Source organism: Heyndrickxia vini (genome assembly GCF_016772275.1).
GTDB classification, from domain to species: domain Bacteria; phylum Bacillota; class Bacilli; order Bacillales; family Bacillaceae_C; genus Heyndrickxia; species Heyndrickxia vini.
On sequence record NZ_CP065425.1, the window covers coordinates 3865514 to 3923184 of the forward strand.

A 57671-nucleotide genomic window follows, 5' to 3' on the forward strand; every position below is an offset into this window, starting at 1 on the left:
AATAAATAGTAAAGCCCGAGCACTAAAAGTCCAATACCTACCCACTTTTGGTGGTTAATTAAGTATGAAATGACAGGTTGGTCATTCATTTCCTCTTTCCCGAACTTTGATGCCTTTTGCAACCCATCAAAAAAACTATAGAACCAAATGATAGGAACTAGAAACAAGAAAACTCCAAGTCGCATGACATCTAAGATATAGATGGAGAATAAAAATGCGGCCATTAATTGAATTCCTCTTATTTGCAATCCTAAATAAAGATGGCCAACACCGGGAAAAATAGAAAGAAATGTAGCAATAGAACGACTCTTTTTCCCTTCCTCTCTTTTCATTTCAAGTTCTTCCAAAATGGATTGATCAATTAGTTCTTCCCCACATTGTTTTTTCGTTAACTGTTGCATAACATCAAAAAAACCGTATATCCAGATCACAAGAAGAAAGATTAGAAAAACAAGAAATTCTCCTCTTCCTGAAAGAAATGTTATAAAAATAACCATGACCCCAAACCCAAGGAATGATACTAAAATTGTTAGACCGCGATTCATCAACCCCAATTGAAAGTGACCAAGCCCCGGGACAAATGACAAAATAATAGAGTAAAACCGTTCTGTATCTGGATTAACGGATGTTGATACCGTTTGTTCATTAGTGCCATGTTGATATAATTTCGATGCTGTGATTCCTGTGTCAATAAAATTCACAATGTAAATCGCTAAAGCAAGAAAAATTGCTGCGAGAATAAACATTCCAACAAACATAATTTCTATTAAATACATCGCCATAAGTGCAAGTCCAAATGTAACAATTGTATAAAAGATTCCTCGACCTTTCCTTAGGTACATTAATCCACCACCAGGAAAAAAGGCTAATAAAAATGCGATAATTGGATTTTTTTTATTCATTTTTTATCCTCCTGCCAAGATTTCTTTTGTATTTGCACTTTATCAATAAACGAAACGGTGTTTTTCATTAGCTCCTCAACTACAGAAGGCGCTTGTTTATTATTCGTTTCAAAGACATTCACAACATTCATTAGGTGTGTAAACACTCCCGTCGTCATAAAAACGAATGTCATTGCAGTGGCTAAAACATAATGGAATACTGGTTTTTGATAAATTTTAGAAACCGTATCTTTCTTTACAGATGCTTGTTGCTGTTCAATTGTCATCATAACTGAATCGGCAAATGTTCCTCCATTTTTCATCGGGGGCAGGTTCCCTTCTTGTGCCTCGATCACTTCCAAATAGACAGACAAGCACTGGTCACAGACGAATAAATGTGTATCGTATTGTTCTCTTATTTCTTCGTCTAGCAAATCATTCACATACAAAATCCATTCTTCATCGCTCACATGATTCATAAAAACTCTTCCTCCTTCCAATGCCTTTTCATCCAAAGCCGGGCACGATACAGCTTCGTTTCAATCGTCTTCACCTGTACCTTTTGCTCCTGAGACATTTGCTGATACGTTTTTTCTTTTATGTAAAATCCTTCTACTACCTCACGATAATTTTCGGGAAGCTCATCGAGGCGTTTGCTAATAAAATCTTGTTTTTCCTTTAATAACACAATTTCCTCAATATTTGTTGAGGCTAGCAGCACCTCAGGCCGAAATTCAACCTTTTTGTCCTCCTGTCCCCGCACCTGTTTTCTTTTTATATCAATTGAATGATTCACAGCAATTCTAGTAATCCATGTTTTAAACCCTTGATTCTTATATTTGGGGAGAGAATGATAGACTTTCAAAAACACTTCTTGTGCTGCATCCTCAGCATCGTGTTGATTCCGTAGAATCGCTAGTGTCGTGTGAAAAATATGTAGTCGATACTTTTCAACCAATACTCGAAAAGCATGATCATTGCCACATTTCACTTTTTCAATAAGCAAGTCATCCAAAACATCTCTCCCCCCTTTCTACCTACCATCATAAACGACAAACCATCCCCTGACCCCTACAGCTGAATAAAAAAAATTCAGAATTCCATAAAAAGAAGGTTTTATAGTAAAAAAACTAGCCCCCGAAACAGAGGCTAGTATTATTAGAATACACGACTAATTGATTTACTTTTTCTTAAAATGAAAGAATAATATCCAATGTAATAAACCGCTAGAATAAAAAAGACAGCTAATGTAAGTGGATCTTTCCCAAATGTTTGTGGATCCATTTGTGGTTGTATTTTTGACAAATTATACACTTCAATCATTCGATATAAAAACCTACTTAAAAACAGAAATAGAATAAGTGATTCAATCCATATATGTGTACGGTAAAATAGAATCTCATTCTTCTGTTCAAACGTGCTATGTTTTACGGCAAACAATAATAGGATGACCCCTAATCCAATGCCTACTAAATCATATAAATATGAGATAGGATGTATAGCGCTCGTAAAAAGTAACAAAATCAATAAAATAGAAAATAGCGTAATCCGGACAATAAGTCTTCGCTTTCTTAATGGCTGAAATCCAATTGATCGCTTAATCCTTCGATAAAGTATAAATCCAATAAGCAGAATAGAATATAAAAACTGTGGTTGAATGTGCAATGCTACACCTTCTTTTCCTTGTATTAACTTTTCTTAAATAAAACTACCCCTCGTTCTTTAAGAAATTGGACAGATTCATAAATTGAATGTTCATCGATCTGATATACCTCTTGGACCGTTGTTTTCCATTTATCAAAATCCCTCATTTGAATTTCACGGATATTCCGGTAGGTCATCACCTTAATCGTGTGATCTCTTAAAAAATAGCATTCATGTCCATTAAATCGGACAGCTGAAATTCTTCTCATCGTTGTATTTACATCATGATCAAAATAGGATTGTTGAATATCTTCAATAATGTCTTTTTCAGATAATGGTGTCCACTCGATTTCCTTTTTTACAAAGGATTTTCCATTCGAACGGCGATCTATTTCAAATTTATCCATCGTTTTTTGGGTAAAAGCAATTTCTTCACCAAATCCATGTAAAACATGTTTTCTTTTTGCTTCTAGCTCGACTGGCTTCATAATTGGTGAGCCATAACCAACATCCACATAATATTGCCTTTGACCAATCGTCACCATGATGGCTAAGTGGCCCGGATTTACTCTTACTAATGAACAAGTAAACCCTAATCGGGATAATAAGCGAGAAAAATTCATATTTAATGTATAACATGTCCCTCCCCACCCTTTTTCGTTTAGATTTTCTACAAAAACCTCGATTGGGGGAACATAGTTTGAACGCTCCTGAAAATAATGAAACTTACTAAATGTTTCATAAGGGATTCGTGATAAATGTTGTTGTATCAACCGCTGCAAATAATTTAAGGATGGAGTTTCTTTCTCTAATTTTAAATATTTTAAATAGTCCTCGATTGTTTGTTCCACATTTACCACTCTTTCATTATTCCATTAAGAAAATATATCTTTTATTCATTCTCGCAAAAAGTAAAAAATCCTGCAATATGATTGAATAATATGTTAGAAAGACTTAATGTTAATCTATTTTATTAAGGGAAATTTAATTATTTCTCTATATATTTATAGACATAGGAAACAAGAAACTTGTTTCAAACTTTTTCCTTCAACAATTATGTTGATTGAATACCCCTTTTTTATAACCCTTTTATGTCCGGCTTATGGCCGGAATTTTTTGTTTTAAAAAATTTAAATTGACTTTTCTCAACCATTTGTGTAATTTAAATAAATAAGATGTAACGTTAATTTCATATTGTATCTCTTATAAAGAGTAGCGGAGGGACTGGCCCTATGAAGCTCGGCAACCTTTCATGATGATCATGAATCGGTGCTAAATCCTGCAAAACATTCGTTTTGAAAGATAAGAGAGGACGATTTCTTGTTAGATGAGGCCTCTCTATATTGAGTGGCCTCTTTTATTTTGGCTCTTTTCTAAAGGATTGTTGCTTTCAACAAATTTAAACGGGAGAGTGGATTGGAGCGGAAGGTACGAGACTCCTGCGGGATCAGCTGGACAGATGAGACCCCGCAAGAGCGAAGCGATGAGGAGGCTCATCGCCAGCCCCGCGGAAAGCGAGTGCCTGTAGCGGAAAGGAACGGATCATTCCCAAAACAATAATCTTTACGAAAACAGCCTTTATTTTTAAGGAATGAAGAAAATCATAGAATATTTCATCACCATATCCGATTATTCTTATAAGAATAATAAACAAGGAGTGTAGGTTTCTTTATGTATTGTTTAGATTTAACTGGAAAAGTTGCCATTGTTACAGGTGGCACACAAGGGATTGGCAAAGCAATTGTCGATGCACTATTAGATTGCGGAGCAAAAGTAGCGGCGGTTGATATCAATATTAATCATCATCAAACGACGGACCAATTACTTTATGTGCAAGCAGATGTAACAAACAGTGATCAAGTCAACAATATGGTTGAAACGGTGATCGAATCCTTTGGAAGACTAGATATTTTAGTAAATAATGCAGGGATTTCCTCCATGGATTATGCCGTTGATATTAAAGAGGTTGATTGGGACCGAGTGATGGATGTGAACGCTAAAGGCGTGTATTTATGTAGTCAAGCAGCTGCAAAAGTACTAAAAAAACAAGGTGATGGTGGAAAGATTATTAATATTTCATCTCAGGCTGGAAAAAACGGATACCGCTTAATGGGAAGCTATGTAGCATCAAAGCATGCCGTTTTAGGATTTACGAAGGTAATGGCGATTGAATTAGCCAAAGACCAAATCAATGTAAATGCAGTTTGCCCAGGTATTGTAGAAACCGATATGAAAAAAAAAAAATGAAAGAGTCATAGGGGGTGAGTTAAGAGGACTTAATGCTGAAGCAATTAAAGAAGAGGATATATCGCAGGTCCCATTAGGCAGAACCGCGAAACCCCAAGATATTGCAAATGTCGTTGTCTTCTTATCATCAACACTTTCCGACTATATGACAGGGCAAGGAATTAATGTGACTGGCGGAATGACAATGAACTAAGAAATAGGAGGAATTAATGTGACAAAACAACAAGAAAGAAAAGGAAGTCTTCTCGCACTATTACCATTATTAATTTTTGTACTTCTTTTTATCGGAACGGGAATTCTTGCAAATGATTTTTCCAAAATGCCTTTAAGTGTGGCGGTCATTATTGCAGGTACAGTCGCATTATTGATGAATAGGAAGGAATCATTATCTAAAAAGATTGATATCTTTTGTAAAGGAGCTGGACATTCAAATATTATTTTAATGTGTATCATCTTTGTTTTAGCCGGAGCTTTTGCCGGTGTTGCTAAGGAAATGGGAGCGGTTGAATCAACGGTCAATCTTGGATTATCGTTGCTTCCTGCAAATTTATTAATGGTAGGACTTTTCATTATCGGTTGCTTTATCTCTACCTCAATGGGGACTTCTATGGGTACGGTTGTTGCATTGGCGCCAATTGGGTTAGGGATCGCCACACAAACAGATATCCCTACAGCATTAGCCATGGCTACTGTTATTGGTGGAGCAATGTTTGGCGATAATCTTTCAATGATTTCGGACACAACGATTGCTGCTGTACGGACACAACAAACACAAATGAAAGACAAATTTAAAGTGAACTTCTTTATCGTTTTGCCAGGTGCCATTGTTACAGCCATCCTACTTGGAATCATCACCCTTGGAAACCATGCAAGTGTTACCGGTGATCATCCGTATGAATTGGTCAAAGTATTACCATATGTAGCTGTCTTAGTCGCCGCTCTACTCGGAGTCAATGTTTTAATCGTATTGCTGGGAGGAACCATTTTTGCCGGCATCATCGGAATTGCTTATGGATCATATGACTTTCTGGGATTTCTGCAAACCGTTGCCAAAGGTGTCATGAGTATGGAAGACATTGCAATTGTAGCAATATTGATTGGTGGTTTAGTTGAAATTATTAAATATAATGGTGGAATTGATTATCTATTACACTTTGTCACTAGCAAAATTAGATCAAAAAAAGGTGCCGAGTTTGGGATTGCTAGTTTAGTGAGCGTTGCGGATATCGCAACAGCAAATAATACGATTTCCATTATTATTACTGGACCATTAGCGAAAAATATCGCAGATGAATATGAAATTGATGGAAGAAAATCAGCAAGTATTCTCGATCTATTTTCTAGTTGCTGGCAAGGAATTGTTCCATACGGCGGCCAACTACTTGCAGCAGCCAGCATCGCCTCAATTTCACCTGTGAGCATTATCCCTTATTCTTTCTACCCAATCTTGATGGGAATTTGCGGAGTGATAGCGATACTAGTTGGATATCCAAGGCTCCAAAGAAAAGAAAAGGCAATAAATACTAATCAACCTTTAAAAGAAAAATCTTTATAGTATGCTATACTATATTGATAATTCAAACAATAAAATTATTTATTTAGGAGTGAATATGTAATGGTACAAAAAATGAATGTAGAAAGCTTCAATCTTGATCATACAAAAGTAAAGGCACCATATGTACGTTTAGCCGGAGTTACTCATGGACAAAATGGAGATGTCATCCATAAATACGATATCCGTTTAAAACAACCAAATAAAGAACATATGGAGATGCCAGCTCTTCATTCACTAGAGCATTTACTAGCTGAAAATGTACGTAATCATCTTGATCATGTAGTCGATTTAAGTCCGATGGGCTGTCAAACAGGCTTTTATCTTGCCGTCCTTAATCATGATAATTATGATGGGATTCTTGATGCCTTAGAAAAAACGTTACAAGATGTATTAGAGGCAAAAGAGGTTCCAGCTTGCAATGAAATTCAATGTGGTTGGGCTGCAAGTCATAGCCTTGAGGGCGCACAAGAACTTGCTCGCGAATTACTTGCGAAAAAAGATGAATGGAAAGAGATATTTGCAGATTAATAATCGTAAAGACAGAGGCTGGGACATAACTAGCTTCAAATAGTGAAAAAGGTGAATTTGAGTGTACTCAAATTCACCTTTTTCTTTTTTTGCGTGTAATTCTTCTATTATCTTAGTTGCTGGGCAGTGTATTTTCTTAAATTCACTGCCATTAATGCAAAGCCCATTTCATTTTCTACCTTTGATTTTCCTCGTACGGAAAATCGTGTGAAACGCAAATTAGCCTTCAAGAATCCAAAAACTGGTTCCACATCGATTTTGCGTTTTCGATAGATGGCACTCGTTTTCTCTTCTGAAAGCTTCGCTCTTACATATTCTTTTTGTTGTTCCCATTTTTCATTCACCATTCGTTTTCGATTGTTGCCTTCTTTTGCTTTGGTACAGGAGGGGCGGAACGGGCAGCCCGAACAGTCTTCGCACTCATAGATTTTAAACTTCCGTTGGAATCCTGTACGATCAGTACGGACAGAATAATCGTGAAATGTAAGATGTTTCTGATTAGGACATGTATAGGTATCTGTTTCTTCATCGTACGGCCAGTTGTCCGGATTGAATAGGTTTTGTTTGTAAGTTTTCTTTTTTTCTTTCATATACATGGTATAAGGAATAAGCGCTTTGCGTTTTCTGTTCAAAAGGATATCATTATAATTTTCTTCACTACCATAACTTGCATCTGTGACGATGTGTTCCGGTAACTCGAAATAATCCTGCTCAATCTCATCTAGAAAGGGAACTAACGTACGTGTGTCTGTTGGGTTTGAGAATAATCCATAGGCAAGCGCATATTGACCTTCCGTTGCGATTTGTGTATTATAACCAGCCTTCAATTGTCCATTTTTCATATAATCATCTTTCATTCGCATAAATGTCGCATCTGGATCTGTTTTAGAATAGCTATTACGTGTACCAAAGATTTCAAGGTCTCGTTGGTATTTCTGTTTTCGTACGATAAAATCAATCAACTGTTTACGCACTTTTTTCGGATATTTGCGTTCATTTCTTAAAGCTTTTCGTTCTGGAACACTCGACGATGCTTCAATTTGTTTATCATACTCGTTTACGACATCATCCACTTTTTGAACCAATTGAGCGAGCTCTTCCAATGATAACTGTTCATCGCTTTCACGTTCGATTTCAGGTATGATTTCATTCTCAAGAAGCTCATCGTATAGCTGGTTTGACTTTTCAATTAAACTTTGATGATACTTCTCAATCGACTTCTTCCAGACAAACGTAAATTTATTTGCATTTGCTTCAATCTTTGTACCATCGATAAAAATTGCTTCTTGATCGATCAGTTTTTCTTCAATTAATTGGCAACGGAATTGGACGAAACATTGGCGAATTAAATCTTTCACTTCTGGTTGAACACGGAATCGGTTGATTGTTCGGTAGCTTGGTTCATACCCTTGAGCTAGCCACATCATACGGATGCTGTCTTTTAATAGGGCTTCAATTTTTCGCCCTGAAAAGACAGATTGCGTGTAGGCACATAAGATAATTTTAAGCATCATGCGTGGATGGTAGGCAGGACAGCCATCATTTCGCAGAAATGGTTCGAACGCTTCATGAGGGATACTTTCAACTAAATGATGAACATGGAAGGCAATATCATTTTTTTGTAACTTTACTTCTAAATCTAAAGGCAAAACTAATTGATTCATGGTATAATTTTTAAACATAAGGATCCTTCTTTCTGATTATATTTTGTGTGGTAACTTAATTTTATCAGAAGTGGTCCTTATTTTATTGTAAAAAAACCAAAAGCCGGTGAAAATTTACTTGTCGTAAATTTCCACCGGCTTTTTCATCTCAGAGGTGGGTTATGTCCCAGCCTCTTTGTTTTGTTGGAAATTGATTTATATTTTCAAATTTTCATATATAATAGAGAAAATAAAAGTGGGGTGTTTTTATGGATACAGAGACAATCTTTGGCGATCTTCCAACTTTGGAAACTGACCGCCTCATACTAAGAAAAATAACCGGTGAAGATGCAGTGGATATGTTTTCTTATGGGTCTAATGATGAAGTGTCGAAATACGTGTCTTGGTTTACGCACCGTACGTTAGAAGATACAAAGGAATTCATTGATTTTGTTCTTGGACAATACAAAAACAAAAAGGCCGCACCATGGGGAATAGAATATAAAGAAAACGGCAAATTAATTGGAACGATTGAATATATCGGGTGGCAGCCCAGACACAATAGTGCGGAAATCGGCTATGTTCTTCACCAAGAATACTGGGGAAAAGGAATTACAACGGAAGCAGCCAAGGAGTTACTGGCATTTGGATTTAATAAAATGGAACTAGTTCGTGTTCAAGCAAGATGCTTCACTGAAAATATCGGTTCGCAGCGAGTAATGGAAAAGATCGGAATGGCGTACGAAGGAACAACTAGAAAAGGGATGTTTATAAAAGGGAAACACCGCGATTTAAAGGTATACTCGATATTAGCAGAAGAATTTTTAAAAAGTTAGAAGCAGCCCAAAGTAAGCTGCTTCTATTACTGTTATGAGAAATTTTCACGATACCACTTCACAGCGTTCATCACTTCTGCTTCTGTTAGTTGATGGCCATAGTGTTCCCAAAACAAGGTGACATTTGCTTCGTTATCTTCAAGTATTGTTTTTAATTCTTCAGTTTCGGATGTAGGAATTAACGGATCATTTGTGCCTGCCCCAATAAAAATTGGCGTATTTTTTAAAGAAGGAATGTTTAAATCTCTTCTTGGCACCATTGGATGGAATAGAATCGCCCCTTTTAATGCCTTTTCAAAATAAAACAGTAAGCTTGCAGCGATATTTGCTCCATTTGAATAGCCGACTGCGACAATATTTTGCCGATCAAAGTTATATTCCTTTGCAGCCTCATCGAGGTAGTTGGAAAGTTCTTCTGTTCTAAATTCTAAATCCTCTAAATCAAATACGCCTTCACTTAATCGCTTAAAAAAGCGGGGCATCCCATGTTCAAGTACATTTCCTCTTACACTTAACACAGGTGCTTCTGGATCAATCATTTCAGCAAGCTGCAATAATGAATGTTCATTTCCACCTGTTCCATGTAGTAACAATAATACAGGTTTTGAACTGTTGGTTCCCTTTTGAAAATAGTGTTTCATGTTTCATTCACTCCTTTTACTTGGTGTAATCGGTGGTAATACCGTTTCTAGCCGTTCTCTATACATTTCATATCTTGGAGGAAGCATTAATTTTTCACCTAGATTATCCACTTGCTCGTCAATCATAAAACCTGGTGGATCAGTTGCAATCTCGAATAAGATTCCACCTGTTTCGCGAAAATAAACGGAATTAAAGTAATTACGATCTTGAACAGGTGTTACTTGATATCCTAGTTCATTGAAATACGTTTGCCATTGAATTTGTTCCTCATCATCTTTCGTTCGCCATGCAATATGGTGTACCGTTCCGACCCCCATTTTCCCTCTGCTACCATAAGGAGTGCGTTTTACATCAATGATATTGCCAATATCTGCTTCGGATTTAAATCGGATATATTCTTCATCCTCCCCCACCTTTTGCAAGCCTAGGTCTTCTTCTATTAATCTCATTGTTTGATTAGGTGAGCTTGAAAATAGTGTTGCGCCGGCAAAACCTTTGATTGCTACTTCGGAATGGATTTGACCAACACTCCATTCACTTGTGTTGCCTTCTTCTCTTTCCACGATTTCCAATAGTAATCCATGTGGATCTTTAAAAAGAATGGATTCTTCATCGAAACGTATAATGTTTGTAAACTCGATATCGTGTTCGTTTAATCTACTTTTCCAAAATGGTAATGCACCTGTTGGAACCGCGTAGGATGTGACTCCAACCTGCCCATCTCCAATTTTACCCGGATAGGCATTTTCCCAAGGAAAAAAGGTAATGATTGTACCTGGGCTGCCGTTTTTGTCCCCAAAGTACAAATGATACGTTCCGGGATCATCGAAGTTTACCGTTTTTTTTACTAATCGAAGTCCTAATATATCGGAATAATAACGGACGTTTTCTTGCGGATCACCAACAATCGCAGTAATATGATGGATTCCTACACTTTTCATATGTCTATCTCCTTTCAATGAGTATATCTATATAAACGTCAAGTTTATCTCGAATTCGAGATAATTATATATAAAATTTATCACTACGTCAATTGAAGAATGAGTTAGATGTTGTTTATGATCCACAAATCATTCTGTATGATGCACTAATCATGTTTTATGCGGCACAAATTACATTCCATGATCCACAAACTCAATTTCCGACGTTCGAAAGGGAGACTATAATCCACAAATGATTTTGTATGATGCACTAATTCTGTTTTATGCGGCACAAACTACGTTCTATGATCCACAAGCCTAATATCCAACGTTCGAAAGGAGACTATAATCCACAAATGATTTTGTATGATACACTAATCAAATTTTATGCGGCACAAAACTACGTTCTATGATCCACTAACTAAATATCCCACGTTCGAATGAGAAGGAGAATATTTCGGGTAGAACCTTTACATATCAATAACAAAAAAAGTATGAAACCTTCACGATTTCATACTCGTTTTTGAATGCTAATTCTATTGTTTCTCCAAATTATCTAAATTACGCTTTTGCTAATGTTTCTTTCAAGCTACTGTATACTTCATTCCACAGCTTTTCATCTTCGGTAAAGGCTTGAGTGATTTTCTTGAACACTTCTTTTTGTTCTGCTTCAAAACGCTCATCCTCTTTTGGTGGCAATACAGAACGTAATTCCATTACGAATTCTTGTACTTTTGGTGCGCGAGGTCCCCAAACGGCTTTTTCTTCTCCATTTTTATCGATAAAAATAAAAATCGGAATAGAGCGTGCTGTGCCGTTCGTTAAATATTGATCCATTAGCTCAAGGTTTGAATCACGTAACACCATACGGATTTCAATATTCGCTGCTTCTGCCATTTTCATAAGAATTGGCTCATTCATCATTGCATCTCCACACCAATCTTCCGTAATGACAATGGCACGAAGATCTTTTGCTTTTAATTCCTCAAAAAATGCTTGATCAGCTTCTGAAACTTGGAAACGATTATAGATTGATTGCAGGCTTTCTTTATGTACGTTCATCGACTCAACAAAATCTTGTACCGGAATTCCTTTTTCAAACCATTCATTTAATGTTGGCATATTTATCACTCCTATCCATTATTGATTTAAAAATATCATAAACCAATAAATATTTCATTTTTGAACTCCCAACTTATCCAATTTTCTCACCATTTGTTTGGCTTCGCGTAATGTTTAAGCTTTTAACTTTTATATAATGATCTTTGCAATAATAACCAATTAATTTATCAGTTTCCCAGTCATACAAGGGATATACAGTATCAATATCTATTCCTGCTTTCTTCAAACAATATGAACATGTTGTTTGAAAATCAAAGTGGGTTTCACACATTGTTTGGATCCATCCTTTACAATTTACTTTCCACGGAATGTATACCCACCTTTTTCGAAAATAAAACAAAGGACAGAAACTATGTTCTGTCCATATTTTTTAGCGTTTATTTAATTCCTGAACCAATAACTTATTCACTAAAGGAGGATTCGCTTGGCCTTTGGTCGCTTTCATAATTTGCCCGACTAAAAATCCAACCGCTTTCGCTTTTCCGTTTTTGAAATCATCAATAGATTGTTGATTGGATGCTAATACTTCGTCGATAATTTTCAACAATGCCCCTTCATCGGAAATTTGCACAAACCCTTTTTCTTTAACAATCTTTTCAGGCTCGCCACCATTTTCAACGAGCTCCTTAAAGACGGTTTTGGCAATTTTGGAAGAAATCGTTCCATTTTCAATAAGCTTGATCATGCTAGCAAGGCTTCCTGGAGTTAAAGGGATGTCATTCAATTCTTTTTGCTCTGCATTCAAGTAGGCAGAAAGTTCACCCATGATCCAGTTAGAAGCTTGTTTCGCTTCTCCTCCCGCTGCAACTGTTGCTTCGAAGAAATCAGCCATTTCCTTCGTTACAGTTAATACGTTAGCATCATATGCCGGCAATCCTAGCTCTTCAATGTAACGTTTTTTCCGCGCATCCGGCAATTCTGGAATTTCAGTACGGATTCTTTCTTTCCACTCTTCATCGATAAAAATGGAAACAAGGTCTGGTTCAGGGAAATAACGATAATCATCTGATCCTTCTTTTACTCGCATCAATAATGTTTTGCCTGTTGCCTCATCAAAACGGCGTGTTTCTTGATCGATTACACCACCCGCAGATACAACTTCGATTTGGCGTTTTTCTTCATACTCTAACCCTTTACGTACAAAGTTAAAAGAGTTTAAGTTTTTCAATTCCGTCTTTGTCCCAAATTCTTTTTGGCCTACTGGACGAATTGAAATATTCGCATCACAACGCAAGGAGCCTTCTTCCATTTTACAATCAGATACTCCTGTGTATTGGATAATCGATTTTAATTTTTCCAAATAAGCATATGCTTCATCTGCTGTACGAATATCTGGTTCTGAAACAATTTCAATTAATGGTGTACCTTGACGATTTAAATCGACAAGTGAGTATCCGTCACCTGTATGCATTAATTTTCCGGCATCCTCTTCTAAATGAAGACGAGTGATTCCGATTTTTTTCTTTTCACCGTTTACCTCAATTTCAATCCATCCGTGTTCACCAATCGGTTTATCAAACTGAGAAATTTGATAGGCCTTCGGATTGTCTGGATAAAAATAATTTTTTCGATCGAATTTCGTTTCAGGTGCAATTTGACAGTTCAATGCCATCGCCGCTTTCATACCGAACTCAACCGCACGTTTATTCAAAACAGGCAACACACCCGGGTATCCTAAATCAACAACCGTTGTATTTGTATTTGGCTCTGCACCAAAATGAGCCGGTGCTGATGAAAAGATTTTAGAATCTGTTTTTAACTCGACATGGACTTCTAGTCCGATAACCGTTTCATAGTTCATTTTTTTCACCCCTTACAACTGTGGTTTTTCTTTATGGAAATTCGTTGCTTGTTCAAAGGCATGTGCTACTCGATAAACTGTTGCCTCATCAAAATGTTTTCCAATGATTTGCAGGCCAAGTGGCAAGCCATTTGTAAATCCGCATGGAACGGAAATACCAGGAACACCCGCAAGGTTTACTGGAATCGTTAATAAATCATTTGCGTACATTGTTAATGGATCAGACGTTTTTTCACCGATTTTAAATGCTGGAGTTGGTGTTGTTGGTCCAATAATCACGTCATATTTTTCAAATACATCTTCAAAATCATTTTTGATCAATGTTCGAACTTGCTGTGCTTTTTTATAATATGCATCATAGTAACCTGAGCTTAACGCAAAGGTTCCAAGCATAATGCGGCGTTTTACTTCCTCACCAAAGCCTTCAGAGCGTGATTTTTTATATAAATCAATCAAGTTTTCCGCATTCGGTGTGCGATAGCCGTAACGGACCCCATCGAAGCGAGCAAGATTTGAAGATGCCTCTGAAGAAGATAAAAGATAATAGGCAGCCGTTCCATATTTTGAATGTGGCAGACTGACTTCTTCCCATGTAGCCCCTAAACCTTCTAGCACTTTTAATGCATCTAAAACGGACTGGCGAACCTCTTCGTTTACACCCTCACCCATATACTCTTTAGGGACAGCAATTTTCAATCCTTTAATATCACCTGTTAAACTTTGCACAAAATTTGGCACTTCGACATTTGCTGATGTAGAATCATGTGGATCTACTCCGGAAATTGCTTGAAGAAGATAGGCATTGTCTTCCACATTACGCGTAATTGGTCCGATTTGATCGAGCGAGGACGCAAAGGCCACTAGGCCGAATCGGGAAACGCGCCCATAAGTTGGTTTTAAACCGACAACACCACAGAAAGCAGCTGGTTGACGAATCGATCCACCGGTATCGGATCCTAGAGAGAATGGCACTTCACCTGCGGCAACAGACGCTGCCGATCCTCCTGAAGATCCACCTGGAACCGTATTTACATTCCAAGGATTGAACGTTTTATGAAAGCCTGAGTTTTCCGTTGATGACCCCATTGCAAATTCATCCATATTTAATTTTCCAATTGTAATTGTACCTGCATTATGTAATTTATTCATAACTGTCGCGTTATAAATTGGGTCAAAATTTTCGAGGATTTTACTTGCACATGTGGTGCGAAGATCTTTTGTAACAATATTATCCTTGATTCCAATTGGCATTCCAAAGAGTGGTTGATTCGATTCCTCAGAACCTAGTGCTTCATCCAATTGCTTGGCTTTAGCACGTGCTGTTTCTTCGTCTAGTGTAAGAAATGCCTGAACCTTGCTTTCAACTTCTTGGATTCGTTGGTAAGATTCTTCAACGAGCTCTGAAACCTTGACCTCTTTTTTATGTAAAAATTCATGTAACTCAGAGATTTTATGATCAAATAAAGCCAACTCTACCCCTCCTACTCTATAATTGATGGTACACGAATTTGTCCATCTTTCTTATCTGGAGCATTCTTCAATACTTCCTCTTGCGGCAATCCTGGTTCCGCTTTATCCTCACGAAGGACATTGCGAATATCTAATACGTGAGAGGTTGGTTCTACGTTTGTTGTATCCACTTCATTTAACAATTCTGCAAGATTGATAATATCATCTAATTGCTTTGTGAATTTTTCCGTTTGTTCTCCATCAAATTCTAATCTCGCTAAATTAGCGACATGGTTAACTTGATCCTTTGAAATTCTCGACATTCCCTTCACCTCCGAAAGTGGGTTTGAAACAGTAATAATATTATTGATAATATCAGAATGGCTTGTATATAGGCAAGGGGACAGACTGTAGTATAGTCTGCCCCTTTATTTTACTTTAGAACCTTTGCCTTTATCGGTAAAATGGTACCAATCATCGCCACTATCGCACAACCAAGTAATATCGTCGGTACCCCTTTGATAGCTACAAACGATAATAGTCCAAAAACGATTAAATCAAGCACTGAGTCTAGAATTGACAATAATGATATCGTCGTCGCTCTCACTTCTGACGGAATGATGTCATTACTTAGCTGTGAGTAGATCGGATAGCGAATCGACCGAACAAATCGCAATAGAAAAAACGCACCGATAATCATCCACAATGTTTCTCCAAATATGGCCGAAATGACTAGACCGATAACAGCAATCCATCCAGTGACATGCATTAAAAATACTCTTGAGTAACGGCTTGCCATCCATCCAACTGAATTAGAAGAGAAATAGCCAATAACAGCTGCAATCGCATAAAGAATTCCAATATATGCGACCGGAATCCCAGCATTAGTAAATAAAGGTTGATTAAAATAATCGTATACTGCAGCAGCGGGTATGAATACCAATGTAACATTCATAAACATCCATAAAAGTGATGGGCATTTACGAATAACCTTTATGCCTTTAACTACTTGAGTAAATGGATTTTCGCGATAGGATGCTTGATTAGATGGATTTTTAACAAAGAATAATAGAATCAATTCTATTATATAAAAGAGCATGCCTAATCCAATTAATAGTTGAAACTGATCTTCCCTTAAATCTTTGGCCATATAGGCACCAAAAAGTACTGCCGCTATCATCGAAATAAAGCCCGCTGACTGAATTTTCCCCATCGCATGGTCCATTAAGTTTTGTTCGTCACTTTCTTTCAATGATTCATAAATCAGCGCCTCATCCGCTCCCGAAAAGAAAGTAACCGAAAAACCATTTAACCCACTATACAAAAAGAAAAGCCACGGTTCTTGCGCAATAAATAAAAAGCTATAGCTAATTATTTTTATGAATCCTCCGATGATAAAGGACTTTTTTGCGCCAAATCGATCTGCAAACACACCTGCTGGAACTTCCCCCAGCATAACAGCCCCACTCCAACACATAAGTACGAGGAAAATCTCGGATTCGGTCAACCCCCTTTCCATATAAAAAAGGGTCATGACTGGCTGCAAAAAACTAATCGTTGAAAAAAACTGAACCCAAAATAAAATCGTTATATTATGTGAGGCAATTGTATGCTTTTTCATTAACTCTCCTACTTCCATTATTTATTTATCTATTAAATGGAATAAGAAGCAGGAGTAAACAGGTTAACCTATCGATTCACTCCTCCTTCTTGAATCAATAGTGTTTTTTGAACATTACGCATAGTTAATTCCTCCTTTTTTATAATTATGAAAATTATAACATATAAAAATACCTTTTCATTTTTCGAAAAGGTATTTTTCCACATATTTATTTCATATCGACAAATTGCTCGGCCTCTGTCGACCCTTTTAATGCCGTCGTTGAGGAAGTACCTCCGGTGATAATCATCGAAACTTCATCAAAGTATCCTGTACCAACTTCACGTTGATGTCTAGTAGCTGTGTAGCCATACACTTCATTTGCAAATTCAGCCTCCTGCAATTCTGAATAAGCAGCCATGCCTCTTTCTTTATAGCCTTTTGCTAGTTCAAACATGCTATTATTTAGCGCATGGAAACCTGCTAACGTCACAAATTGGAACTTATAACCCATTTTCCCTAACTCTTGCTGGAATTTAGCAATCGTTGCTTCGTCTAATTTCTTTTTCCAGTTAAATGATGGCGAGCAGTTGTATGCGAGAAGTTTGCCAGGGAATTTCTCATGAATGGCTTCGGCAAAACATTTTGCTTCTTCTAAGTTCGGTTCAGATGTTTCGCACCAAACGAGGTCCGCATAAGGTGCATATGCTAAACCTCTAGCGATCGCTTGATCTAGTCCCGCCTTTGTACGATAAAATCCTTCAGGTGTCCGGTCACCAATGATAAATGGTGCATCATAAGGGTCCACATCACTTGTAATTAAATCAGCCGCATTTGCATCAGTTCTCGCAACAACTAAAGTTGGAACGCCCATTACATCTGCTGCTAGACGTGCGGAAATTAAGTTTTTCACGGCTGTCTGGGTCGGCAACAATACTTTTCCACCTAAGTGACCACATTTTTTCTCGGACGATAATTGATCCTCAAAATGAACAGCTGCCGCTCCAGCTTCAATCATTGCCTTCATGAGTTCAAAGACATTCAATTGTCCGCCAAAACCCGCCTCGGCATCAGCGACAATTGGAGCAAACCAATCAATAGAATGATCCCCTTCCACATGATGAATTTGATCAGCACGCTGCAATGCCTGATTAATTCGTTTGACTACGTGTGGAACACTATTTGCAGGATACAAACTTTGATCCGGATACATATGTCCCGACAGATTCGCATCTGCTGCTACTTGCCAGCCGCTTAAATAAATCGCTTTTAGTCCCGCCTTTACTTGTTGAACCGCTTGATTGCCTGTTAAGGCTCCTAATGCATTCACATAATCTTCTTCGTGAAGCAGATGCCAAAGTTTCTCGGCACCACGTCGTGCCAGTGTATGTTCAATATCTATCGATCCACGTAACTTTAATACATCCTCCGCTGAATAGGTACGTTCAATTCCTTTCCATCTTTCATCAAGCTCCCATGATTCTTGTAATTTCGACGCCTTTTCGTTTATCATTCTATATTCCTCCTAATCTATTATTTATAGGATTTCATAACCAGGGATGGTTAGAAAATCAATGAATTCATCCTCTTTAATGAGTTGATCAAATAGTTTAACTGCTTCTTCCAAACGTTGAAGTTTGCCGCAGTGATCATTTTTAATTTTTTCGAGCTCTTCTCCTTTTAATTGTTCATAAAGTTCAAAAGTTACCTCTCTGCCGTCCTCTAAAATCCCTTTCGGATGACGGATCCATTGCCAAAGTTGTGCACGTGAAATTTCCGCTGTCGCCGCGTCCTCCATTAAGTTATCAATTGGTGCAGCACCCTTGCCACTTAGCCAGGATTCAATATATTGAATTCCGACATTAATATTTTGCCGAACGCCCTTTTCAGAAATCTCACCGATTGGAACCTCTAACAAATCAGACTCAGTTATCGTGATATTTTGCTGTTTACTAGAATGAATCTGATTTGGAGTCGGCATTTCCCGATTGAATACTTCCAGTGCTACAGAAACAAGACCAGGATGGGCGACCCAAGTACCATCATGACCATCGCTTGCTTCTCTTTCCTTATCCGCACGTACTTTAGCAAAGGCTGCATCATTTTTTTCCGGGTCATGCTTCACCGGAATTTGTGCGGCCATCCCCCCGATTGCCGGTGCTTTTCTCATATGACACGTTTTGATTGTAAGTAATGAGTATGACCGCATAAATGGTACTGTCATCGTTACCGCAGAACGATCAGGTAAAAGCACATCCTCGGTGTTTTTCAATTTTTTCAAATAGCTAAATATATAATCCCATCTGCCACAATTTAGACCTGCAGAGTGTTCTTTCAGTTCAAATAAGATTTCATCCATTTCAAATGCTGCCATGATGGTTTCAATGAGCACTGTCGCTTTAATCGTACCTTTTGGAATGCCAATATATTTTTGTGCAAATAAGAACACGTCACTCCATAACCGCGCCTCTAGATGACTTTCAAGTTTCGGTAAATAAAAATAAGGTCCTGTTCCATTCTGTACTAATCGAACGGCATTATGAAAAAAATATAGTCCGAAATCAAATAAACTTCCTGAAATCGGCTGGCCATCCACTAATACATGCTTCTCTTCCAAATGCCAACCTCGAGGTCGCACCATTAATACGGCTGGATTTTCATTTAATTTATATTGTTTTCCATTTGTTCCTTCAAATGAAATCGTTCGATTTACAGCATCCCTTAAATTAATTTGCCCTTCCATGACATTATCCCAAGTCGGGGATGTAGCATCTTCTAAACAGGCCATAAATACCTTGGCACCCGAATTTAGAGCATTAATAATCATTTTTCGATCCACAGGTCCTGTAATTTCTACACGACGGTCCTGCAAATCACCCGGCAACGGAGCAATGGTCCAATCTCCCATTCGAATATGTTTCGTTTCCGGTAAAAACCCCGGTAACTTTCCTTGATCCATTTCTTTCTGTCGCTTGTGCCTTTTTTCTAAAAGTTCTCTTCGCCTAGTGCCAAAATGTCTCTCTAACTGTTCAATAAATTGCAATGCCTTTGGGGTTACTATTTCTTCGTACCCCGGTTTCATTGCACCTTTCACTTCAATCCCAGCTGTTTGGGTGCCCAAATGATTCCCTCCTCAATATTGTTATATTACAGTTTTTTATTTATAAAAGTATTATATAACAGTTTTGCGGAAGTGCAACAGAAAATTTAGATAAATATTCAGAAATCTATCGACAAAATTCGATTTGCATAATGTACCAAGTCATTGCTCCCGAAGCTCATTCCGAACTTTATGGATGAATAACTGTATCAGTATCTGCTACTAATTTATCTACCATAATTTCTTGTGGGATTGTTTTTGGGAGATATCCGTCCTCTTTATCTACCATAATTTCTTGCGGGATTGTTTTTGGAAGATATCCGTCCTCTTTATCTACCATAATTTCTTGCGGGTTTGTTTTTGGGAGATATCCGTCCTCTTTATCTACCATAATTTCTTGCGGGTTTGTTTTTGAGAGATATCCGTCTTTTTTATCTACCATATTTTCTTGTAGGAATGTTTTTGGGGGATATCTGTCATTTTTATCTACCATAATTTCTTGCCGGATTGTTTTTGGGAGGTATCTCACTACTAAGAAGAATTTCATTTGGATGGAAATTTTTCTTTTAAGTAACTTATTCGTTATATTTGAATAGGTCTATTATCCACTCTGTTCCACTAAAAAAAACAGACGGAAATCCCGTCTGTTTTTATTGATAAATATGCACTTCAGGTTCTTTTTCTCCCGGATTACGAACAATTAATGCCTTTGGTCCGTTTACAGAGGTGACACTTACCTCTAGTGAAATATAATCAGGGAATGTGTCAATCACAAGTCCTGTAATATATTGGGTAAATCCAACGACTTCAGATTGTCCGTAAAACTGAATTGGAATTTCAATACTTAATTGAGTTAGTTGCTTATCTTTATAAAGCCCACGTCCAATAACGCCATTGTAGTTTGGAAAATACTTTTCGACATCTTGTTTGAACTTTTCAAATCTGTTTGCATCATCTCGATATGTCTTTGTTGTATTATCATCTGGGAATAGATAATATTTTTCTTTTATCTTTTTCCAGCCGTCAATGGAGGAGCTTCCTTCTCCCACTTCCGCATAGGATACAAAGTTACCCGGCACAACAGAATCTTTCGATTTTTGCTCGAAAAGGGCTATCGTAATTGGGACATCTCTTAAACCATTCATGTTGCGAAGGCGTTTAATCACTTCTTGCGCAATCTTTTTCCCTTCACTTTCGGTGTTTGTAATATCCTGTTGGTACACGGCACCGTATTGTTCCTTTTGATAATAGTGGACGGTATTCAAAGCTAATCCGATGACTACCCCGCCTAATTTCACCGTATCTTTTTTCGTCTTTACTAAATAGTCATGCTCTAAAATATGCGCAAGATAAATTGGACTTCTCTTATTTTGTTCTTCAATCGAACCTTTTCCATTATTCACTGGATTCAAGCCTACATTTTCACTTGCAGATAACTTCTTTTCTTTAAGTTGGCTTTTTGTATATTTACGATTTAGCCATGCATCAACGGTATCCTTATCCAAGTATTGTCCTTCTTGGAATAGATATGTTTCCGGTGAAAACGTATTATGAGCAACTCGCATCAATCCTGTTTCAAACTCTTGGATATCGTAACGGGTATTTAAGTTATTGACAATTCTCCCTCTCGCCTTGCTTGGTTTGAAAGGTAAGATTGTTCGATAATATTGATCAGAAACTTGATAATTGGGAATAATCGCTGTTTCCTTTTTATTATTTTTATTTTGTACCACTTTGTTTTCTGTATCAAATTTTGGTGCGCATCCTGTTATGAGAAGCAAAACAGCAGCGAACACCGGCAACCACTTTTTCATGCTTATTTGCCACCTTTATTTCGTCCGTTATTCCTACTATTGGCTGGACTTTTAATACTAATCATTTTAATAGACTTTATATAGGAAGATAAAGTTTCATTTATAAGGTAAGAAAGTATACATTTCTTAAGGTTTAATGGTCATAAAAAGTACCTGCTTTGTCTAGCTCCAGCGCCTAGCCCCTCGAGGTCAAATGTTCTTCGGCAATAAAAGTCAAAAAGCAGACTTTTTTTGCCGGAGAACATTTGCTTGTCGGGGCTAAGCAAGGCGCTTCCACTTTTCTAATTGTCTAGCTCCAGCGCCTATCGACTAGAAAACTTCAGGACTTTTCCCTACGATAAGTCAACATCGATTCGCCTTACAGGATCACCGTGTTTCCTTTATCTCAGTCAAAGTCCTTCCAGTTTTTACGTCGATGAGCAAGGCGCTTCCGCTTTTCTTAATGATTAAATTCTTCAAGCATTTTTTCTTCGTCCCAAACCTCGATACCAAGCTCATTTGCTTTCGTCAATTTCGAGCCTGCATCGGCACCCGCAATAACCAAATCTGTTTTTTTACTTACACTTCCGGTAACACTAGCTCCTAAAGCTTCAAGTTTTTCTTTTGCTTCATTTCTTGTAAGCTTTTCCAGTTTACCGGTTAGAACAACGATTTTTCCGGCAAAGATAGAGGAAATCGATTCCGTTTCAACAGGCATAGGACCTTTATATTCCATATTTAAACCGGCAGTTTTCAATTCCTGAATGAGTTCACCTGCCTCTTCATTCTCAAAATAGGTAACGATAGAATCGGCCATTTTTTCACCAATATCCTGGATGGCTGTAAGTTCTTCCTTCGTTGCAGCTGCTAATGCATCCATATTTCCAAACTTTTGCGCCAATGTTTTAGCCGCTTTTGCGCCAACATGGCGAATACCAAGCCCAAAAAGGAGCTTTTCTAATGAATTTGTTTTAGAGCTTTCAATTGCTGCTAGTAGATTAGAAACAGATTTTTCACCCATCCGTTCTAATGCTAACAGTTGTTCCTGCTGTAAACGATAAATATCTGCCACATCATGAATAAGTTCATGAGAAAATAATTGACTAATCACTTTCTCTCCTAGACCATCAATATTCATGGCGTTCCTTGAGACAAAATGAATCAATCCTTCTCGTATTTGGGCAGGACATTTCGGATTGATGCAACGTAAGGCCACTTCCCCTTCTAATCGAACAAGTTCGCTTTCACAATCAGGGCAATGTGTCGGCATCATAAATTCCTTTTCTTCACCTGTACGTCTTTCAACTAACACATTAACGACTTCAGGAATGATATCTCCTGCCTTTTTAATGACAACATAATCGCCAAGTTTGATATCTTTCTCGCGAATTAAATCTTCATTATGCAAAGATGCCCTTTGAACTTTTGTGCCGGCAACGCGAACTGGGTCAAGTATTGCAGTCGGTGTGATTACTCCGGTGCGTCCAACACTTAATTCAATATCATGAAGCTTAGTTACGACTTCTTCTGCGGGAAACTTGTAAGCAATGGCCCATCTTGGACTTTTTGCTGTAAATCCAAGGGAATTTTGTTGTTCAAACGAATTCACTTTAATGACGATTCCGTCGATTTCATATGGCAGATTTGGGCGCTTTTCTATCCATTTTTGTACATACTGGAGAACCTCATCAATATTTGCACATTTTTCTCTTTCCTTGTTCACCTTAAAGCCAAGTGTACCTAACAAATTTAATCCGTCATGTTGTGTAGTGACACCAGTTTCACTAAAATCTCCAATTGCATAAAGGAAAATATCTAAGTTTCTTGAAGCTGCAATTCGTGGATCCAATTGGCGCAATGACCCCGCTGCAGCATTTCGTGGATTTGCAAATGGTTCTTCCCCATTTTCTTCTTTCGCTTTATTTAATTGTTCAAACGACTTTTTCGGCATATATGCTTCGCCGCGGACCTCGATTGACATCGGTTGGTTAATTCTAAGTGGGATTGATCGAATCGTTTTTAAATTTGCGGTGATATCTTCCCCAATGGTTCCGTCACCTCTTGTGGCACCCTGAATAAATAGCCCGCTTTCATAACGAAGTGAAATCGCTAATCCATCAATCTTTAATTCACAAACATATTCAACCTCATCACCAACCACTTGCTTTACTTTACGATCAAAATCACGAAGATCATTTTCATTAAATGCATTTCCTAAGCTAAGCATTGGGATATGATGTTCAACTTTTTGAAATGCTGAGAGAATTTCTCCACCGACACGTTGGGTCGGAGAGTCGGGGGAAATCAATTCCGGAAATTGCTCTTCAATATTGGTTAGCTCTCTCATTAACTGATCATATTCAGCATCGGGAACTGATGGATGATCCAATACATGATATTCGTAATTATATTGATTCAGCAGATTATGAAGTTCCTTTATTCGTTTTTCGGCATCCTTTTTTTCCATAACAACAACCCTTCCATTTAGAAGTTGGAGGTTGGGCCTAAGGTAGGAGAAATCGGCAAAACTGCCGATTTCGAGATTCATCAACTTCTATTCATATTTCAACTACTATCTTTTTTATACTTTTGTAATCGGTGCAAATTCCGCTAACAGTCGCTTAATTCCAACAGGGCTTGGGAACGCAATGTCCAGTTCCACACTTTTCCCTTCCCCTTTTACGCTAACAACTGTACCAATTCCCCATTTTTTATGTTCTGCTTTATCGCCTACTACCCAAAAAACTTCACTGCCACCTGTACTAGCTGTTACAGGTCTCATCACAGGACGATTCGTAGCAGGTTTACGCGCGGAACCGAATGGCTTATTAATTTGTCTCGCTTCTTTTTGAACAGGTTCAAGTATATCTTCGGGAATTTCACTAATAAAGCGTGAAACAGGATTCATATTCGTACGTCCAAATAATGTACGCATCCCCGCATTTGTTAGGAATAGTTCCTCCTCTGCCCTCGTAATTCCTACATAGGCAAGACGACGCTCCTCTTCCATCTCAGCTTCTTCCATAAGAGAGCGGCTATGTGGAAAGACACCTTCTTCCAGCCCAATTAAGAATACAACAGGGAATTCTAGTCCCTTAGCAGAGTGTAAAGTCATTAATACACATGTTTCATTTTTTGTTTCTTCCTCATCTAGTCGATCAATATCTGCAACAAGGGCAAGATCTGTTAAAAAGGCTACCAAGCTCTTATCATCATTAGCTTCTTCAAAATTCTTTGTTACCGATAAAAATTCATCGATATTTTCAAGTCTGCTTTGCGATTCAATGGTTTTTTCTGCTTTTAACATTTCTCGATAACCTGACTTCTCCAACACTTCTTCAACTAATTCTGTGACAGAGAGGTATTCCTGCATTCCAGTATACCCTTTAATCAACTCGTAAAATCCATTGGCCGCATTGGCGATTTTCGGACTCACGCCGATAAAATCGATTTCCTTTAATGCATCCATAATCGAGAGGTCGTGATCAGCTGCATATCTGGCGATTTTATCAAAGGAAGTCGCACCAATCCCCCGTTTAGGAACATTTATCACCCGTTGTAAACTAATATCATCATTTGGATTTGCAATTAACCGTAGATAAGCCAATATATCCTTGATTTCTTTACGGTCATAGAATTTGATTCCCCCGACAATGTTATATTCAATATTTGATTTTAACAGAACTTCCTCGATAACACGTGATTGTGCATTTGTACGATAAAGGATGGCGATATCGGAAAGTTTCCGCTGACCTGAATTGGTTATTTCTTTAATTTTCCCTGCAACATATTGTGCTTCCGTTTGTTCACTATCTGCACGGTAGTATACGATTTTCGGTCCATCTTCGTTTTCCGTCCATAAATTTTTCGGTTTACGGTTTGCATTATTTTTAATAACCTCATTAGCGGCCTGGAGGATTCGCTTCGTTGAACGATAATTTTGCTCTAATAAGATTACTTTTGCGCGGGGATAATCTTTTTCAAACGACAAGATGTTAGCAATATCTGCTCCACGCCAACGATATATCGATTGATCCGAATCACCGACAACACAAAGATTTTGAAAACGTGATGCAAGCATTTTCACAAGCATGTATTGAGCACGGTTCGTATCCTGATACTCATCCACGTGAATGTATTGAAATTTCCGTTGGTAGAATTCTAATACTTCCGGCACACGCTGAAATAAATGAATTGTCATCATAATTAAGTCATCAAAATCTAATGCTTGATTTTTACGAAGACGTTTTTGGTATTCTTCATATACATCACTGACTACTTGTTCGTAATATCCTCCGACAAGTTTAGAGTACTCTTCCGGGTCAACTAATTCATTTTTGGCGCTGCTAATTGTTCCGAGAATAGACCTAGCATCAAATTTCTTCGGATCAATATTTTTATCTTTTAAGATTCCTTTTACCACTGATTGTTGGTCCGTTGGGTCCAAAATTGTAAAATTACGATTAAAACCAATTCGATCGATATCTCGTCTTAAAATACGAACACACATCGAGTGGAAAGTGGAAATCCATACATCTTCGGCAGCTCCACCCATGATAGTTCCAATCCGTTCCTTCATTTCTTTCGCTGCTTTATTCGTGAAGGTAATCGCTAAAATATTATAAGGATTGACGCCCTTTTCCACCATTAAATAAGCAACCCGATGGGTAAGAACACGGGTTTTTCCACTTCCAGCACCAGCCATTAACAAAAGTGGTCCGTCCGTTGTTTTTACGGCTTCTTGTTGCTCGGGATTAAGACCATTTAAAAGTCGATCTGTTAAAAATTGCATTATTTCACACCACCATTCAGGAACATTTGTTCCTATTATATATGTTTATTATAAACAATGTCTACTACCTTAAATCTTTACGGCTTTGACTGTTTTCAGTGCTTCCTCTAAATTTTCATACAAAGCATTGCCAATAACAATTACATCCGCAAATTGACCCATTTCTTTCGCTTGTGCTGCAGTGGAAATTCCCCCGCCATAAAACAATTTCGTTTGATTTAATTGAGCCTTTGCGGCTTTTACAAGTTCAATATCACCATATTTTCCGCTATATTCTAAATAAAAAATAGGCATTTTAAATAAATGCTCAGCCATCATTGCGTAAGCAACAACATCCTCTTCATCCAAATCAGTATTTGCTCCAGTTAGATTAGCTACTTTACAATCATCATTTAAAATGCAGTAGCCTTCAACGATGAGCTCATCCCAATTCATTAAAACCCCATATTCTTTTACCGCTTCATGATGAATCCCCTTAATCCACTTAGCATCTGTCGTGTTAAGTATTGTTGGGATAAAATATAAATCAAAACCCGGTGTGATAGATTCAATCGTAGAAACTTCTAACACACATGGTACTGTATATCTTCTTACTCGAGACATTAAATTTAGAACATTTTCCAATGTGACTCCATCTGATCCACCAATAATGATTGCACTTGTTCCTGATTCACATATTTTTTCTAAATTTTCATCCGATATATCCTTATTAGGATCTAATTTAAAGGCGTGGCGCCACTCGCGAACGTCATACATCCGTAAAAAATCCTCCATTCTATATTCCTACATCATTATAGCATTTGAATGAACAAGCTAAAAAGAGTTTCCAATGATATTAGAAGGTAATTATTTGAAAACATGATAGTTAAAATTATCAAATTATATATATCTAAGGACAAAAGTCCCGTTAATTACATGTAAATGTATGAAAATGCATAAATATTAGTTCAAGTTAGGAAAATTTGAAAATTTAATGGGGATTTATCACAATAATTTCGTGTTATTTTCCCAAGTTAAATGTCCTAGAAAGTATGCTATTATAAGGATAAGAACTTTTCCACCAAGCAATAAAATTTGTTAGGAGGATGAAAAAATGATAAAAGAAAAGAAGCCAGCGAAAATTACTAAAAGGGAAATCGACACATTGATATTCAAGATTGATCGATTATTAAGCGAAAAGAAAACTACCGAATTGCAAAAAGCATAATATAACAATAGGCTTTTGGCATAGTCCAAAAGCCCTCTCTTACATTTTCTTATTGTTTTTGGTATATTTTCAAGATATTCTAAATATAATGAGTACTACATCTATTTTCACCCATCTTTTCTACTAGATTAGTAGTAATCCCGAAAAAATTATCTTATTATTACCACTTCACACAATTTTTAATATATAATAAGGTAAATATGCAGGTTTAGGTGATTACTATGAATATCGGTGCCATTATCAAGTTAAATAGAATTAATCAAAATTTAACACAAGAGGAACTTGCCGATGGAATTATCTCAATTTCCTATCTATCAAAAATTGAAAATGGGAAAATTGAACCTAATGAAGAAGTCATAAAGCTTCTCTGTCGCAAACTAGGCATTCAAATCAATAGTCAAATTGATGACAGTACAAGGGTCAAATGCAATGAATGGTTTCACCTCTTGCTAACTTCCTCCAACATCGAAGAAATTAAACAGAAATATAAAGAAATCAATGAAGTATCTAAAACGATACATGATTCTGAACTACAGTTATTAATCAAAATTCACATGATAAGATACTATTTAAAAATCGGTGAAACAACGAGGGCATTCGAACAGATTAATAATTTAAAAGATGTAAGCGGTACATTTAATAACTTACAAAAATATTATTGGTATAAGTTTAATGGGAATTATTATTCGATCGTTGAGGAAGAGAATGATGCCCTTCAAAAATATACACTTTCTGAGGATTTTATCCCACATCTCGACCTTCCAGAAGATGAAATTGCAGATATTCTTTATTCACTTGCCGTTACATACAGTAAACATCGATTAACTTCCGAAGCACAAAGTTATGCTAATAGGGCATTAGAATACTATAGACAAATTTATAATTTTTCGAGATGTGCTGAGTGCCACATAGTATTAGGTATTTGCTATAGACGGATCAATAATCATCAGAAGGCAGAAAAAAATTATCAGTTAGCTAAGCAACTTGCGGAAAGTACAGATAACAAAAGGTTAGTTCATCTAACTCATTTAAATATGGGTTATCTTTACTTTACAAAAGGAGATTATAATCAAGCTATCAAACATCTTGACATTATTGTAAATGAAAAAGATGTACCATTAATTGACCGTCTTGCAGCTTTAACCTCTATTATAGGCGAATCATATATTAATAATGATTTAAAGGAAACAAAAAAAAGAATTAATCAAGGGTTAAATTTGATAAATGCTAAAAATAAAAATAAGTATCTTTCTTTTTATTACGAGATACTTAGCCATTTATATTTAATAGATAAAGAGTATGAAAAATTTGAAAACCTAATGATAAATGAATTTATTCCATATTTAAAGGAACAAAAAAATTATGCAAAGTTAGCGGGTTTTGCAGAAATGCTTGGGAATCATTTTGAAAGTATCCATAAGTATAAAAGTGCATCAACCTATTATAAACTGGTCAATTTTTCCTATAAACAAATTGTTCAAATTTAGGAGGTATATAATGAAAAAATTAATATTGTCTTTATCTGCTGGTTTTTTATTACTTGTTGGGGGAGTTATTGTGAGTAATGATCAAAGTAATTCTCATGTTAAGAATGTTGCTGCAGGTGGAGGAGAAAGAGAACCAAGTATCCTTTCCATCAAAGTCCCAACATCTGCATAATAACTACTAAAGAAGAAGTAATCCCGATTACTTCTTCTTTTTCATATTTCTCATTCATGAATAAAAAAGCACACTAAAGCAAGTTTGATAAGTAAGCGGAGAAATTCCCCTTAATTACAAAATAGCATTGAAAAATGCTTAAATAGACGGAAGAATTCCGGCTATTTACTCAAAAAGTGTGTAAATTGGTAATTTCCCTTTGCTTAAACGGAATATCTCCGCTTATCTTCTTCAAACCGGGCCCTATTCTACTGTTTAACCGGAAAATATCCGCTTATCTTAATCTTAATTATCTGTCTTTGCTCAAAGGAGTTCATCAATTAATTACCAATCCATATATACCAAATAGCATATCAATTAACATAGTAATTAGCACGTTGACGGCAACATTGTTCAAGAAGTTTTTTAAGCTGCAATTTCACTTGCTAATGAAAGTAGCAATATCTCATAATCGTTGATATATAAGAGGAAAATTAAAGACCAAATCATATGAGATTTGGTCTACTTATTGGCATAGTATTTAGTATATTTCCCCATCAAAATGAAACTACATATAATAACATGCATGCCTTAAGGCAAATTTATTCCTCTGTCTTTTCCACATCTGATTCTTTAATCCGTTCCAATACCATCTCATAAGAGTCGTTTCCATAGTTCAAGCATCTTTTCACACGTGATATTGTTGCTGTGCTGGCACCTGTTTCGGATTCAATGATATGGTAGGTTTTCTTTTCTCGCAGCATTCTAGCTACTTCTAAACGTTGTGCTAGTGATTGAATTTCATTTATTGTGCATAGGTCATCAAAGAACCGATAACATTCTTCTTTATCTTTAAGTGAAAGTACAGATTCAAACAATTGATCTAATGCTTTCCCACGTAATTTGTCTATTTGCATTTTATCCTCTCCTCTTTAACCTATTACTCTGAAAATGACACATCTTTTAAATTCGGCACGATGTTGATCCAAGTTTTTCCAGGTACAAATTTGGCTGGAATCCCATTTTCGTAAGGTATAATTGCTCCTTCTACATTGCGCCACTCCACTTCACGGTATGTCCCTTTTTGGATAAAATAAGCTTTTCCTCCAGAGGTTAAATCAATACTGCGACGTCCGTAATCATCGATAATTTTATGTTGCATCTCAACAACTAATAAATTATCTAATAAGACAGGTTTCTTCGTCTCCAAATCAATGGTTTGCTCATCACCTGAGAATCGTTTAAATTTTTGAAGCTTTTCATCATATTCATATTCAGCATTAAATAAAGCATTAGTTGAATAGCGAATAAGTATATGGTTGGCTTTTTGCCCTTTAATTTGCTTTAATTCATCTTCTGAAGCGAAATTTAAAGCTTTCGGGGGTGTATCCATTTTGAAGTTTTTCATTTTTGCGCCTTTACGTATATTTTCATACGTAATATAAGAATTATGTGGTGCTTGCCTTTCACTCGATCGCTTAAATAGTGTACCATCATACTGCATACCATTTATATTATCAATATATCCACTTTCGAGCATTTTACGGGCCTCAGGACTATATCCATGGGCAATATAAAAGCTATCATACCCTTTTGCTAACTCGATAAAATAATCCCTTGAGCTCCGAACGGGACCAATCCTATTGGGTTTCCCACTTTGAAAAATGGCTAAAAAACGTGTAATATCACCTTCAGCTAAAACCTCATATACAATATCAGCCTCGGTTAATCCGGATTGCGGACGTGCCTTCGGATGATTGTTTATCATCACAGAAACGGCACGAGTTCTTGATTCTTCATTTGCCTCTAAACCCGTTAACGGAAATGTGAATTTCACATTTGGCTTTTCATTTCCTGAAACTTCCCCTCTTTCAGGAGATTTAGCGGTTTCATTGTTTTCTGTTTCCTTTTTATGACTACAAGCCGATAATACACAAATTAGTACTATCGCAAGTAAAAAAGTTTTCTTGATCATTTATAAATCATACATCCCCTTTAGTTCAGTAATATAAGACATTGATATTATTCGCTTTCAACAAAAAAATACCAAATGTAATTTTACCTCATAATCGTTGGAAAAAGTACCGTTTTATTCATTACATCGAATATTCCTCTTTGTGTAATTCGGATATATGGTAAATGCGTTGCTGAGAAAAATAGTAACGAATATATCGGATCATTATGAGGATATCCTCTTTCGACTAATAGCTCTTTAAGCACCTTTTCTTCTTTTATCAATCTATCCATCGGCTTATTTGACATAAAACCGGAGAGGCTTAATGGAATTTCGTGAATGACCTCTTCTTTTTCAGTTAGCACAATTCCCCCGCCAAGTTCCTTCATCCGATTAAATGCACAAACCATATCGTTTTTATTTTTACCTATTAAAATAATATCTCCGGTACTTGAAAACGAAGAGGCAAAGCCCATTAAGCTAGTTGAAAAACCCTTTACCATCGTATTAATTCTCCATGATCCATCCCGTCCAATCAAAATTAAAAAGCTTTCATCATGGTCAGTCGCTAATTCTTCGGTTGCAATATCAAAAGTAACAGAATATGGCTTGGTAATTACATCATTGATCATTTCAATCCCAAATGGCATTGAAAATTGTAAATCATCGTTGTCGAGTTCCCAATCTAATTTTAATGGAGCAAATCCGTACTCTTCCCAGTCAATATCTTCATCTTCTATTATTACTTTTCCGTCTTTTTTTAGCCATTTGCCTTTAGAAAGTACGGAAATTGGTGTCGGATTATTCTCATTCTCAAGGAAATTAATACTAGCAACACGACCAGTTGCAATTAATCCATGTAAATGTTCAATATTATAATATTTCGCCACATTAAATGATGCCATATGATAAGCATCAATAACAGGTACGCCATTTTCAATAGCCATTCGAATCAAACGATCGATAATTCCATTTTCGTAGAATGCTGGTGTCGACCCATCCGTATTGAAAAACATCGATTCATATTGATCGATACCTAATCGATTCATATCTTCCAAAAGCACAGGAAGATCTGGTCGAATTGATGAGTGACGCAGTGAAACCATATAGCCTTGCATTAAACGCTTATATACTTCTTCACCTGTCATCGCTTCATGATCACAATCGGCTCCAAATAGCATCATTTTGGCAAGTGTCTTCTCCGATGCACCCGGAAAATGGCCTTCAATTTTCTTTCTCATTCGCTTCGCTTCCTGGATCCAGTGAAGAATTAAATCATCACCGTCAAGAAGCTTTGGCCAACCTGTCAGTTCTCCCCCTTGTAATACAGCATCATGCTCAAGCCATGATTTCACATCACCATGTGAAAAGATGGTTTCCTCTTCTCTAAGCTCTGTTTGTGAATCAAATCGGCTCCACCAGTACATTGTGACAGGAGAATGTCTTAGTTCCCTAATTAAAGAAAACGCTTTCTTTTTTCCTAATTGCAAAGCAAGTACTAAGTTATCGTTAATAATTGTTGTTGTTCCCGTTTGTGATGCATATCGAGCGAACGATTGGGGATTATATAACTGAAATGGGTGAACATGTGGTTCAATATACCCCGGAACAAGTGTAAGTCCTGAACAATCAATTACTTCACATTTTGTAGTATTCTCAGGAAGCTCGTCCCCGGTATACACAATCCGATCTTCATATATCCAAATATGACCATTCATCCATTTACGAAACATTGAGTGTAAATACCGTGCATTTTTTAAAAGTAATGTCGGGGATTTCTTACCGCTGACAACTGCTACATGATCACGGATTTGCTTGTTCTTCCACCGGTATCGTTGATCTAGCATGAACATCCCTCCCTAGGGAGTTTTCTCTTTTTATTTACAATCGTATCATATTTTACCTTTTAACGCATTAAAGTTTTGAAATAAATTGTAAAAATTTTGTGAATGGGTGGGAATGAGATGAAAGTTAACAAAAATATCGGGATCGTTAATGCAATGATTCGGATTACATGCGGGTTGACCTTTCTTGCTTGGTCTACGGCCAAATTATCAAGAAAACCACGATGTAATTCATATGCATTAGTTATGTTGTTAAGTGCAATGAAGGTTGCTGAAGGCATAGTAAGATTTTGTCCTGTTACAGAACTATTAAAAAACTGCCAATGGGCAAAACCGCAACAAACAACATCTAGCAGCAATAATAATGCAAGGCAGTTCGAACAACAAAATCAACAGCAAACGACTCAAACCGGTGGAAATGAGATTGATTTGATGGATGAGATGAAAAAACTCCAAGATCAATTAGAAGATTAATTAGCAAATAAAAGAATCGGGCTCACAATCGGGGCCGATTCTTTTATTTGTTACTTTGCTTTTAAACCAATATCACTTCGATAAAAAAAGTGATCAGATTTTACTTTATCCATTTCTCCATACACTTTATGGATAGCATCCCGGAGATCATTTCCTTTTGCACCAATGAGCAAAACTCTTCCTCCATTTGATACGATGGCATCCTCTTCATTTCGTTCAGTTCCTGCATGAAAAACAAGTGTAGATGATTCGAATTTATTCAAATTTGGTATTTCTATTCCTTTTTCATACGTACCTGGATAGCCTTTTGAAGCAAGTACTACTCCAACAGAAGCATCATTACTCCAAGAAATCGAGGGGGTCTTTTCGTTTTGCAAATCAAGAATGACTTGGACAAGATCAGATTCCAATCTTGATAACACAACCTGTGTTTCTGGATCCCCGAATCTCGCATTAAACTCAATTACTTTCGGACCTTCGTTCGTCAGAATTAATCCCGCATAAAGAATCCCGCAGAAACTTCTTCCCTCTGCTTTTAAGGCATGTGCCGTTGGGATGAGTATTTCTTCCACTGCACGATCTACTTCTTGCTGTGGAATTTGCGGAACTGGAGAATACGCTCCCATCCCACCTGTATTCGGACCTTTATCACCATCAAATGCACGTTTATGATCTTGAGCAATCACCATCGGATAAACGTCTTCTCCGTTCACAAAAGCCATCAAGGAAAATTCCTCGCCTTGAAGAAATTCCTCAATCACTACCTTTGTAGAAGCAACGCCAAATGTTTGATTGACCATTAATTGCTCGAGTCCTTCTAAGGCTTCTTCAACTGTTAGAGCAACGATTACGCCTTTTCCAGCAGCAAGACCATCCGCTTTTATCACAATTGGTGCGCCATGCTCAAGAATATATCGTTTCGCTTCTTCAAATTGTTCAAATGTCTCATAAGTTGCAGTTGGAATGGAGTATTTTTTCATTAGGTTTTTTGCAAAAGATTTGCTTCCTTCAATGAGGGCTGCCTCCTTAGTAGGACCGAATACGTTTAAGCCTGCTAACTGAAATTCATTCACAATTCCCGCTGATAAAGGATCTTCCGGACCAACGATAGTTAAATCGATTTGGTTTTCCTTTGTGAAGGCAATTAAATCAGTGAAATTCGTCTCGGAAATAGGTACGATTACTGCATCCTCACGAATCCCGGCATTTCCAGGAGCACAGTACACCTTTTTCACAAGTGAACTTTCTTTAACCTTTTTACATATCGCATGTTCTCTTCCTCCACGGCCAATAACTAAAACATTCATCGGAACTCACCTCATTAATTTAGGAAGTAAGGGACATAATTTACTTATTCGAATCCATGTCCCTTTGAATTGTATTAAAGAATTAATGTTTGAAATGACGGATACCAGTGAAAACCATCGCTATGCCATATTCATCCGCCTTCTTAATGGAATCTTCGTCACGGATTGATCCGCCCGGCTGAATGATTGCTGTTATCCCAGATTTAGCTGCCGCTTCAACAGTGTCATCCATTGGAAAGAAGGCATCCGAGGCCATAATAGCCCCTTTCGCTTGCTCGCCAGCCTGATCTAATGCAATTTTGGCTGATCCTACTCGGTTCATTTGACCAGCACCTATTCCAAGGGTCATTTCCTCATTTGTCACAACAATTGCATTTGATTTCACATGTTTAACAACTTTCCATCCTAACGTAAGTGCCTTCCATTCCTCTTCAGTCGGCTCCCGTTTTGTTGGAACAGTAATATTGGCATTTTCTAAAGTAAATGAATCTTGATCTTGTACGAGTAATCCACCTTCAACTGAAGTAATGACACGCTCTACTTTATTTTCATGATCAAACGGAACAGTTAACAACCTAAGATTCTTCTTCGTTGTTAAAATGGCTAAAGCATCTTCGGAAAATGAAGGAGCGATAACAATTTCTAGGAAGATTTCATGCAATTGCTCGGCCGTTTCTTTATCAACTTCACGATTAAAAGCAATAATTCCGCCAAAAATTGATGTTGAATCAGCAGCATAGGCTTTAGCAAATGCTTTAGATGGACTACTTCCAACCCCAACACCACAAGGATTCATATGTTTAACCGCTACAGCAACTGGTTCAGAAAAATCCTTTACAATTTGAAGGGCAGCATCAGCATCATGAATATTATTGTAAGATAATTCTTTTCCATGTAATTGTTTTGCATGGGCAATAGAAAACGGAGAACCTATTGGATTGATATAAAAACTAGCCTTTTGATGTGGGTTCTCCCCATAACGTAACGATTGCTTTAATTCATATGAAAATGTAAGACGCTCCGGGTTTTCTTCATCAACAAGTTGCGTCATATAATCCGCGATGTAAGAATCATAAGCTGCAGTATGTCGGAAAACCTTTGCGGCTAATCGTTTATTTGTTTCTTCAGAAACATTCCCATTACTCTTCAACTCTTCTAATACACCGTTATAATCGAGGGAATCAACTACAACCGTGACATACTCATGGTTTTTCGCTGCAGATCTAAGCATAGTTGGTCCACCAATATCAATATTTTCTATGGCGTCCGCTTCAGTTACATTTGGTTTGGCAATGGTTTGTTGGAAAGGATAAAGATTGACACAAACAAGATCAATTGGAGAAATTTCTTGTTGATCTAATTGCTCCATGTGTTCGAGATTTCGTTTAGCTAATAGTCCCCCATGAATAAAAGGATGCAACGTTTTTACTCTTCCTTCCAAAATTTCCGGAAAGCCCGTGACATCTTCTACGCCTATAACTGTTAACCCCGCTTCAACTAATGCTTTTTTTGTTCCGCCTGTTGAAATAATTTCAACACCTAATTCAAGCAATCCTTGAGCAAATTCAACGATTCCTGTTTTATCTGAAACACTAATGAGTGCACGTTTCATTGTGTAACTTCCTCCTCTTTCCACAAAAAACTTTTTTGAAATAGCAATTGTATCGTTTCTGGGTATAATCGGTGTTCAATTTTATGCACCTTTTCAGCTAGTGAATGTTCCGTATCAGCTTCTTCTATTTTTAATGATTCTTGGGCAATAATTGGCCCCGTGTCCATTCCTTCATCTACAAAATGAACGGTTACTCCCGTCACTTTAACTCCAGCTTGGAGGGCTTGCCCAATCGCATTTTTTCCGGGAAAAGATGGGAGAAGTGATGGGTGAATATTAATGATTCGCTGTGAAAATGTTTTTAATAATGTTGGCCCAATTAGTCTCATATAGCCCGCCAAAACAATTAATTCAATCTCACGTTTTTGTAATTCCAACACAATTTCCTTTTCAAATGCCGCTTTCGTTTCATATGTTTTTGGCTCAAATGCAAAAATAGGTGTACTTTCCTTTTTTGCCCTCTCTATGACAAATGCATTTGGCTTGTCACACACAAGCAGCTCTATCGATGCTTCCAATACACCTTTTTTCACAGCATCGACGATTGCTTGATAATTACTTCCGCTTCCAGAGGCGAATATCGCTATTTTGTTCATCTTGTTAACTCCCCGAAACAAAATGAACACCTGGTTGGTTTGTTATTATCCCAATTTTAAAGGCATCATCACCAAAGAATTCAAGTGCTTTATCCGCTATTTCTGGATCAACTGCAACGACAAAGCCAATCCCCATATTAAATGTATTAAACATTTCCAGTTGATCGATTTCACCATATTTTTCAATTGCTTTAAAAATAGGCAAGATTGGCCAGGAATTTTGCTTAACTTCTACCCCTAATCCTTCCGGCAGCATTCTCGGAATATTTTCAATGAAGCCTCCACCAGTTATATGCGCCATTCCTTTAATTTCAAATTGAGTAATTGCCTCTAGGACTGGTTTAACATATATTTTGGTAGGCTTTAGTAATTCAATGCCAAGGGTCTCATCCAATTCAGGAAGCTCTTCCTCAAGAGAAAATTTATGATCTTCAAAAAAGATTTTTCTTACTAATGAATAACCGTTACTATGAATGCCGCTCGATGCCAATCCAATTAAAATATCGCCCTCGTGTAGATATTCACCTGTTATTAGTTCCTTTTTTTCACATGCGCCCACGGAAAAACCAGCTAAATCATATTCATTTGCTTCATAGAGTCCCGGCATTTCTGCGGTTTCCCCGCCAATTAATGCACATCCAGCCTGTTCGCATCCATCTGCAATTCCTTTAACAATGGCTTCAATCTTTTCCGGAATGGATTTTCCACAAGCAATATAATCAAGGAAATATAAAGGTTCCGCACCTTGGACAACAATATCATTCACACACATCGCTACACAGTCAATGCCAATCGTGTCATGTCGATCCATTTGAAAAGCTAATTTAAGTTTTGTCCCAACACCATCTGTTCCCGAAACGAGCATAGGCTCTTTAAGATTGAGTGCCGATAAATCAAATACACCGCCAAAACTCCCTAATTGACCAAGTACACCTAATCGATTAGTACGTTTTGCATGTTTTTTAATCCTCTCAACCGCTTCATAACCAGCTTCAATATCGACTCCCGCATCACGATACGTATTTGCCATTTTTTACACAGCCTCCTAGCGCACAAGTTCTTTTTCATGAGGTAGTACAGTGTCTGGATAAATTTCTGTCGGATAGTTACCAGTAAAGCATGCTAAGCATTGACCACATTGATTTCCATCTTGAGGTCTACCAATCGCCTTTAACATTCCTTCAACACTTAAAAATGTTAAGGAATCGGCTCCAATCATTTCTCGAATTTCTTCCACACTATGTTTCGATGCAATTAATTCTTCATGGGTAGATGTATCAATTCCATAGAAGCATGGATTTTTCATAGGAGGTGAACTAATACATACATGCACCTCTTTCGCACCAGCTTCTCTTAGCATGGTAACAATTCGCCGACTTGTCGTTCCTCTGACGATTGAATCATCAACCATGATCACACGCTTGCCTTCAACTACACCTCGAACCGGAGCTAATTTCATCTTAACTCCTTGCTCTCTTAACGATTGAGAAGGCTGGATAAACGTCCGTCCGACATAACGATTTTTAATTAACCCGAGCTCATAAGGAATGCCTGCTAACTCAGCATATCCAATGGCAGCTGAAATACTTGAGTCCGGTACACCTGTTACAACATCTGCATCTATTTGTGCTTCCATCGCTAATTGTTTCCCCATACTCTTTCTTGCCGTATGAACATTAATTCCATGTATATTACTATCAGGTCGTGAAAAATAAACATATTCCATCGTACAAACCGCACTAGAAGTAGAAAAGGTAAATGGTTCTGAACGGAGACCATGATCATCAATGACAATTAATTCTCCTGGCCTAACATCACGCACAAATTCAGCTCCGATAATGTCAAAAGCGCAAGTTTCAGATGCGACACAATAAGCATCACCTATTTGACCAATTGATAGTGGACGTAAACCATTTGGATCAAGAGCGACTATCATTTCCGTTTCAGTCATTAATAAAAACGCATAGGCTCCTTTAAGCATTGTCAGGGCATTTTTTAATTGATCATTTAACGATTGATAACCACTTCTTTTGATTAAATGTGCCAAAACCTCGGTATCCGAGCTTGTTTGAAAAATACTTCCCTGTGCTTCAAGCTGATGCTTGAGTGCATTCGCATTGACGATATTTCCATTGTGAGCAAGAGCTAAGCTACCGTTTTGGGAATTAAAGAGGAAGGGTTGAACATTTTCAATTCCTCCCCCACCCGCAGTTGCATAGCGAACATGACCAATTGCAGACTTTCCATGGAGTTTATCAATTCTTCCTTCATTAAAAACTTCGGTAACAAGTCCTTCACCTTTTAAAACTTGCAATCTACCTCCATCAGATACTACAATTCCAGCTCCCTCTTGCCCACGATGTTGTAAACTATGTAGGCCATAGTAAGTAATTTTCGCCGCGTCAGGGTGTCCCCAAATTCCAAAAACACCACATTCCTCATTTAACCCTCTTAGTTCAGCAAGCATGGAATAGCTCCTTTCCAAGCCTTTTCACATTCATTTACATCGGCTTCAATTAATACTGAATTATTTTCATCTTTAATCTGAAGCATTACACTGCTTGTTACTTCACCAATCAATACCGCATCTTTAACAATTGCTTCAAATTGGTCTTTATTTTCCTTCTTAACCGATATAATAAAACGGGATTGTGTTTCACTAAATAATGAAACAACCGGATCTCCCTCTAACACGATTTCAGCACCTAATCCCTTTGTGCCAAATAGAGATTCGGCTATTGCAATCGCTGCTCCACCTTCAGCAATATCGTGGGCCGAGGAAACAATCCCTTCTTTAATCGCTGTCAACAATTGTTGTTGTCTTGTCGCTTCAACTTCTAAATCGATGACTGGTGACTTTCCGAAAATTTTATTATTCTGCATTTTTTGAAGCTCACTGCCGCCAAATTCAGGCATTGTTTCACCAATCATATAAATCAAGTCCCCAGCCTGCTTGAAGTGTTGGGTCGTAATATGGTCTAAGTCCTCAATCAAACCAACCATCCCAACGACAGGGGTAGGATAGACAGCTACTCCATTTGTTTCATTATAAAGTGAAACATTACCTCCGATGACTGGACTGTTTAGTGCTAGACAGGCTTCACTCATCCCATCCACTGCTTTTTCAATTTGCCAAAAAATGTCTGGCTTTTCAGGATTTCCAAAGTTCAAACAGTCAGTGATTGCTAATGGTTCTCCCCCAGAACAAACAATATTTCTTGCACTTTCAGCGACTGCAATTTTCCCACCCATCTCAGGATCTAGATAAAGATAACGTGAGTTACAATCTGTTGTCATCGCCAGCGCTTTTCGTGTTCCGCGTATTCTTACTACTGCTGCATCCGAACCAGGTGTGACTACTGTGTTCGTACGCACTTGATAATCATATTGTTTATACACCCATTCCTTACTGGCAATCGTCGGTTGCTGTAAAAGGTTTAACAAAGTATCCTTGTAATCTGTTACTTTCGGGATCTCTATTTCCATCGATTGAAAATCTTGAAAATACTTTGGTTCAGCAGACGGTTTATGATATACAGGTGCTTCTTCAGCAAGTGCATCAGCGGGAACATTTGCTACAATTTCACCATGGTGAATGAGTCTAAGCTTTTTATCGTCCGTTACACGTCCAACCGAAACTGCCTCCAAATCGTATTTTGAAAATAAATCGATAATTTCCTGTTCTCTTCCTTGTTTAACAACAATCAGCATTCTTTCCTGTGATTCAGAAAGCATCATTTCATATGGAGTCATACCCGTTTCGCGTTGTGGAATATAATCTAAATTCATTTCGATACCTGAACCAGCTTTACTTGCCATTTCAGCAGATGAACTTGTAAGGCCCGCCGCTCCCATATCTTGTATACCGACTAAAGCATCCGATTTAACAAGTTCGAGACATGCTTCTAAAAGCAGCTTTTCCATAAATGGATCTCCCACTTGAACTGCAGGTCGCTTCTCTTCTGATTTTTCACTTAATTCTTCAGAGGCGAACGTCGCTCCATGGATACCATCTCTACCTGTTTTTGCACCGACATACATGACCGTATTACCGACACCTGTTGCTTGCCCCTTTTGAATATCCTTGTGGTCAATAAGGCCAACACACATGGCATTGACAAGCGGATTTCCATCATAGGATGGATCAAATTGAACCTCTCCTCCTACTGTTGGAATTCCAATACAATTTCCATAGCCTGCAATACCTGCGACTACCTCTTTAAATAAATATTTCACTCTCGGAGTCTCTAATTCTCCAAAACGTAGAGAGTTTAATAGGGCAATGGGTCTTGCACCCATCGAAAATACATCGCGGATAATTCCGCCAACACCTGTAGCTGCACCTTGATAAGGTTCAATCGCGGAAGGATGATTATGGCTTTCAATTTTAAAAGCAACCGCTTGATTATCGCCAATATCGACAATTCCGGCACCTTCACCCGGTCCTTGAAGGACTCTTTCACCAGAAGTAGGAAATTTTTTTAGTACAGGCTTCGAATTTTTATAGCTGCAGTGTTCAGACCACATAACTGAGAATAAACCCGTTTCTGTATAATTTGGTAATCTACCTAAAATGTTTTCGATCATCGCAAACTCTTCATCGGTTAAACCCATTTCACGATAAATCTTCTCTTCTTTAATTTGGGATGGATTTGGTTCAAGCATTAACGACATGTGCTTCCCTCCAATTTTTCACTATCGATTGAAATAATTTAAGTCCATCTGCACTTCCTAGTAATTCATCAACCGCTCGTTCTGGATGAGGCATCATGCCAAGGACATTGCCCCTTTCATTCGTTATGCCTGCAATATTGGCGACACTGCCATTGGGGTTGTTATCATACGTAAATACGATTTGATTATTGTCTGTTAAGCATTTAAGTGTATCTGCATCACAATAATAATTTCCTTCGCCATGGGCGATTGGAATTCGTATGACTTCGTCTTGATTATATTGAGAGGTAAACATTGTATTTTTGTTTTCAACTTTTAATTGAACAGTTTGGCAAATAAATTGTAAGCTTTCATTTCGTCTCATTGCACCAGGCAATAATCCGGATTCAAGTAAGATTTGAAATCCATTGCATATACCTAGAACAGGCTTTCCAGCTTCCGCTGCTTTCACCACTTGTTTCATCACATTGGAGAAACGAGCAATCGCGCCTGATCGTAAGTAATCACCGTAGGAGAAACCGCCGGGTAGTAATATGCCATCGAAAGAATCAAGATTTTCTGAATCATGCCACACATATTCAACTTCTTCTCCAAGTTCGTCTTTAATGGCATGAAACATATCTACATCACAGTTAGAACCAGGAAAAACGATTACCGCGAATCTCACTGTACAACACTCTCCTCAATCTCATATCGATAATCTTCAATAACAGGATTGGCAAGAAGACGTGTACATAGTTCATTAACCACTTCTTCAATATCACGTTCTGTTTTTTCAATCGTTAGCTCCATATATTTTCCGATTCGGACATCAGCAACCTCATTGTAATTCATGCTGTGAAGTGAGCTTTTTACAGCTGTACCTTGTGGATCTAAAACACTTTCTCTTAAAGTTACATATACTTTTACTTTAAACATGTGTCGTTTCTCCTCTCAAGCGGTTTAATATTTCTTGGTATACCGTTGTCAAATCACCTAAATCTCTACGAAAAACATCTTTATCAAGCTTTTGATTGGTATTTTTATCCCAAAGTCGACATGTATCTGGTGAAATCTCATCAGCTAGCAATATTTCTCCATGCGAATCCTTGCCGAACTCTAGTTTAAAATCTACTAGATGGATGCCAAGCTTTGAAAACAGGTTTGATAGCACATCATTAATTTTTCGTGCTTTCTGCTTTAGAAGGGCTAACTCTTGCGGGCTAGCAATCTTTAGTACTTCAACATGATCCTCTGTAATTAATGGATCCCCTAAATCATCATTCTTATAATAAAATTCAACAATTGGGTTTTTTAATGGTGTTCCTTCTTCGATACCAAGTCGTTTTGATAAGCTGCCTGCCACGATATTCCGTGTTACGACCTCCAAAGGAATGATTGAAACTTGCTGTACAAGTTGTTCATATGCCGAAATCTTTTCAATAAAGTGACTATCAATCCCATTTTCTTTTAAACTAGCAAATAGTAAACTGCTAATTTCATTATTCAGCTGTCCTTTTCCAGTAATTTCAGACTTCTTTTGGCCGTTAAACGCTGTAGCTGAGTCCTTATACTCCACCCACAGCACACCATCACGTTCCGTACCAAAAATCCGCTTCGCTTTTCCTTCATACAATAAACCTAGCTTTTCCATCACACATGCCCCCTATGGTGTCAGGCACCCACGGTGTCAGGCACCGTGAGTGTGATCCTGCTATAGTCCAAGTCTTTCAAAGATGAAATCAACGTTTTTTAAGTGATAGTTATAATCAAAGCAATCAGCAATTTCTTCCTTCGTTAATTTGCTTTGGATTGTTGGATCTGCTTCAATTAACTCTCTAAAAGGTACTTGCTTTTCCCATGCTTCCATTGCTTTCGGCTGTACTGTATCATAAGCTGCTTCACGTACCATTCCTTTATCAATTAACGCAAGCAATACACGCTGTGAATAAATCAAGCCGAGTGTTTTATCCATATTCCGTTTCATATTTTCAGGAAATACAGTTAAGTTTTTCACGATATTCGCGAAACGATTTAACATATAATTCAATGCAATCGTCGCATCGGGTAAGATAATACGTTCCGCAGATGAATGAGAAATATCTCTTTCATGCCATAATGCTACATTTTCATATGCAGTCATCATGTATCCACGGATTACCCTTGCCATTCCTGTCATATTTTCCGAGCCAATCGGATTCCGTTTATGCGGCATTGCAGATGAACCTTTTTGTCCTTTTGCAAAAAACTCTTCAACCTCACGTGTTTCACTTTTTTGCAATCCACGGATCTCTACTGCAAATTTTTCAATGGAAGTCGCTATAAGAGAAATAGCTGCTAAATAATGAGCGTGACGATCCCTTTGCAATGTTTGGGTAGAAATCGGCGCTGCTTGTAAACCAAGCTTTTCACATACATATTTCTCAACAAATGGATCAATATTTGCATACGTACCGACAGCACCAGAGATTTTCCCAAATTCAACACCTGCAGCGGCTTGCTTGAATCTTTCCAGATTGCGTTTCATTTCCTCATACCATAAACCAAGCTTTAATCCGAAAGTTGTTGGTTCTGCGTGAACTCCATGGGTTCTCCCCATCATCACCGTGTACTTATGTTCTTTTGCTTTTTCCCCAATAATCCCGATAAAATTCTCGATGTCTTTTAAAAGAATTTCATTGGCCTGCTTTAAAATATACGACAAAGCTGTATCAACAACATCCGTAGAAGTTAAGCCATAATGAACCCATTTCCGTTCTTCGCCGAGTGATTCAGAAACCGCTCTTGTAAAAGCAACGACATCATGGCGAGTTTCTTCCTCTATTTCCTTAATCCTTGCCACATCGAATGTTGCATGTTGGCGTATTTTCTCAACATCCTCTTTTGGAATATCTCCAAGTTCAGCCCATGCTTCACAAGCTAAAATTTCAACCTCAAGCCATGCCTTAAAGCGATTTTCCTCTGTCCAAATTGCGCCCATTTCTGGACGTGTATAACGCTCGATCATAAACTATTTCCTCCGATTCTACTTCCAAATTCCACTATCATTTAGTTTTGAGAGTGTAGTCTCAATATTATCTGTTAAAACTGTAATATGACCCATTTTCCTTTGATATTTCGCCTGACTTTTCCCGTATAAATGAATAGACCATTCTGATTGCAATGGGATTTGTTCCATTAATTTTTCCACATGTTGCCCTAAAATATTTACCATTACTACCGGTTTTAAAAGAGATGGCGATTTTAATGGCCAATTACAGATTGCCCGGATATGCTGGTCAAATTGAGAAAAATCACATGCTTCAATTGAATAGTGTCCTGAATTATGTGGTCTAGGTGCTAACTCATTTACAAAAATTTGTTCATCTGCCGTAAGAAACATTTCTACAGCTAATGTACCGATGAGTTCAATATGTTCTGCTATTTTTTCCGCTAGTTGAAAGGCAGCATTCTCGATGTGCTCATTGATACGAGCAGGGACAATTGTTTGATGTAAAATATTATCAACATGAATATTTTCCCCTACTGGAAAGCATTCCATGTCCCCTTTTACATTTCTAGATATAATCACAGAGATTTCCTTTTTAAACTCAACCCATGATTCAAGAACACATGCCCCATGATCTAATAGCCTTTTAGCTTCATTAATATCGGCTGCAGATTTTATAACATGCTGCCCTTTACCATCATAGCCCCCACGACTCGTTTTTAACACACATGGGAATCCAAGCTTTTGAATTCCTTTATTCATTTCAGCTTCTGAGTGTATCACTTCAAATGGTGCCACCTTTACACCTGAAGCTACTAATGTAGTTTTTTCAATTATTCGATCTTGGGTAATACGAATAATTTCTGCACCTTGAGGAACATTCGCTATTTTCGAAAGTGAAAGCAATGATTCATAATCAATATTTTCAAATTCAAAGGTAATTACATCACATTTTTTTGCTAAATGTTCGAGTGCCTGTAAATCGTTATAACCCGCTGTAATTTGTTCATCAGCAACCTGACCACATGGACAGTCATTCGTAGGATCTAAAACAATAATTCGAAATCCCGCTTCCTTTGCAGCAAGTGTCATCATTCTGCCAAGCTGGCCACCTCCGATAATGCCTATTGTTTTCCCCGGTTGAATAATTGTCCTATTCAAGTTGACCACTACTTTCGATAACAGTTTCTTTTGTCTTTTCTCGTCTTTTTTCTATTTTATTTGCTATCTCAGAATCATATATTGATAAAATTTGCGCAGCTAGCAATCCCGCATTTTGTGCACCAGCTTTTCCAATTGCTACGGTAGCCACTGGAACACCACCAGGCATTTGAACAATGGATAACAATGAATCAAGTCCGTTTAATGCCTTCGACTGAACAGGTACACCAATAACAGGAAGAGTCGTTTTCGCTGCTATCATTCCTGGTAAATGTGCAGCCCCACCCGCACCGGCAATAATTACTTCAATTCCTCTGCCTCTCGCATTTTCGGCATATTCAAACATTAATTCTGGTGTTCGATGTGCGGATACGATCTGTTTTTCATATGGAATCTCTAACTCTTCTAAAATAGAACTTGCGTGCTTCATTGTTTCCCAATCAGAAATACTTCCCATTATTACTCCAACTTTGGTTATCATAATAGGCCTCCGTCAAATTTTTACTAAAGATTCAAATAAAAGCAAAAAACCAGATAAACTGCATTCCTTAAGAGAAAGCAGCTCATCTGGGGAAAAACAACACAAATAAACGGAAAATAATTCCCAAAATCCACTTTCTCTCATAGTCCAATCATTTACGGTAATTGGGTAGAAACGTATGGGCCATATTCCCATTATATATGAGAGTTGTATTTATCTTCGACAATTACATCTTAACAATAGGCTTTTTACATGTCAACTAAAAATCGAACATTTGGGATTTTGGTATAATTAATGTTCGTGTTTTACTCAATCTTTAGTGCGTCAAATATTATTTTTCTGCTGACGGGTTGATATTCTGGTTGATTATTTTTTAGCACCTCTTTAAAAATTGGCTTTTCGGTTCTTCGGATTGGACGATACCCCTCCTCATCCATTCGTGCTAAACAATCGGCTATTGTTTCATTTTCTAACACTTCAAATTGCTTTTTTTTACTCATGTTTCAACTTACCTCTTTTCACATTTTTCACCCAAAATCCACCATATATTGTTTTCGGTTCATATGCAATGATAAATGCTTTAGGGTCTAGTTCTTTTATTTTTTGATATAGCTTCAGTTCATATTTTCTTGGAGTTAATATTTGCAAAGCCATTCGATCTCCTTCAAGACCATTTGCTGCCCAATTTGTTACCCCATACCCACTTGCTCTTAACTGTTTGGGCAAATCCTTATCATATTCCTTTGTTATTACATTTACCGTTATATAGCCTAATGCTAACTTTTCTTCAATCTTCATACCTACAATGACACCAATCCCATAACCCACCGCATAGGCTATGACATTTTGAATATGATTTAAATTATCAAGTACTAGTCCCAGCCCCATCACATAAATAACAATTTCAATCATACTTACAAAGGCCGCAACATAGCGGTACCCCTTTAAAGTTAAAATCATTCGAATCGTAAAAAATGAAACGTAGATAATATTTATAATTAATATAATAATTACCATCATAACGCTGTTTTGAAGCAAATTAAGCACTCCTTTATTAAATATCCTTTCTTTATGTTTTTCCTAAATTGCTTTTAACAAACAAGTTTTTTGGAATTATTTTTGTTTGAAATTTATCCGGTTATACATTGACCTATGTGATGAATGATAATATTGAAGATTACACGTACTGGGGTTTGGGGTTTATTGTGACTTGAATGGTTCCACGCCTAGCTTGAGTGGTTTGCAATTATTTTTGATTGGTTTTATTATTTTTTCGATTGGTTCGCTGCCTTTTTTGAATGGTTCGTTTTCGTTTGAATAGTTTTGTTCATTTTTTGATTGGTTTCTATCCTTTTTTGATTGGTCTTTTTACTTGTTCGATTGGTTCACAGCCTTTTTTGATTGGTCTTTTTATTTTTGCAAATTGTTTTATCAAGGACTGTCTTTTTATTGCTTTTTACATATAAAAACAAAAAAACACGGAGCATACACTCCGTGTTTCATTTGCCTGGCAACGTCCTACTCTTGCAGGGGGAGAGCCCCCAACTACCATCGGCGCTGAGAAGCTTAACTTCCGTGTTCGGGATGGGAACGGGTGTGACCTTCTCGCCATAATTACCAGACTATAAAAATTTAAGGGATTGTTCCCTCAAAACTAGATAGATGAGAAATACTTCATAATAACGTCAAATCAAATTAGGATAAGTCTTCGACCGATTAGTATTCGTCAGCTCCATGTGTCGCCACACTTCCACCTCGAACCTATCAACCTGATCATCTTTCAGGGGTCTTATTTAGATAAACTAAGGGAAATCTCATCTTGAGGGGGGCTTCATGCTTAGATGCTTTCAGCACTTATCCCTTCCGCACATAGCTACCCAGCGATGCCTTTGGCAAGACAACTGGTACACCAGCGGTGCGTCCATCCCGGTCCTCTCGTACTAAGGACAGCTCCTCTCAAATTTCCTACGCCCACGACGGATAGGGACCGAACTGTCTCACGACGTTCTGAACCCAGCTCGCGTACCGCTTTAATGGGCGAACAGCCCAACCCTTGGGACCGACTACAGCCCCAGGATGCGATGAGCCGACATCGAGGTGCCAAACCTCCCCGTCGATGTGGACTCTTGGGGGAGATAAGCCTGTTATCCCCGGGGTAGCTTTTATCCGTTGAGCGATGGCCCTTCCATGCGGAACCACCGGATCACTAAGCCCGACTTTCGTCCCTGCTCGACTTGTAGGTCTCGCAGTCAAGCTCCCTTGTGCCTTTACACTCTGCGAATGATTTCCAACCATTCTGAGGGAACCTTTGGGCGCCTCCGTTACCTTTTAGGAGGCGACCGCCCCAGTCAAACTGCCCGCCTGACACTGTCTCCCACCCCGATCAGGGGTGCGGGTTAGAATTTCAATACAGCCAGGGTAGTATCCCACCGACGCCTCCACCGAAGCTGGCGCTCCGGCTTCAAAGGCTCCTACCTATCCTGTACAAGCTGTACCAAAATTCAATATCAGGCTGCAGTAAAGCTCCACGGGGTCTTTCCGTCCTGTCGCGGGTAACCTGCATCTTCACAGGTACTATAATTTCACCGAGTCTCTCGTTGAGACAGTGCCCAGATCGTTGCGCCTTTCGTGCGGGTCAGAACTTACCTGACAAGGAATTTCGCTACCTTAGGACCGTTATAGTTACGGCCGCCGTTTACTGGGGCTTCAATTCAAAGCTTCGCTTGCGCTAACCTCTCCTCTTAACCTTCCAGCACCGGGCAGGCGTCAGCCCCTATACTTCGCCTTGCGGCTTCGCAGAGACCTGTGTTTTTGCTAAACAGTCGCCTGGGCCTATTCACTGCGGCTCTCTCGGGCTTGCACCCTAACAGAGCACCCCTTCTCCCGAAGTTACGGGGTCATTTTGCCGAGTTCCTTAACGAGAGTTCTCTCGCTCACCTTAGGATTCTCTCCTCGCCTACCTGTGTCGGTTTGCGGTACGGGCACCTTTCACCTCACTAGAGGATTTTCTAGGCAGTGTGGAATCAGGAACTTCGGTACTATATTTCCCTCGCCATCACAGCTCAAGGTACATGGTGACGGGATTTGCCTCGTCACCCCTCTAACTGCTTGGACGCGCTATTCCAGCAGCGCGCTTACCCTATCCTCCTGCGTCCCCCCCATCGTTCAAACGGTGAAGAGGTGGTACAGGAATATCAACCTGTTGTCCATCGCCTACGCCTTTCGGCCTCGGCTTAGGTCCCGACTAACCCTGAGCGGACGAGCCTTCCTCAGGAAACCTTAGGCATTCGGTGGAAGGGATTCTCACCCTTCTTTCGCTACTCATACCGGCATTCTCACTTCTAAGCGCTCCACCAGTCCTTACGGTCTAGCTTCTCAGCCCTTAGAACGCTCTCCTACCACGGACACCAGACGGTGTCCATCCACAGCTTCGGTGATACGTTTAGCCCCGGTACATTTTCGGCGCAGAGTCACTCGACCAGTGAGCTATTACGCACTCTTTAAATGGTGGCTGCTTCTAAGCCAACATCCTGGTTGTCTAAGCAACTCCACATCCTTTTCCACTTAACGTATACTTTGGGACCTTAGCTGGTGGTCTGGGCTGTTTCCCTTTTGACTACGGATCTTATCACTCGCAGTCTGACTCCTAAGGATAAGTCATTGGCATTCGGAGTTTGTCTGAATTCGGTAACCCGATGAAATTCCTAGTCCAAACAGTGCTCTACCTCCAAGACTCTTACCTTAAGGCTAGCCCTAAAGCTATTTCGGAGAGAACCAGCTATCTCCAAGTTCGATTGGAATTTCTCCGCTACCCACACCTCATCCCCGCACTTTTCAACGTGCGTGGGTTCGGGCCTCCAGTAAGTGTTACCTTACCTTCACCCTGGACATGGGTAGATCACCTGGTTTCGGGTCTACGACCTCAAACTCATTCGCCCTATTAAGACTCGCTTTCGCTGCGGCTCCGCCTCTTCAGCTTAACCTCGCTTGAAATCGTAACTCGCCGGTTCATTCTACAAAAGGCACGCTATCACTCTGCATAAATGCATAGAGCTCTAACTACTTGTAGGCACACGGTTTCAGGTTCTCTTTCACTCCCCTCCCGGGGTGCTTTTCACCTTTCCCTCACGGTACTGGTTCACTATCGGTCACTAGGGAGTATTTAGCCTTGGGAGATGGTCCTCCCTGCTTCCGACGGGATTTCACGTGTCCCGCCGTACTCAGGATCCACTCTGGAGGGGGAACGAAGTTTCAACTACAGGGTTGTTACCTTCTTTGACGGGCCTTTCCAGACCTCTTCATTTACTCCGTTCCTTTGTAACTCCGTATAGAGTGTCCTACAACCCCAAGAGGCAAGCCTCTTGGTTTGGGCTTCTTCCGTTTCGCTCGCCGCTACTCAGGAAATCGCGTTTGCTTTCTCTTCCTCCGGGTACTTAGATGTTTCAGTTCCCCGGGTCTGCCTTCCATACTCTATGTATTCAAGTAAGGATACTACCCCATTACGGGCAGTGGGTTCCCCCATTCGGAAATCTCCGGATCAAAGCTTGCTTACAGCTCCCCGAAGCATATCGGTGTTAGTCCCGTCCTTCATCGGCTCCTAGTGCCAAGGCATTCACCGTGCGCCCTTACTAACTTAACCTAAAAAGGTTGTTTATTACTTACTTAATGGATTCATCCATAAAGTGGCGATTCTCGGTTATTACTTGGTTATTTCTCATATTATCTAGTTTTCAAAGAACAATTCGGCGAATAATAAACTTCTAATTCACCTCTATTAGTTTGAAAGGAATTAACCTCTCAAAACTGAACAAAACGAAAACGTCTTTTTTGTAACCACGTCAGTGGTCTTCCATATTCCTTAGAAAGGAGGTGATCCAGCCGCACCTTCCGATACGGCTACCTTGTTACGACTTCACCCCAATCATCTGTCCCACCTTCGGCGGCTGGCTCCAAAGGTTACCTCACCGACTTCGGGTGTTACAAACTCTCGTGGTGTGACGGGCGGTGTGTGTAGGCACCGGGAACGTATTCACCGCGGCATGCTGATCCGCGATTACTAGCGATTCCGGCTTCATGTAGGCGAGTTGCAGCCTACAATCCGAACTGAGAATGGTTTTATGGGATTGGCGTAACCTCGCGGTCTAGCAACCCTTTGTACCATCCATTGTAGCACGTGTGTAGCCCAGGTCATAAGGGGCATGATGATTTGACGTCATCCCCACCTTCCTCCGGTTTGTCACCGGCAGTCACCTTAGAGTGCCCAACTAAATGCTGGCAACTAAGGTCAAGGGTTGCGCTCGTTGCGGGACTTAACCCAACATCTCACGACACGAGCTGACGACAACCATGCACCACCTGTCACTCTTGTCCCCGAAGGGAAATCCCTATCTCTAGGGAGGTCAAGAGGATGTCAAGACCTGGTAAGGTTCTTCGCGTTGCTTCGAATTAAACCACATGCTCCACCGCTTGTGCGGGCCCCCGTCAATTCCTTTGAGTTTCAGCCTTGCGGCCGTACTCCCCAGGCGGAGTGCTTAATGCGTTAGCTGCAGCACTAAAGGGCGGAAACCCTCTAACACTTAGCACTCATCGTTTACGGCGTGGACTACCAGGGTATCTAATCCTGTTCGCTCCCCACGCTTTCGCGCCTCAGCGTCAGTTACAGACCAAAGAGCCGCCTTCGCCACTGGTGTTCCTCCACATCTCTACGCATTTCACCGCTACACGTGGAATTCCGCTCTTCTCTTCTGCACTCAAGTCTCCCAGTTTCCAATGACCCTCCACGGTTGAGCCGTGGGCTTTCACATCAGACTTAAGAAACCGCCTGCGCGCGCTTTACGCCCAATAATTCCGGACAACGCTTGCCACCTACGTATTACCGCGGCTGCTGGCACGTAGTTAGCCGTGGCTTTCTGGTTAGGTACCGTCAAGGTACCGCCCTATTCGAACGATACTTGTTCTTCCCTAACAACAGAGTTTTACGATCCGAAAACCTTCATCACTCACGCGGCGTTGCTCCGTCAGACTTTCGTCCATTGCGGAAGATTCCCTACTGCTGCCTCCCGTAGGAGTCTGGGCCGTGTCTCAGTCCCAGTGTGGCCGATCACCCTCTCAAGTCGGCTACGCATCGTCGCCTTGGTGAGCCGTTACCTCACCAACTAGCTAATGCGCCGCGGGTCCATCTGTAAGTGATAGCCAAAGCCATCTTTCAATTCTCCTTCATGCGAAGGAAAAAGTTATCCGGTATTAGCCCCGGTTTCCCGGAGTTATCCCAGTCTTACAGGCAGGTTACCCACGTGTTACTCACCCGTCCGCCGCTAATCATCGTAGGAGCAAGCTCCCACAAAGATTCGCTCGACTTGCATGTATTAGGCACGCCGCCAGCGTTCGTCCTGAGCCAGGATCAAACTCTCCAAAAAGATGTTTGATATAGCTCTAGTTTAAAAATAAATTAATTGACGTTTCGTTTTGTTCAGTTTTCAAAGATCACTTATTACTTCCTTATCAAGAAGCAACTTTATAAGTCTATCATTTTAAAACAGTGATGTCAACAACTTTTTTGATTTTCTTTTTCTCTCTCAGAAGCGACATTTAATATAATATCATCTGAACAGGATGTTGTCAACAAATTTTGTTATTTTATTTTCCGGTTATCTTAACCGGTTTTTATATATTATCACCCATTTTAAATAAGGTCAATAGATTATACATGGTAATTTAACCCAATAATTTAAAATAAGAAATTAAGGATTCAATGGCTTGGTTATCTTTCATACAACACAATTTACTTATTCTACTCTCTTTTGTAAGAGATTTAGTTTTTTTATTTTACTTAGCAATCTTATTAAAAGAACTTTTATTGCAAGAAGCAAAATTCATACACTATAGATAAATGAAGGTGGAGGAAATTCATTAAGTATTTTTATTTTAATAAGGTCCTCCTCATTCGCCTTCTTTGAAGCACTTCCTTCATCTATTTATCGGATCTTCTACCTCATACTTCCACTTTGAAGCACTTCTCCCACCTTTTTATCCATTGATCTACCTCATACTCCCCCTATGAGGCACTTCTTTCACCATCTAATTCAATCTTCTACCTCATACTTATATGTCTTAGCACTTTGTCAATTTCTCATCCTTCAGTACAAAGTTACGTCTCATCCTCCATTTCATAGGAAGGTATTAATGAAACTACAATCCATAATTATAGAAATAGCCAACCCCGAATAGGGGGTGGCGTCATAATAACTGTTTTATTTAATTGATACGATATTACTTTCCTTTATTTCAACTAATCCTTCTTTTTCTAATACGACTTGTTCACCTTCATTAAGGTTAGTGAATACAATTGGGGTCATAATAGAAGGAACTTTTTCTTTTAGGAATTCAAGGTCCACTTTTAATAATGGTTGTCCTGCTTCTACACGATCACCTTCATTAACTAGTGTCTCAAACCCTTCACCTTTTAGATTTACCGTATCAATTCCAACATGGATTAAGATTTCTCTGCCACCGTCAGACATGATGCCTAGTGCATGTTTAGTCGGGAACACATTTACTATTTTCCCGTTCACAGGTGATGCAATTAATCCTTCCATAGGTAGGATTGCAAAGCCATCTCCCATCATTTTACCTGAAAATACTTGATCCGGCACTTCGGTAATTGGCTTTAGCTCACCTTTAGCTGGTGATACAATTTCTTCATTATTATCTTTCACGTTAGATTGGAGAACATCCGGTTGCACTTCTTCGATTTGTTGTTGTACTTCTCTATCTGGATCAGTTATTGCTTTACGGGGTCTTTTTCCGGACATAATATCTTTCATTTGAGACTTAATAGTATCCGATTTAGGACCAAAGATTGCCTGAATATTATTACCAACTTCAAGTACACCTGCTGCCCCAAGTTTTTTCAATCGATTTTTATCAACATTTTTAACATCGTTTACTTGAACACGAAGACGAGTGATACACGCATCTAAATTAGAAATGTTTTCTTGTCCACCCATCGCCTCTAAAATGTCATATGGTAAATCATTCGTTGGTTGCCCCGCTGACTCATCGGTGGATTCATCTTCAGGATCTTCCCGACCAGGAGTTTTTAAATTAAATTTGCGGATTGCAAAACGGAATCCAAAGTAATAAATTACAGCAAAGACTAAACCTACTGGAATAACCCACCACCAGTGAGTTTGTTTATTTAATACACCAAATAGAAGAAAGTCGATTAATCCTCCGGAGAATGTCATCCCAATTTTCACATTTAATAAATGCATTGTCATAAAGGATAATCCGGCAAAAATTGCATGAATACCGAATAGAACTGGTGCCACGAATAAGAATGAGAACTCAAGTGGTTCAGTAATACCTGTTAGAAAAGAGGTAAGTGCGGCAGAACCCATAATACCAGCTACGAATTTCTTCTTTTCTGGACGGGCTTCATGATAAATCGCTAAAGCTGCCGCTGGAAGTCCAAACATCATAAACGGATACTTACCAACTTGGAATGTACCTGCGGTTAAATTTTGAACTCCATCTTGAATTTGTTTCATAAAAATCGTTTGGTCTCCATGAACAACATTTCCTGCATGCGTTGTGTATGAACCAAATTCAAACCAAAACGGCGCATAGAAAATGTGATGCAATCCAAATGGAATCAATGAACGTTCAATCACTCCGAATATAAAGGCTGCTAATGTTTGTTGTGATCCTAACATATAATTAGAGAATGCATTTAGACCGTGTTGAACCGGCGGCCAAATAATAATCATGATTAATCCCAATATTACCGCAGATGCAGCAGTTACAATCGGAACAAAACGTTTACCAGCAAAGAAACCTAAGTATGATGGCAATTCAATTTCGAAAAACTTATTGTACATATATGCTGCAATCAATCCGACAATAATACCGCCAAATACCCCTGTCTGCAAAGTCGGAATACCCAACACGAGTGCGTGCGCGGGATTCACATGTTCACCAATGACATCTGTCATACCTATTCCCTTAGCGACACCCATCGTTACATTCATAATTAGATAGCCTACAATTGCGGCCAAACCAGCTACACCTTCACCGCCTGTTAAACCAACAGCAACACCTACTGCAAAAAGCAAGGCAAGGTTATCAAAAACAATACCTCCCGCTTTGGCCATTACGTCGGCAACATGCTTAACCCATGAGGCATCCAAAAATGGTGCTATATCCACTAAAGTTGGATTCGTAAGCGCTGTACCGACTGCTAATAAAATACCCGCAGCAGGCAAAATAGCTACTGGCAGCATTAATGCTTTACCAACTTTTTGCAAAACACCAAAGATTTTTTTAAACATTGTATATCCCCCTTTTTATTTTTGTAACCTTATGGACATGCTCTCAACAATTGAAATAACCAATAAAAAAAGGCATAAGTAAAAAAGATAGAAATGAGTATAGGAATATATTCCCCAAAAATCCTCATTTCAATTATCTTCTTTACTCATGCCTGATCGAATCAGTAACACGTATAAAAGTATGATTACTTTATTTTATTTTGAATGCGCTGTAAATGCATCGTTAGATAAACTGCTTCCGCATCAAATACTGGTCTCTTCAATGTTTGTTGCATAATCTTAATAAGTTTCCAAGCAAGATTATAGCACAAAGGATATTCCTGTTTCAAGAAGGAGGTTATTTTTTCTGGCTCATTCACTTTTTCTCCGGTTAACACGCGATCAATTGTATATCTTAAGTGGCGAACCAGTCTCATATAGTTTACTTCATCCTTATTTAATTTAATTCCAAATTGCTCCTCGATTGTAGCAATTAATTTAGAGATTAATTGTGAATATTGATTTATCTCCGATAAATTTTTATTTGTCACTGCACTATGAATATGCAAAGCAATGAAACCAATTTCTCCTTCTGGGAGCTGAATATTAGTTGTATCATTAATCATTTCCACTACTTCACGAGCAATGACATATTCATCTGGATACAACACTTTAGTTTCAGAATTAAATGGATTTTTAATGGCCATACCTTTCATTAAACGATTAATTGCGAAAAGTATATGATCCGTTAATGCAATATGGATATGCTCATCCAAATAAGCTTCCGTACGTTTGCGTATTAACTCGATAGCGGATATGATTACTTCAAGTGTATCCTCATCAATAAATGGAAGAAGCTTCTTATATTGAATTTGTTCCACTTCACCTTTTAATACAAAAAGTTTTTCCGCTTCTCGCTTAGTAATGGAATCCCCCTTTTTCCGATTAAAACCTATTCCTTTACCAATTAGTACGACTTCCTCATATTTTGAATTAGAAGCAATAACTACATTATTATTAAGAACTTTTATAACTTCAAACGCTTCCATAATATTCTCCTAAAGTTCGACAGATTCCGTCATGATGACTTTAGTTTACCGAAAATATAAAGGGATATCAATCAAGAACAAAAGAGAGCCCCAAGAGGCTCTCTGAATTTTACAAAATAAAAATAAAATACAGGATAAAGATAAAAAAGAAAACATACATCACCGGATGAATCTCTTTCCATCTCCCTTTAAGTAGCATAGTAATTGGGTAGAAGATAAAGCCGATTCCAATTCCTGTTGCTATCGAATAGGTCAATGGCATCATAATGATTGTAAAAAATGCCGGGACAGCAATTTCAAACTTTTTCCAGTCAATTTCGTTTAGTGATGATACCATTAAAACTCCGACTACAATCAAAGCAGGTGCTGTTACAGGAGAAGTGATAACACCTAAAACCGGGAAAAAGAATAAAGAAAGTAAAAATAATACTGCAGTAATTACACTTGCAAACCCTGTTCTTGCACCAGCTGCAACTCCAGCAGTCGACTCGATATATGCAGTTGTTGTTGACGTTCCTAAGATGGAGCCAATAACAGTTGCAGAAGAATCAGCAAATAATGCTCTCCCTGCTCGAGGTAATTTATTATTTTTCATTAATCCCGCTTGATTAGCAACCGCCACCATCGTGCCCGCCGTATCAAAGAAATCTACAAATAAGAAAGTTAAAACGACTACTAACATTTTAACGGTAAAAAGATCGCTAGTGTGGTGAAATAATGTTTCAAATGGTGCTCCAAAGGTTGGGGCAATACTTGGTACAGCACCAACAATTTTATGTGGCACATCTATTAATCCTACAATCATTCCAGCCACTGTTGTTAAAAGCATTCCGATAAAAATAGCA

47 protein-coding genes, 3 rRNA genes, 1 pseudogene and 2 riboswitches (2 of these 53 running past the window's edge) are annotated in these 57671 nt (G+C 38.4%); of the genes and pseudogenes, 8 read left to right on the top strand and 43 right to left on the bottom strand.

Annotated features, from left to right (window positions below; genetic code table 11):
• The 5 genes from I5776_RS19200 to I5776_RS19220 all read right to left on the bottom strand — a co-directional run.
• A protein-coding gene (locus I5776_RS19200) for a hypothetical protein (RefSeq protein ID WP_202778112.1) crosses the window boundary here: on the bottom strand, positions 1-902 show its 5' portion. Its footprint begins 172 nt before the window's first position; only the first 902 of its 1074 coding nucleotides appear in the window; the start codon lies at positions 900-902; its stop codon lies beyond the left edge, outside the window.
• Complete coding sequence (locus I5776_RS19205; protein ID WP_202778113.1) at positions 899-1360, bottom strand: hypothetical protein; 462 nt, start codon at positions 1358-1360, stop codon at positions 899-901. The genes I5776_RS19200 and I5776_RS19205 overlap by 4 nt, the downstream gene beginning before the upstream one ends.
• Complete coding sequence (locus I5776_RS19210; RefSeq protein ID WP_202778114.1) at positions 1357-1896, bottom strand: RNA polymerase sigma factor; 540 nt, start codon at positions 1894-1896, stop codon at positions 1357-1359. Before I5776_RS19210 ends, I5776_RS19205 begins: the two co-directional genes overlap by 4 nt.
• Before the next feature lie 143 nt (positions 1897-2039).
• On the bottom strand, positions 2040-2546 hold the full coding sequence (locus I5776_RS19215) for a CcdC protein domain-containing protein (protein ID WP_202778115.1): 507 nt from the start codon (positions 2544-2546) through the stop codon (positions 2040-2042).
• A gap of 23 nt (positions 2547-2569) precedes the next feature.
• Positions 2570-3376: an arylamine N-acetyltransferase gene (locus I5776_RS19220; RefSeq protein WP_202780870.1), complete on the bottom strand. Its 807-nt coding sequence runs from the start codon at positions 3374-3376 to the stop codon at positions 2570-2572.
• A 349-nt stretch (positions 3377-3725) separates the two neighbouring features.
• Positions 3726-3834: riboswitch (SAM riboswitch) on the top strand.
• 362 nt (positions 3835-4196) lie between these two features.
• On the opposite strand from I5776_RS19220, the gene I5776_RS19225 reads away from it, so the two are divergent.
• From I5776_RS19225 to I5776_RS19235, 4 genes are read left to right on the top strand one after another with little or no spacing between them, the layout of a single operon-like run.
• A complete protein-coding gene (locus I5776_RS19225) occupies positions 4197-4772 on the top strand; it encodes an SDR family NAD(P)-dependent oxidoreductase (protein ID WP_281397278.1) in 576 nt (191 codons plus the stop codon).
• 58 nt (positions 4773-4830) lie between these two features.
• Positions 4831-4965, top strand: a complete 135-nt coding sequence (locus I5776_RS21700) for an SDR family oxidoreductase (RefSeq protein WP_281397311.1) — start codon at positions 4831-4833, stop codon at positions 4963-4965.
• An 18-nt stretch (positions 4966-4983) separates the two neighbouring features.
• Positions 4984-6327 (top strand): Na+/H+ antiporter NhaC family protein, encoded by a 1344-nt coding sequence (locus tag I5776_RS19230; RefSeq protein ID WP_246483849.1) that lies wholly within the window; start codon positions 4984-4986, stop codon positions 6325-6327.
• 60 nt (positions 6328-6387) lie between these two features.
• Positions 6388-6855: an S-ribosylhomocysteine lyase gene (locus tag I5776_RS19235; protein ID WP_202778116.1), complete on the top strand. Its 468-nt coding sequence runs from the start codon at positions 6388-6390 to the stop codon at positions 6853-6855.
• A gap of 107 nt (positions 6856-6962) precedes the next feature.
• Here the strand turns inward: I5776_RS19235 and I5776_RS19240 are convergent, their stop codons facing one another.
• On the bottom strand, positions 6963-8537 hold the full coding sequence (locus tag I5776_RS19240; RefSeq protein WP_202778117.1) for an IS1182 family transposase: 1575 nt from the start codon (positions 8535-8537) through the stop codon (positions 6963-6965).
• Positions 8538-8767: 230 nt separating this feature from the next.
• On the opposite strand from I5776_RS19240, the gene I5776_RS19245 reads away from it, so the two are divergent.
• Positions 8768-9334: a GNAT family N-acetyltransferase gene (locus I5776_RS19245; RefSeq protein ID WP_202778118.1), complete on the top strand. Its 567-nt coding sequence runs from the start codon at positions 8768-8770 to the stop codon at positions 9332-9334.
• A 32-nt stretch (positions 9335-9366) separates the two neighbouring features.
• Here the strand turns inward: I5776_RS19245 and I5776_RS19250 are convergent, their stop codons facing one another.
• From I5776_RS19250 to pcrB, 14 genes are all read right to left on the bottom strand, one after another.
• Positions 9367-9975, bottom strand: a complete 609-nt coding sequence (locus tag I5776_RS19250; RefSeq protein ID WP_202778119.1) for an alpha/beta hydrolase — start codon at positions 9973-9975, stop codon at positions 9367-9369.
• 3 nt (positions 9976-9978) lie between these two features.
• The gene (locus I5776_RS19255) at positions 9979-10917 is read right to left on the bottom strand and encodes a ring-cleaving dioxygenase (RefSeq protein WP_202778120.1); all 939 of its coding nucleotides are present in this window, start codon (positions 10915-10917) and stop codon (positions 9979-9981) included.
• A gap of 540 nt (positions 10918-11457) precedes the next feature.
• Positions 11458-12018 (bottom strand): thioredoxin family protein, encoded by a 561-nt coding sequence (locus I5776_RS19260; RefSeq protein WP_202778121.1) that lies wholly within the window; start codon positions 12016-12018, stop codon positions 11458-11460.
• A gap of 370 nt (positions 12019-12388) precedes the next feature.
• A complete protein-coding gene (gene gatB, locus I5776_RS19265; protein WP_202778122.1) occupies positions 12389-13819 on the bottom strand; it encodes an Asp-tRNA(Asn)/Glu-tRNA(Gln) amidotransferase subunit GatB in 1431 nt (476 codons plus the stop codon).
• Positions 13820-13831: 12 nt separating this feature from the next.
• The gene (gene gatA, locus I5776_RS19270; RefSeq protein ID WP_202778123.1) at positions 13832-15289 is read right to left on the bottom strand and encodes an Asp-tRNA(Asn)/Glu-tRNA(Gln) amidotransferase subunit GatA; all 1458 of its coding nucleotides are present in this window, start codon (positions 15287-15289) and stop codon (positions 13832-13834) included.
• 11 nt (positions 15290-15300) lie between these two features.
• The gene (gene gatC, locus I5776_RS19275; RefSeq protein WP_202778124.1) at positions 15301-15591 is read right to left on the bottom strand and encodes an Asp-tRNA(Asn)/Glu-tRNA(Gln) amidotransferase subunit GatC; all 291 of its coding nucleotides are present in this window, start codon (positions 15589-15591) and stop codon (positions 15301-15303) included.
• Between the two features lie 110 nt (positions 15592-15701).
• Positions 15702-16889, bottom strand: a complete 1188-nt coding sequence (locus tag I5776_RS19280; protein WP_202778125.1) for an MFS transporter — start codon at positions 16887-16889, stop codon at positions 15702-15704.
• 208 nt (positions 16890-17097) lie between these two features.
• Complete coding sequence (gene aceA / locus I5776_RS19285) at positions 17098-18381, bottom strand: isocitrate lyase (protein ID WP_202778126.1); 1284 nt, start codon at positions 18379-18381, stop codon at positions 17098-17100.
• 24 nt (positions 18382-18405) lie between these two features.
• Positions 18406-19989: a malate synthase A gene (gene aceB / locus I5776_RS19290; RefSeq protein WP_202778127.1), complete on the bottom strand. Its 1584-nt coding sequence runs from the start codon at positions 19987-19989 to the stop codon at positions 18406-18408.
• Between the two features lie 169 nt (positions 19990-20158).
• Positions 20159-20497: a hypothetical protein gene (locus tag I5776_RS19295; RefSeq protein WP_202778128.1), complete on the bottom strand. Its 339-nt coding sequence runs from the start codon at positions 20495-20497 to the stop codon at positions 20159-20161.
• A gap of 121 nt (positions 20498-20618) precedes the next feature.
• The gene (locus tag I5776_RS19300) at positions 20619-21782 is read right to left on the bottom strand and encodes a CamS family sex pheromone protein (protein WP_202778129.1); all 1164 of its coding nucleotides are present in this window, start codon (positions 21780-21782) and stop codon (positions 20619-20621) included.
• Between the two features lie 439 nt (positions 21783-22221).
• Positions 22222-24228 carry an NAD-dependent DNA ligase LigA gene (ligA, locus tag I5776_RS19305; protein ID WP_202778130.1) on the bottom strand — a complete coding sequence of 669 codons (2007 nt, stop codon included), beginning with the start codon at positions 24226-24228 and terminating at the stop codon, positions 22222-22224.
• Positions 24229-24342: 114 nt separating this feature from the next.
• Positions 24343-26553 carry a DNA helicase PcrA gene (pcrA, locus tag I5776_RS19310; protein WP_202778131.1) on the bottom strand — a complete coding sequence of 737 codons (2211 nt, stop codon included), beginning with the start codon at positions 26551-26553 and terminating at the stop codon, positions 24343-24345.
• Positions 26554-26622: 69 nt separating this feature from the next.
• The gene (gene pcrB, locus I5776_RS19315) at positions 26623-27309 is read right to left on the bottom strand and encodes a heptaprenylglyceryl phosphate synthase (RefSeq protein WP_202778132.1); all 687 of its coding nucleotides are present in this window, start codon (positions 27307-27309) and stop codon (positions 26623-26625) included.
• Positions 27310-27981: 672 nt separating this feature from the next.
• Here pcrB and I5776_RS19320 point away from each other — a divergent pair.
• Positions 27982-29247, top strand: a complete 1266-nt coding sequence (locus tag I5776_RS19320) for a helix-turn-helix domain-containing protein (protein WP_202778133.1) — start codon at positions 27982-27984, stop codon at positions 29245-29247.
• Between the two features lie 10 nt (positions 29248-29257).
• Positions 29258-29419 carry a hypothetical protein gene (locus I5776_RS19325; protein ID WP_202778134.1) on the top strand — a complete coding sequence of 54 codons (162 nt, stop codon included), beginning with the start codon at positions 29258-29260 and terminating at the stop codon, positions 29417-29419.
• 581 nt (positions 29420-30000) lie between these two features.
• Here the strand turns inward: I5776_RS19325 and I5776_RS19330 are convergent.
• From I5776_RS19330 to I5776_RS19340, 3 genes are all read right to left on the bottom strand, one after another.
• Complete coding sequence (locus I5776_RS19330) at positions 30001-30315, bottom strand: YerC/YecD family TrpR-related protein (protein ID WP_202778135.1); 315 nt, start codon at positions 30313-30315, stop codon at positions 30001-30003.
• A gap of 23 nt (positions 30316-30338) precedes the next feature.
• Positions 30339-31373 (bottom strand): DUF3048 domain-containing protein, encoded by a 1035-nt coding sequence (locus I5776_RS19335; RefSeq protein ID WP_202778136.1) that lies wholly within the window; start codon positions 31371-31373, stop codon positions 30339-30341.
• An 83-nt stretch (positions 31374-31456) separates the two neighbouring features.
• Positions 31457-33199, bottom strand: a complete 1743-nt coding sequence (locus I5776_RS19340) for an adenine deaminase C-terminal domain-containing protein (RefSeq protein ID WP_202778137.1) — start codon at positions 33197-33199, stop codon at positions 31457-31459.
• A gap of 117 nt (positions 33200-33316) precedes the next feature.
• Between I5776_RS19340 and I5776_RS21740 the strand changes: the two are divergent.
• Positions 33317-33520 (top strand): annotated as a pseudogene (locus I5776_RS21740) (YgaP family membrane protein); the annotation flags it as partial.
• A gap of 200 nt (positions 33521-33720) precedes the next feature.
• Here I5776_RS21740 and purD read toward each other — a convergent pair.
• The 20 genes from purD to I5776_RS19445 form a co-directional block, all read right to left on the bottom strand.
• A complete protein-coding gene (gene purD / locus I5776_RS19350; RefSeq protein ID WP_202778139.1) occupies positions 33721-34977 on the bottom strand; it encodes a phosphoribosylamine--glycine ligase in 1257 nt (418 codons plus the stop codon).
• 82 nt (positions 34978-35059) lie between these two features.
• Complete coding sequence (purH, locus tag I5776_RS19355; protein ID WP_202778140.1) at positions 35060-36589, bottom strand: bifunctional phosphoribosylaminoimidazolecarboxamide formyltransferase/IMP cyclohydrolase; 1530 nt, start codon at positions 36587-36589, stop codon at positions 35060-35062.
• A complete protein-coding gene (gene purN, locus I5776_RS19360) occupies positions 36586-37185 on the bottom strand; it encodes a phosphoribosylglycinamide formyltransferase (protein WP_202778141.1) in 600 nt (199 codons plus the stop codon). Before purN ends, purH begins: the two co-directional genes overlap by 4 nt.
• Positions 37186-37189: 4 nt before the next feature.
• Positions 37190-38215 (bottom strand): phosphoribosylformylglycinamidine cyclo-ligase, encoded by a 1026-nt coding sequence (gene purM / locus I5776_RS19365; protein ID WP_202778142.1) that lies wholly within the window; start codon positions 38213-38215, stop codon positions 37190-37192.
• Between the two features lie 15 nt (positions 38216-38230).
• Complete coding sequence (purF, locus tag I5776_RS19370; RefSeq protein ID WP_202778143.1) at positions 38231-39652, bottom strand: amidophosphoribosyltransferase; 1422 nt, start codon at positions 39650-39652, stop codon at positions 38231-38233.
• Positions 39637-41859, bottom strand: coding sequence for a phosphoribosylformylglycinamidine synthase subunit PurL (gene purL / locus I5776_RS19375; RefSeq protein WP_202778144.1), 2223 nt, complete (start codon positions 41857-41859; stop codon positions 39637-39639). The genes purF and purL overlap by 16 nt, the downstream gene beginning before the upstream one ends.
• On the bottom strand, positions 41843-42526 hold the full coding sequence (gene purQ / locus I5776_RS19380; RefSeq protein WP_202778145.1) for a phosphoribosylformylglycinamidine synthase subunit PurQ: 684 nt from the start codon (positions 42524-42526) through the stop codon (positions 41843-41845). Before purQ ends, purL begins: the two co-directional genes overlap by 17 nt.
• On the bottom strand, positions 42523-42777 hold the full coding sequence (gene purS / locus I5776_RS19385) for a phosphoribosylformylglycinamidine synthase subunit PurS (protein ID WP_202778146.1): 255 nt from the start codon (positions 42775-42777) through the stop codon (positions 42523-42525). Before purS ends, purQ begins: the two co-directional genes overlap by 4 nt.
• Positions 42770-43492 carry a phosphoribosylaminoimidazolesuccinocarboxamide synthase gene (purC, locus tag I5776_RS19390; protein WP_202778147.1) on the bottom strand — a complete coding sequence of 241 codons (723 nt, stop codon included), beginning with the start codon at positions 43490-43492 and terminating at the stop codon, positions 42770-42772. Before purC ends, purS begins: the two co-directional genes overlap by 8 nt.
• Positions 43493-43552: 60 nt before the next feature.
• Positions 43553-44845 carry an adenylosuccinate lyase gene (gene purB / locus I5776_RS19395; protein WP_202778148.1) on the bottom strand — a complete coding sequence of 431 codons (1293 nt, stop codon included), beginning with the start codon at positions 44843-44845 and terminating at the stop codon, positions 43553-43555.
• 18 nt (positions 44846-44863) lie between these two features.
• Positions 44864-45988, bottom strand: coding sequence for a 5-(carboxyamino)imidazole ribonucleotide synthase (gene purK, locus I5776_RS19400; RefSeq protein WP_202778149.1), 1125 nt, complete (start codon positions 45986-45988; stop codon positions 44864-44866).
• On the bottom strand, positions 45981-46469 hold the full coding sequence (gene purE, locus I5776_RS19405; RefSeq protein WP_202778150.1) for a 5-(carboxyamino)imidazole ribonucleotide mutase: 489 nt from the start codon (positions 46467-46469) through the stop codon (positions 45981-45983). The genes purK and purE overlap by 8 nt, the downstream gene beginning before the upstream one ends.
• A 123-nt stretch (positions 46470-46592) precedes the next feature.
• A riboswitch (purine riboswitch) is annotated at positions 46593-46693 on the bottom strand.
• Between the two features lie 81 nt (positions 46694-46774).
• A complete protein-coding gene (locus I5776_RS19410) occupies positions 46775-46969 on the bottom strand; it encodes an NETI motif-containing protein (RefSeq protein ID WP_202778151.1) in 195 nt (64 codons plus the stop codon).
• Positions 46962-47507, bottom strand: coding sequence for a DUF2179 domain-containing protein (locus I5776_RS19415; protein WP_213085685.1), 546 nt, complete (start codon positions 47505-47507; stop codon positions 46962-46964). Before I5776_RS19415 ends, I5776_RS19410 begins: the two co-directional genes overlap by 8 nt.
• Before the next feature lie 467 nt (positions 47508-47974).
• Positions 47975-48091, bottom strand: a 5S ribosomal RNA gene (gene rrf / locus I5776_RS19420).
• A 74-nt stretch (positions 48092-48165) separates the two neighbouring features.
• Positions 48166-51108, bottom strand: a 23S ribosomal RNA gene (locus tag I5776_RS19425).
• A 223-nt stretch (positions 51109-51331) separates the two neighbouring features.
• A 16S ribosomal RNA gene (locus I5776_RS19430) occupies positions 51332-52885 on the bottom strand.
• Together the 16S, 23S and 5S rRNA genes form the textbook arrangement of a ribosomal RNA operon.
• An 834-nt stretch (positions 52886-53719) precedes the next feature.
• Positions 53720-55798: a glucose-specific PTS transporter subunit IIBC gene (gene ptsG, locus I5776_RS19435; RefSeq protein ID WP_202778152.1), complete on the bottom strand. Its 2079-nt coding sequence runs from the start codon at positions 55796-55798 to the stop codon at positions 53720-53722.
• Between the two features lie 185 nt (positions 55799-55983).
• On the bottom strand, positions 55984-56826 hold the full coding sequence (gene glcT, locus I5776_RS19440) for a glucose PTS transporter transcription antiterminator GlcT (RefSeq protein ID WP_202778153.1): 843 nt from the start codon (positions 56824-56826) through the stop codon (positions 55984-55986).
• A 109-nt stretch (positions 56827-56935) separates the two neighbouring features.
• On the bottom strand, positions 56936-57671 hold the 3' portion of the coding sequence (locus tag I5776_RS19445; protein ID WP_202778154.1) for an NCS2 family permease. The gene runs 599 nt beyond the window's last position; 736 of the gene's 1335 nt are visible here — the last part of the coding sequence; the start codon falls outside the window, past its right edge; its stop codon occupies positions 56936-56938.

What these genes read in the sequence shown, in the direction of transcription:
- pcrB (WP_202778132.1), bottom strand. Translation starts at nt 27,309, where the DNA reads ATGTATGACGTTCGCGAGTGGCGCCACGCCTTTAAATTAGATCCTAAT.
- I5776_RS19320 (WP_202778133.1), top strand. Translation starts at nt 27,982, where the DNA reads ATGAATATCGGTGCCATTATCAAGTTAAATAGAATTAATCAAAATTTA.
- ligA (WP_202778130.1), bottom strand. Translation starts at nt 24,228, where the DNA reads ATGGAAAAAAAGGATGCCGAAAAACGAATAAAGGAACTTCATAATCTG.
- purD (WP_202778139.1), bottom strand. Translation starts at nt 34,977, where the DNA reads ATGAATGTTTTAGTTATTGGCCGTGGAGGAAGAGAACATGCGATATGT.
- purL (WP_202778144.1), bottom strand. Translation starts at nt 41,859, where the DNA reads ATGTCGTTAATGCTTGAACCAAATCCATCCCAAATTAAAGAAGAGAAG.
- gatC (WP_202778124.1), bottom strand. Translation starts at nt 15,591, where the DNA reads ATGTCGAGAATTTCAAAGGATCAAGTTAACCATGTCGCTAATTTAGCG.
- I5776_RS19340 (WP_202778137.1), bottom strand. Translation starts at nt 33,199, where the DNA reads ATGCTAGATCAACGATACCGGTGGAAGAACAAGCAAATCCGTGATCAT.
- I5776_RS19300 (WP_202778129.1), bottom strand. Translation starts at nt 21,782, where the DNA reads ATGAAAAAGTGGTTGCCGGTGTTCGCTGCTGTTTTGCTTCTCATAACA.
- I5776_RS19330 (WP_202778135.1), bottom strand. Translation starts at nt 30,315, where the DNA reads ATGCAAATAGACAAATTACGTGGGAAAGCATTAGATCAATTGTTTGAA.
- purE (WP_202778150.1), bottom strand. Translation starts at nt 46,469, where the DNA reads ATGATAACCAAAGTTGGAGTAATAATGGGAAGTATTTCTGATTGGGAA.
- I5776_RS19325 (WP_202778134.1), top strand. Translation starts at nt 29,258, where the DNA reads ATGAAAAAATTAATATTGTCTTTATCTGCTGGTTTTTTATTACTTGTT.
- I5776_RS19235 (WP_202778116.1), top strand. Translation starts at nt 6,388, where the DNA reads ATGGTACAAAAAATGAATGTAGAAAGCTTCAATCTTGATCATACAAAA.
- glcT (WP_202778153.1), bottom strand. Translation starts at nt 56,826, where the DNA reads ATGGAAGCGTTTGAAGTTATAAAAGTTCTTAATAATAATGTAGTTATT.
- I5776_RS19410 (WP_202778151.1), bottom strand. Translation starts at nt 46,969, where the DNA reads ATGAGTAAAAAAAAGCAATTTGAAGTGTTAGAAAATGAAACAATAGCC.
- purC (WP_202778147.1), bottom strand. Translation starts at nt 43,492, where the DNA reads ATGGAAAAGCTAGGTTTATTGTATGAAGGAAAAGCGAAGCGGATTTTT.
- gatB (WP_202778122.1), bottom strand. Translation starts at nt 13,819, where the DNA reads ATGAACTATGAAACGGTTATCGGACTAGAAGTCCATGTCGAGTTAAAA.
- I5776_RS19240 (WP_202778117.1), bottom strand. Translation starts at nt 8,537, where the DNA reads ATGTTTAAAAATTATACCATGAATCAATTAGTTTTGCCTTTAGATTTA.
- I5776_RS19335 (WP_202778136.1), bottom strand. Translation starts at nt 31,373, where the DNA reads ATGATCAAGAAAACTTTTTTACTTGCGATAGTACTAATTTGTGTATTA.
- I5776_RS19260 (WP_202778121.1), bottom strand. Translation starts at nt 12,018, where the DNA reads ATGCCAACATTAAATGAATGGTTTGAAAAAGGAATTCCGGTACAAGAT.
- purS (WP_202778146.1), bottom strand. Translation starts at nt 42,777, where the DNA reads ATGTTTAAAGTAAAAGTATATGTAACTTTAAGAGAAAGTGTTTTAGAT.
- aceA (WP_202778126.1), bottom strand. Translation starts at nt 18,381, where the DNA reads ATGATAAACGAAAAGGCGTCGAAATTACAAGAATCATGGGAGCTTGAT.
- ptsG (WP_202778152.1), bottom strand. Translation starts at nt 55,798, where the DNA reads ATGTTTAAAAAAATCTTTGGTGTTTTGCAAAAAGTTGGTAAAGCATTA.
- purH (WP_202778140.1), bottom strand. Translation starts at nt 36,589, where the DNA reads ATGAAACGTGCACTCATTAGTGTTTCAGATAAAACAGGAATCGTTGAA.
- I5776_RS19225 (WP_281397278.1), top strand. Translation starts at nt 4,197, where the DNA reads ATGTATTGTTTAGATTTAACTGGAAAAGTTGCCATTGTTACAGGTGGC.
- I5776_RS19245 (WP_202778118.1), top strand. Translation starts at nt 8,768, where the DNA reads ATGGATACAGAGACAATCTTTGGCGATCTTCCAACTTTGGAAACTGAC.
- purB (WP_202778148.1), bottom strand. Translation starts at nt 44,845, where the DNA reads ATGATCGAGCGTTATACACGTCCAGAAATGGGCGCAATTTGGACAGAG.
- purN (WP_202778141.1), bottom strand. Translation starts at nt 37,185, where the DNA reads ATGAACAAAATAGCGATATTCGCCTCTGGAAGCGGAAGTAATTATCAA.
- I5776_RS19250 (WP_202778119.1), bottom strand. Translation starts at nt 9,975, where the DNA reads ATGAAACACTATTTTCAAAAGGGAACCAACAGTTCAAAACCTGTATTA.
- I5776_RS19205 (WP_202778113.1), bottom strand. Translation starts at nt 1,360, where the DNA reads ATGAATCATGTGAGCGATGAAGAATGGATTTTGTATGTGAATGATTTG.
- I5776_RS19255 (WP_202778120.1), bottom strand. Translation starts at nt 10,917, where the DNA reads ATGAAAAGTGTAGGAATCCATCATATTACTGCGATTGTTGGTGATCCG.
- pcrA (WP_202778131.1), bottom strand. Translation starts at nt 26,553, where the DNA reads ATGCAATTTTTAACAGATCGACTTTTAAATGGTCTTAATCCCGAGCAA.
- purF (WP_202778143.1), bottom strand. Translation starts at nt 39,652, where the DNA reads ATGCTTGCTGAACTAAGAGGGTTAAATGAGGAATGTGGTGTTTTTGGA.
- I5776_RS19280 (WP_202778125.1), bottom strand. Translation starts at nt 16,889, where the DNA reads ATGAAAAAGCATACAATTGCCTCACATAATATAACGATTTTATTTTGG.
- purM (WP_202778142.1), bottom strand. Translation starts at nt 38,215, where the DNA reads ATGGCAAATACGTATCGTGATGCGGGAGTCGATATTGAAGCTGGTTAT.